The sequence below is a fragment of the Photobacterium toruni genome, assembly GCF_024529955.1.
GTDB classification, from domain to species: domain Bacteria; phylum Pseudomonadota; class Gammaproteobacteria; order Enterobacterales; family Vibrionaceae; genus Photobacterium; species Photobacterium toruni.
This window is the reverse complement of sequence record NZ_AP024854.1, coordinates 1,211,103-1,268,773: the sequence shown is the minus strand read 5'-3', so window position 1 is coordinate 1,268,773 and position 57,671 is coordinate 1,211,103. Positions and strand designations below refer to the sequence as shown.

Below are 57,671 nucleotides of genomic sequence, written 5' to 3'. Positions count from 1 at the left end.
GCCGCCAGTCATGCGTACGCCACCTTGATTACCAATAACACTTTTCACCATATCAACCAACGTATCAATTTCAGATACCGTAATTTCAAAATCATCACGCATTGATGCATGTGACTCTGCCATCAGCTCTGCCAACAACGCCATATTGCCATTACTTAACGCGATAGCAGCTTGTTCCGTTCGCATATTTTCAGTGATCACATGACGTGCGCGTTTAGCAACCATCGGCTCAAGTTCTGCTTCACGTGCGATAAATGTCGCTAGTGTCACATCACGTAAGGCTGGTACACCAAAGAAAGCCGCAGCTTGTTCACATTGTGCACGGCGAGTATTGTATTCACTATCCACTAAGCCACGTTTCTTATTAGAATTAATGATCACTACCGCCATATCTTCAGGCATAGCAACAGCCGTTGTTTCTAACGATCGGCAATCAATTAATAGTGCGTGGTTTTGCTCTCCTTCTGCTGAAATTAATTGATCCATAATGCCGCAATTACAACCAACAAACTGGTTTTCTGCTTGTTGACCATTCAGTGCTATTTCTTGCTGACTAATAGTAAGATCAAATAACGCTTTAAATGTTTGACCAATGACCACTTCAAGTGCAGCAGAAGAGCTTAAACCAGCACCTTGTGGAACATTACCACTAATAACAATATCTGCACCACCAAGTACATAACCGCGCTCAAGTAGACATTTAATCACTCCACGCACGTAATTTACCCACATGCATTGCTGATCAAATTCAAGTGGTTGAGTAATATCAAATTCACTTATTTCATTATTGTAATCAACCGCTACTACTCGCACGATATTATCGTCACGACGTGAAGCTGCCACTATTGCTTGATAATCAATGGCACAAGGAAGCACAAAACCATCATTATAATCTGTATGCTCACCAATAATATTTACACGCCCAGGTGCTTGAATAATATGACTAGCTACATAACCTAATACTGAAGAGAAAACGGCTGATACATTATCAATAAGGTGTTGAGTACGATTTGTTGTCATTATTTTTACCTACTATTACCAAAGATTATCAAGAAAAAATGTTATTTATTAACACCATTTAGCACTTAATCTAAATAGTGTACGTCACTGACTGCGCGTAATTTTTCTGCTGCTTGTTCTGCGGTTAAATCGCGTTGACTTTCAGCCAACATTTCATAACCCACCATAAACTTTTTCACTGTCGCTGAACGCAATAATGGCGGATAAAACAGCGCATGAAGCTGCCAGTGATCGGTTGAGGTATCACTAAAATTAGCATCAGATTCAAAGAAAGGTGCGTAATGCCATCCCATTGAATAAGGGAAAGAACATTTAAAGAGATTATCGTAACGACTGGTTAATTTTTTAATCGCCAAAGCCAAATCATCACGCTGGGCTTGAGTGAGATCATCCATACGGCGAATATGCGTTTTAGGTAATAACATGGTTTCAAATGGCCATGCCGCCCAATAAGGTACCACCGCTAACCAATGCTCAGTTTCAACTACAGTACGGGAGCCATCTTCTAGCTCACTATTAACATAATCAACTAATAAGTTAGTCCCATGCTGCGCAAAATATTCACGTAATAAAGCATCTTTACGGCTAATTTCATTGGGTAAAAAACTATTAGCCCAAATTTGACCATGGGGATGTGGTTGTGAACACCCCATTACCGAGCCCTTATTTTCAAATGCTTGCACCCAAACGTAATCTTTACCTAACTCTTCAATCTGCTCATTCCACGTATCAACCACTTTACGAATAGCGCCAACTGATAATTGCGGCAGCGTTTTACTGTGGTGAGGTGAAAAACAAATAACTCGGCTTAAACCACGTGCACTTTGGCAACGAAATAATGGATTACTATTTTCAGGCGCACTTGGCGTATCAGCAGTTAATGCTGCGTGATCATTACTAAAAACATAAGTGCCAGTGTAATCTGGGTTTTTATCACCAGATACACGGGTATTGGTTGGGCATAAAAAACAAGAACCGTCATAAGCAACATTCGATTCCGGTTGTGGCTGCTCATCAGCACCTTGCCACGGACGCTTAGCGCGGTGAGGTGAAACTAACACCCACTGCCCTGTTAACGGATTATAACGACGATGAGGATGGTCAATCGGATCAAAACATTCAGACATAGTAATTCAGCTCTTGTGATTCTGTAATGCTAAAAAGTCTAAAGTGATTTCAGATTCACTTCCGTGATCAAATGCACATGGTGTAAACGTTTTCATAAAAAATATAATTAGTGCTAATCGTCACAGGATAAGACCATTGGTATTGCTTATCCACGTAATATAAATCAATACTTTTAGCTACATGACGAGTAACAACCTAACTTCTGTTCATAAAATATTTACTGACAGACACTAAATTATTCGAATTTTTTAGTAAAAATAGATACTATAATTCTATAAAATATAACTACATGTCCCTTAAACACACAACAAACATGATTCAGGTTGCAGGGATTGCCGGAGGACAAATGGCAACATTAAAACAAATAGCAACCAAAGCAGGCGTCTCGTTAGCGACGGTTTCCCGTGTTTTAAACGATGATCCAACCCTTAGTGTAAAAGATGAAACTAAGCGTAAAATATTTGAAATTGCAGAACAGCTTGAATACACCCCTAACCAATCTCGAAAAACAGCTAAAAAACACACCCTACATTTTTTAGCTTTATATAACTACAAGCAAGATATTGAAGTGGATGATCCATACTATCTTGCAATTAGACATGGGATTGATACTCAATGTGATAAGTTAGGTATTAAACTGACTAATATCTATGAATGTAATATTGCCGCAGCCCCTAAAGCCATCGATGGTATATTGCTAATAGGACAAGTCAGTGAAAACAATCTTGCCGCAGCTCGCGCCCTATCAAGTAATACGGTTTACATTGATTACACCGATCACCAACTTGATATTGATTGTATTGATATTGATTTAGAACGAATAAGCAAAGAAGTTATTAATCACTTTACCCAACAAGGCTACCAGCGAATTGGATTTATTGGTGGTCAAGATAACCCTGATAAATATGACATTCGTGAATTAACATTTACTGAATATGGCAAATTCAAAGGTGTTGTTTCAGATAAAGATATCTACCGTGGTGATTTTAGTAGTCAATCTGGCTATTCATTAGCGAAAAAAATGCTCGCAACCGATCATCCTAATGCTTTATTTATTGCATCAGACTCAATAGCTATTGGTGTATTACGTGCCATACATGAAAGTGGATTGAATATCCCGAATGACATTAGTTTAATCAGTGTTAATGATATTCCAACTGCAAAGTTTACTTATCCACCATTATCTACCTTTAGAATCCACTCAGAACTAATGGGATCTCAAGGTGTTAATTTATTATTAGAACGTAGTCGCGATGGTCGAACAATTCCATTACGGGTATTCGTCCCTAGCCAATTAATTTTACGTGATACCACTAAAAAATAGTATAAGTTGCTAATAATAAATAAAAAACGACAATTGATTTGTCGTTTTTTTTTACCTTTAAATTACTCAGTGGTTTAAAACAAGCGTAAGATCACTCAAATAAACCACAATGATTGTTTTTTTGTTGTCGACTTCACAAAGCTCAAAACAGAATGTGATCGAGTTAATACATCAAAGTTTTACTTATATTTTTTAGTAAAACTTTACTTAATAATAATCCCAGATAATTAAGACATGTCTTGGAGGCATCGTGAATAACTGGGAAAATATTAACTTACTTAGCGAAAATAGACTGGCACCTCGTGCGTACTTTTTCTCTTATAACGCGTTAAATAAAGCACAACGCTTTCAGCGTGATTTAAGTCAGCATTTCATGTTGCTAAGTGGTCAGTGGACCTTTAATTTCTTCACTCATCCACTGCTTGTTCCTGAAGAATTTTATCGTCAAGAAATGAACGACTGGACCAATATTCAAGTGCCAAACATGTGGCAAATGGAAGGTCACGGTAACTTACAATACACAGATGAAGGCTTTCCCTTCCCTATTGATGTTCCTTTTGTTCCTTCAAATAACCCAACTGGCGCATACCAACGTACTTTCTTCTTGAGCGATAGTTGGAATGAAAAACAGACTATTATTAAATTTGATGGTGTTGAAACCTACTTTGAAGTTTATGTTAACGGCCAATATGTTGGATTCAGTAAAGGCAGCCGTTTAACGGCTGAATTTGATATTTCAGCTTTCGTTAATACAGGTAAGAACTTACTCTCTGTACGCGTTATGCAATGGGCTGATTCAACCTATATCGAAGACCAAGATATGTGGTGGATGGCTGGTATTTTCCGTGATGTTTACTTAGTCGGTAAAGAACTTGTTCACGTACGTGATTTTACTGTTCGTACTGATTTTGACGAAGATTATCAAGGCGCAACATTAAGCTGCAAAGTGAATTTAGAAAATCTTAGTGGTCATATTGTTACAGGTTACAGCCTTGATTACGCTCTTTATGATGGTCAACATCAGCTTGAAAATGGAAACGTTTCCAACATAACAATTGCAGGTACAACCCATACCGATTTTGCCATCAAAATGGCAGATCCTATCCACTGGACAGCTGAAAACCCACATTTATACCATTTATTTCTAACCCTAAGAGATGCAGATGGCATTGTCGTTGAAGTTATTCCACAACGTGTCGGCTTCCGTGATATTAAAGTACGTAACGGTCTATTTGAGATTAATGGTCAATACGTGATGCTCCACGGAGTTAACCGTCACGATAACGATCATTTAAACAGCCGTGCTGTCGGTATGGATCGTGTTGAAAAAGACATTGTGCTAATGAAGCAGCACAACATTAACGCAGTACGTACGGCACACTACCCTAACGATCCACGTTTTTACGAACTGTGTGATCAATACGGTTTATTCGTGATGGCTGAAACTGACGTTGAAACACACGGTTTTGCTAACGTTGGTAACCTCAGTATGATCACTGATGATCCTGCATGGGAGCAAGTGTTTGTTGAACGTATTGAACGTCATATTCACGCCCAAAAAAATCACCCTTCTATTATTATGTGGTCACTGGGTAACGAATCTGGCTACGGCTGTAATATTCGTTCAATGTACGCAGCAACCAAAGCGATTGATGATACCCGCCTCGTGCATTACGAAGAAGATCGTGATGCTGAAGTAGTTGATATTATTAGCACAATGTACTCTCGCGCTCAAATGATGAATGAGTTTGGTGAGTTCCCACATGCTAAACCACGTATCATTTGTGAGTATGCTCATGCTATGGGTAATGGACCTGGTGGACTCACAGAATATCAAAACGTGTTCTACAAGCATGATCATATTCAAGGTCACTTTGTGTGGGAATGGTGTGATCACGGTATTTACGAACAAGATGAAAATGGACGTGATGTTTACAAATACGGTGGTGACTACAGCGACTACCCAAATAACTATAACTTCTGCATGGATGGCTTGATCTACCCTGATCAAACACCAGGACCTGGTTTACGTGAATATAAGCAAGTAATTTGTCCTGTTAAAATTGCCGTTAAAGACCACGCTAAAGGCATAATCACTGTTACTAACAAATATTGGTTCTCTACTTTAGATGATGTTGTATTTGATATTTCAGTACGTGCTGAAGGTGACACATTAGCGTTTAACCAAATCACCGTTACTGATCTGGCTGCAGGTGAATCACGCGATATTGAATTAGCACTACCGGTTATGGATCAACGTGAAACGTTCGTTAATGTTTCTATACGCAAAAAATCTCGCACTACTTACAGTGATGCCAACCATGAACTTGGTATTTTTCAATATCAAGCTAAAACAAATACTGCATATAAAGAACAATTTGAGAATAACAACGCGACACCACTGTCAGTGATTGAAAACCGTCTCGATTGGGAAATTAGTGGTTATGACTTTGCACTACGCTTCTCTAAAGTCAATGGCAAACTGACATCATGGCTTTGTCAAAATAATGAGCTAATTGCATCGTCTCCTGCGATGAGCTTCTTCAAACCAATGATTGATAACCATAAGCAAGAATATGAAGGCTTATGGCACCCAGCTCACCTACAAATTATGCAAGAGCATTTCCGCAGCATTAATGTAGAACAAGTGGCAGGTAAGGTGATTGTCACCACGAACAGTATTATCGCACCACCAGTATTAGATTTTGGTATGCGTTGCCAATACCGTTTTGAAATTTGTCCTCAAGGTCAAGTTAACATGACGTTAAGTGGCAATAAATATGGTGACTATCCTCATGTTATTCCAGCTATCGGCCTAGATTTAGGCATCAATAATCAATTTGATCAAGTTGAATATTACGGTCGTGGTCCTGAAGAAAGTTACCAAGATAGCCGTCAAAGCAACATTATTGATATCTACAATACAACCGTTAGCGATATGTTTGAGAACTACCCGTTCCCACAAAATAATGGCAATCGTCAACATGTACGTTGGGCAAGTTTAACTAACCGCCATGGTGTGGGCTTATTGGTTAAACCTGAGCAAGAAATTAATTTCAGCGCATGGCATTACACCAACCAGCATATTCATCAAGCACAACACATTAATGAACTGGAGCCGAGTGGTTACATTACAGTTAATCTTGATCATCAAGTTATGGGATTAGGCTCTAACTCGTGGGGATCCGAAGTTCTTGATTCATACCGCGTTTACTTTAATGACTTTAATTACCAAATTAGCTTAGTGCCATTTAATAAAGCAGATTGCGATAGCCGTTACTTAGCGAGTCAAACATTTACCACAATACGTATCGGTGGAGATAAATAATGATTACTTTAGCATCACTGGATCAATTCAAAAGCCTATACCGCGATGGTCGTAAATGGAATCGTTGTGTAGAAGCGATTGAGAATATCAATAATATTCAACCCAATGTTTTTCACTCTGTGGGAGATTCTCTAGCTTACCGACTTCAACATGGTCCATCAAAAGCAGAAGAGCAATTTGTTGGTCACCGCCGCTATTTTGATGTCCATTACTACCTTACAGGCAGCGAAACCATCGAATGTGCAAATAAAGACACATTAACGCAAGTTCATTCATACAGTGATGAAACCGATCGTGAATTTTTTATAGGAACGGGTCAAGCACACCGTATAGAAGCAGGTCAAATGGTGATATTTGAAAACCACCAAGCTCACCGTTTCAGTGCCGCTGACAACCTTGAGAAAGTCGTTTTACGTGTCACCATTGAGGATGGTTACTTCCTTAATAAATAGTCATACCCAACCGCCAGTGGATCATTGCTGGCGGTTACCCAATAAATAACAGAAGAATAAAAACAATAACCTATGATTTGGCTAATGGCTAAACACATAGACATCCTACAATACTCAACGTGATCCATCGGAGATTCTCATGTCTGAATCAAAACGTAATACCATAGGGAAATTTGGTCTACTATCTATGACCTTTGCTGCGGTATACAGTTTCAATAACGTTATCAACAACAATATTGAGATTGGTCTATCGTCAACCCCTATGTTCTTCATCGCTACCCTACTTTATTTCATTCCATTTTGTTTAATCATTGCAGAATTTGTATCCCTCAATAAAAATTCTGAAGCGGGTGTTTATGCATGGGTAAAAAGTTCTCTTGGTGGACGTTGGGCCTTCCTCGCCGCTTATACCTATTGGTTTGTTAACCTGTTCTTCTTTACCTCATTGTTACCACGAGTTATTGCGTATGCATCTTATGCGTTTCTTGGCTATGAATATATTTTCACGCCAACTACAACGACATTATTAAGTATTGCACTATTTGCCCTTGCGACTTACGTATCAACCAATGGTGCAAAAATGTTAGGGCCAATTACCTCCGTAACTTCATCATTTATGCTAATACTTACATTGTCATACATTATATTGGCAGGTGCGGCAGTGATGGGCGGTATCCAGCCAGCCGATCCAATTACAGTTGAAGCATTAACGCCTCAAGTTAACTGGGCTTTCTTTGGTGTAACGGCATGGATATTTATGGCGGCAGGTGGTGCTGAATCAGTCTCGGTTTACGTTAACGATATCAAAGGCGGTCACAAAGCTTTCGTTAAAGTTATCATCTTTGCGGGTATCTTTATCGGTGGTTTATACTGTGTTTCGTCTGTACTAATTAACGTCTTTGTTGAGCGTGAAGCATTGAAATTTACAGGTGGTTCAGTACAAGTATTTGAAGGTCTAGCGCGTCATTATGGTTTACCTGAAATTATGATGAACCGTTTTGTTGGCGTGGTATCATTTACAGCAATGCTTGGCTCACTACTTATGTGGACAGCAACGCCTGTAAAAATCTTCTTCTCTGAGATCCCGGCTGGCATCTTTGGTGAGAAAACCGTTAAGCTAAACAAAAATGGGGTTCCTGCTCGTGCAGCATGGGCGCAATTCTTCATCGTTATTCCACTACTTATCGTACCAATGTTAGGTTCAGATTCAGTACAAGAACTCATGAGTACAGTAATTAACATGACTGCTGCAGCTTCTATGCTACCACCGTTGTTTATTATGATTGCTTACTTAAACTTACGTCTAAAACTGGATCACCTTCCACGTGATTTTAAAATGGGCTCGCGTACAACAGGTATCGTGATGGTCTCAATTCTAATTGGTATCTTTAGTATCGGTTTCTTAGCTTCTACTTTCCCAACAGGTGCCGATATCATGACGATTATCTTCTACAATGTCGGTGGTATTGTCATCTTCCTTGGCTATGCATGGTGGAAATACAATCGCTATGAGAATCAACTAATTGTGACCGAAAAGGCAGAGTTAAAGACAATAACCGAAACTAATTAATGGTTATTCTAAACGACTCAGCAACAGCAGTAAATTGACGATTTTAAGCCTTGAGTTTCCCCTCAAGGCTTTTTTTTAACCTCGCACCTTAACTTTTTAAGCACATAACCATCACATTTAAACATCAACATCATTACTTTATGTATTCAATAGCATATAATACTAATAGAATTTATATGGATAAATAAGGGAATTATGCGAAAAGTGATAGTCGCAGGTTTAGTCTTCATTTGTGCTTTACTGATATTAACAGTAATAACTATCATCTCTCACCATCAACAAAATAATGACCAATTAATCAATACGATAAAAAACAACCAACGCCAACAGCAACATCAGTTACAACAGCGTATTTCACAGCACATTAAGCATACCATTGTTCTTTTCGATCAATTTAATGCCTCTTTGCAACAACAATCATGGCAACAGCAGCTAACACCATCACAAAATGATACTTTCATTAAAGTAGCCTCAGCCATGCTAATAAACAATACTTCATTAAATAGTATTAGCTTAATTGATTATAAAAATAGTTATCGCTTAAAAGTTGATATAGCTGCAAATAAAAAAGTAACTATTACAAAAAATAAACCGATTATTTCAAATGGTGAGTTGAATAATATTGATTATGCGTTTTCACTTCCAAAAAATAAAACTTATATTAATACACCCTTCGAATCTGTTGATAAAATAGCTTATTATCAGCATATTAAGGGAAATAATCAGCAATGGATAATAAAAATAGAACAATATGGTCTAGCTGATATCATCATAGCATCACAATCTGATGGTTCAGCACCCATACAATCATGGCTAATTAATAATAAAGGGCAATTATTGATAAATAAAAATAATCCCTCTGATACTAATTTTAAAAATCATTATTTTTCATTATGGAAAAAAATACAACATCATAATAACCAACAAATAATAGAATCAAATACGCTTTATACTTTTTCCCCTATATTTATTCCTACGCCATTAAAAATGACATTAGACTTTAAATATGGAAATTTATCGCCTTGGATATTAATTTCAAAAAGTGATATTACAAACAATAAAAATACTGTGTATTTATTTAATCAACACTTAAATAAATACACTCCAATTCTAACATTAATAATAAGCAGTGTCTTTTTGATACTTACTATTAGATATATTAAACGACAAAAAGAAGAAATAGATAAAATTAATTATACTAAAAATAAATATAATATTCGTTATTATTCTCTTCTTGAAAATACAGACTCAGGAATAATAATAATTAATAATCATATGAAGATAATAAGTATAAATTTAGTCGCTTTAACTATTTTAGAACTAAACAAAGACATTACTAATAAAAATTTAATCTCATTATTATCTTCAATTGATACTAAAACAAATATTATTTCATTAATAAAAAGTCTAAATGTTCTTCCTTGCAATACTAAGAAAAAAATAAATATAAAAATAAAAAAGTCTCAGGTTAAACACTTAGAAATAACAGCGACAAAAATGAACATTAACAATAATGATATAATGCTACATATTATAGATGTAACAGCATGGATAAAAAGAGAGCAACAACTCAAAGGGCTATCAAGAGTTGTAGAACAAAGTGAAGAAGCTGTCATTATTACAGATAAATATGGATTTATTGAATATGTGAACAGCTCATATAAAAAAAGTGCCCCCTGTAATTATAAAGATATTATAGGGTTAAATAGTAAAACTATCTTTAAACAGTATACAAATGATAAAGATAAAATAAATGATATTCAGTCTAAACTAAATCAAGGAAAGACAATACAGCGTATTATTTCACAAAAAAATAGTGATGATAGTATTTATTATCTTGATAATACTATCTCTCCTATCCTTGATGATAATGGTAAAATTAGTAATTATATATCAACCAGTAAAGATATTACTGATCGTGTAAATTATGAGCGTAAATTGCATCATCTTGCTCACTACGATCAATTAACAGCACTTCCTAATAGATATATGTTTATAACTGAAATTGAAAAAACATTATTAGCATTAAAGAAAAATAATGCTCAAATGGCACTGTTAGTCATTGAAGTTGACTTATTCAAACAATTACATGATTCTCTAGGTAATGAGAAAGTTGAAAAAATATTAATCATTATAGCTAAGAGAATAAGGTCAAATTTAAGAGAAAAAAACATACTTTCTCGTCTGAATAGTAATCAATTTGGCATTCTTATTCAATCTATACAGCAACCTAAAAATATTGATTATCTTGCAACAAGATTACTCAATAATATCCATGCACCTATTAGATATGATGGTAAGTTAATTTCAATTTCAGCCAGTATTGGTATTTCACTTCATAAAAAGTCTAAAATAACAGCAGAGAAAATAATAAAAAATACTAATATTGCATTAAGCTATTCTAAAAATAAGGCTAAGAATCAATACTATTATTTTAATCCAGAAATGGAAACAGAAGCGGAACATAAATTAGAATTAGAATCAGAATTACGACGATCGATCAACACAGATCGCTATGAGTTTTATTATCAGCCAAAAGTATTAGCCAACTCACATACTTTAACTGGCGTTGAAGCACTATTACGCTGGCGTGATAAACAGGGTCACTATCAAGCTCCTGTGAATATTATTCCATTACTTGAGTCATCAGGATTAATCATTGAAGCCGGCATATTCTTAATTGAAAAAGCTTGCTCTCAGCTACAACAATGGCAGCAGCAAGGACTTAATATAAGTATGGCAATCAATATTTCGACACAGCAATTACTTGAATCCGATCTAACTGCTATTTTGAAACACGCTATCAAAAAAACCAATTGTGATCCTAATTATCTAGAACTTGAAATAACAGAAAGTGTATTAATGACCAATATTGAATTGGCTTATCAAAAATTACTCGAACTTAAAACTCTTGGTGTTAAGATTGCTATTGATGATTTTGGAACCGGCTATTCTTCACTTGCTTATCTCAGTCGCTTTCCTATCAACATTCTAAAAATAGACCGCGAATTTGTTAAAGCACTCCCTCACAATAAAGATAGTATTACTATTATTGAAGCTATCATCGATCTTGCTCACAACCTTCATTTAATCGTTGTTGCTGAGGGTGTTGAGAATATTGAACAGGTTATCGCTCTTGAAGCCCTTGGAGTTGAAGAATTTCAGGGATTTTATTTTAATAAGCCCCTTACCCTTGAACACTTTAATCGCCAATATTTACCTCAAAAACAACAAATATCAGAGAACGTTGTATAAGAGGTTCTCTTCTTCAACGTTGTAGCTTATCATTAAACATATACGCCATTTTATTGTTAATCATAAGTGGATTCTTTTTTGATTACTTAGCAGGACGTCACAATGAGTTTTAGTGATCACTTAGATAACTTTATTAAGCAACGGGAACAATTTGGTCAACAGCCAAATAGAATGCAAAAACGCAATTCTTATGTTGTGGTTGATGCGACAGATCAAAGCAAAGCACGTGAAGCAATGGCAAAAGAGCAAGAGCATGCCACATTACGAGCAGAACAAGAAACGAAACAATATCATCAACGTATTCGTGGACGATGTGTACTTCCAAGTGAAGCACAAGCACAACAAGAGCGTCAAAATGATGCTCGCCCAGCAGACCCCGCTCGTATTGCGTACATTCAACAATTGAAAAAAGATTTAAAGTTAAAAAAATACCAAAATGAGTAACTTTTTGTAGAAGTAAATTTAGGTATTTTTTTCTTGAAAAGGATCTTTCTTCATCTCAACGCAATGGTAACGATAGTTTATTATCGTTACCATTAACTTTGCGCATTTTCTGTCCAACAAGATATATTTTCCCCTTCTTACTTAAAGATAAAAATACAGAATAGTTATATCATTCTCACACTATGAGATAAGGTTTCATAAGCAACAAGTTATCTTTATTTAATTATTTATCGAACTCTCTCTTAAAAATTAAAAAATAATCATCAACAAGACAGAAATCACTTTAAATTGATCGTCTACAATGACGAAAAAAGCCTTATTTTACTATTTTGAACAATGTTTCATAACTTTTTTATACTTTTTATCCTTTTTTTTTCAAGACCAAATAATGGCGCTTAAACTAACTACCCTTATTTCTCAAGTTATGAGAATTAAGGCTTTTTTTTAAATTACATTATCAATAACTAAATTTTCAATTTAACCTTTATATTACAGCCTTTAAATAAAAAGAATGCCGTACCCTATACTGAAAATATAATACTTATAAAATCTAACACTTTGATTCTGAAAAACTAACTACAGACCAAGAAACTAAAATCATCCACTTTAAAGAATTTATAACACCAATAAATAACAATACAAATTCAAAACCAATCCCTAACATTTAAAAACAAAAACATAACAATAAATCATATAAAAAAACGACTGCTTAATAATATATAAATAGCGAAGTACTCAAAACAGCCAACGCCTAACATAATACGCCTAGCCTGGCAATATGGTAAGAATGTCTTTTTGGCGTTAAAATTAGCACCAAAGAAGTAAAAAAGAAGATTTTAAATGACAACAACTATTCATGTTAATGAGCTCGAATCATTGCTCATCGCGATAATCGTGCTTTTTCTTGGCTACTTTATTAATACGAAAGTCAAGATTTTAAGAAAATACAATATTCCAGAGCCGATTGTCGGCGGACTTGTCATTGCCTTTATTATTACCTTTTTCCATTTTCAGGGTTTTGACATTAGTTTCAAATTAAGTATGCAAGATACGTTAATGCAAATGTTCTTTGCGACCGTGGGTCTTGCTGCTAGCTATAAATTATTAATGAAAGGCGGTTCGCGTGTATTCCTATTCTTAGGCGTCGCAACGATCTTTATCATTATTCAAGATGCTGTCGGCGTGGGAATGAGTAAAGCGTTAGGCTTAGATCCATTACTTGGTCTTATTGTTGGTTCAATCACTCTTTCAGGTGGTCACGGTACAGGTGCTGCTTGGTCACAAACTTTTGCTACCGACTATGGTTTAAACACATTAGAACTATCAATGGCAGCAGCAACGTTTGGTTTGATTATGGGTGGTATTATCGGTGGTCCCATTGCCCAGCGATTAATTAACAAACATAAGCTAAAATCAGATTTTGGTGAAAGCGGTAATCACCACATTGAACACCCTGATCTGATCACTTATAGCGACCATGAAGAAGATCGTATAACCTCTAAAAACACGATTGAAGTATTATTTATTTTATTAGTTTGTGTTGCTGGAGCTTCACACTTTAAAAACTTCATTGATGGGTTTGGTATTAGTGCGTTACGTATTCCTGAATTCGTGTATGCATTGTTTATTGGTGTGTTTATTACCAATATCTGTGAAGGAACTAAATGCTATAAAATTAACAAAGAAACTGTTGATGCCCTAGGTACAATAGCATTATCACTGTTCTTGGCAATGGCACTTATGAGCTTGCATCTATGGGAGTTGATGGATCTGGCAATGCCAATGTTAATAATTCTTGCCGTTCAGACTCTTGTATTAGGGTTATTTACCTATTTTGTTACTTTCCGTGTAATGGGCAGTAACTATGACGCCGCTATTATTGCCGGTGGTCATTGTGGTTTTGGCATGGGTGCAACACCAACAGCGGTAATGAATATGGGTTCATTAGTGTCACGAAATGGTCCATCACCACAAGCCTTTATGGTTGTGCCAATTGTTGGTGCTTTCTTTATTGATATTACTAACTTACTGGTTCTTCAAGGCTACATTAGTTTTCTAGGCCACTAAATAAAAGCATTGCCTTTTATTATCCGTTATTCAAAAGAGAAGATAGAATATATCTTCTCTTTTTTTATTTTTGATTTACCCCCTCTGCTTACCCAATCATTTTTTTAAGGTCTAGATTGCTGTTTTGTAACAAGGAATGTCTGACCAATATCTTATTTTTTTTATGTTGTTACACTCCGCTCTCTTTCTAAAGTTTGACTTTGGTTACTACACTAAATCATTCACTTATCGTTATGTATCTCTTTATTTAATAACGCTAAGAATCAATTAATTGAGTTTTCTATGAAAAAATTTGATCGAGCTATGCAGATCCTAGTAGCAGGTTTCTGTATCAACTTATGTATGGGTATCCTTTATGCTTGGAGTGTGTTTAAAAAAGCACTTGTTGTTGATTTAGGCTGGTCGAATGCTGATGCATCACTGCCTTACACCATTGCTATTATTACTTTTGCTTTATCGCTATTAGTTGCAGGTATTCTTCAAGACCGTATGGGACCACGTCGTGTACTGATTCTTGGTACAGTAATGGTTGGTTTAGGCATGATTGTCTCAAGCTTTGCAACCACACCAATGATGCTAGTACTTACATTTGGCGTTATGACTGGCAGCGGTATCGGTTTTGGTTACGCATGTTTAAGCCCATCAGCCATGAAATGGTTCCACCCATCGAAAAAAGGCTTAGTGAATGGTCTAATTGCTGCGGGTTTTGGACTTGCTGCGGTTTACTTAGCACCGCTAACATCAACACTTATTGCAGAATATGGTATTAATACTAGCTTCCTTATTTTAGGTATTGCGGTATTGGTAATCGCAGTACCACTTGCGTTTACGATTAACAATCCACCAGCAAATTATACGCCTGAAACACCTGCTGGTTACAAAGCAACATCCGCTAAACCCGTTGATATTAATTGGCGCGGAATGCTAAAAACACCACAATTTTACTCACTGTGGGTAATGTACGCATTTGCTTCAGCTGCTGGTTTGATGATCATTGGTAACATTACTTCTATAGCAGCGACACAAGCAAATATCACAGACGCTGCTTATCTTGTTGTTATCCTTGCTATCTTTAACTCTGGTGGCCGTGTCGCAGCAGGTATTCTGTCAGACAAAATTGGTGGCGTTAAAACATTAATGATCGCTTTTGTTATGCAAGGCATCAATATGGTAATGTTCGCTACATTTGACTCTGAGTTCACACTTATTATTGGAGCAGCAGTAGCTGGTGTTGGCTACGGCACCTTACTGGCAGTGTTCCCATCAATTATTGCTGATTTCTATGGTCTTAAAAACTACGGCGCTAACTATGGCGTACTTTACACTGCATGGGGTGTGAGTGGCTTTATCGGCCCTGTTGTTGCTGCATTTGCTGTCGATACCACGGGAACTTATACATTGGCTTACACTGTATGTTCAGTGATGATTGCCATTGCGGTTGTGTTGTCTGTTATTACTAAAAAAGTCGATACAGAGGCACTAGAGAAAAAACTCACAACAGCATAATCAGTCGTATGAATTACAGATAAAGCCCAGCACTATGTTGGGCTTTGTTATTTTTATTTCCAACCAATTATCTTCAAAACTAGCCCTTTGCCTATATTTTCCTATACTTGTAATTGTTATCAAATTGTTAACTCTGATTAATTCATTAAATTACTCACACTCTATTGCTTTGACTCTTGACCAGACAAGGAAGGTATTAATGGCTAAAAAAATAACAGGCGTATTAGCAGTACTTGCTGCATCTGCCACTTTATTTGCAGTGAATGTCAACGCTGCTGACAGTACTCTTAATAAGGTAAAAAAACAGGGTTATGTTCAATGTGGCGTCAGTGCTGGCTTACCTGGATTTTCAAACCCTAATGCTAAAGGTCAATGGGAAGGTCTTGATGTTGAATTCTGTCAAGCGATTGCCGCTGCAACCTTAGGCGATAAAACCAAGGTTAAATATATCCCTCTCACTGCAAAAGAACGCTTTACTGCCTTACAATCAGGTGAAATTGATGTTTTATCACGTAATACAACTTGGACACTACACCGTGATACCGCCCTTGGCCTTAACTTTACAGGTGTGAACTACTACGATGGCCAAGGTTTTATGGTTAAAGAAAATATGGGTATCAAAAGTGCTAAAGAGCTTGATGGAGCGGCCGTTTGTGTACAATCGGGTACAACAACCGAACTTAATTTAGCGGATTATTTTCGAGTTAATGGCATGAAATATAAACCTGTCGTCTTTGATACAGCACCTCAAACATCAAAAGGTTTTGACTCTGGTCGTTGTGATGTTCTCACCACCGATCAATCAGGTTTATATGCCCTACGTTTAAATCTTAAAGATCCAACCTCGGCCATTGTTCTACCTGAAATTATTTCAAAAGAACCATTGGGTCCCGTTGTTCGTCAAGGTGATGACCAATGGTTCAATATTGTACGTTGGACATTATTTACCATGATCAACGCCGAAGAATTTAATATAACATCAGCCAATATCGATCAACTTAAAAAAGAATCAAAAGATCCTAATATTCGTCGATTAATTGGTCTTGATGGACCAAAAGGCAAAGGGCTAGGATTAAATGATGATTGGGGCTTTCAAATCATCAAACAAGTCGGTAATTATGGTGAAAGCTTTCATCGTACTGTCGGTTTAGGCTCACCACTTAAAATTGAGCGTGGATTAAACGCACTATGGAATAACGGGGGTATTCAGTACGCTCCCCCGATTCGTTAATAACCCTATTAGTTTAGTTCGTATAAGAATAAAAAGGAAAGGGAGTCACTATGGCTCCCTCTATCCATATCAATGGATGTGAGGATGTTGCATGGTATTTCCCTCGAATACAGATAAACCACAAAGCCGATCTCGTACTAAAAATCTATTTTATAATCCCACCTTTCGCGCCATTATCTTTCAAATTATTGCGATAATTGCACTGGTTTTTTTCTTTTACAGTATCATCAATAATGCATTAACCAATCTTGAAACACGTGGAATTGCCACTGGTTTTGATTTTCTTGAGCAAGAAGCTGGATTTGGCATCGGACTAACGCTTATTGATTATGATGAAACCTTTAGTTATGGCCGCACATTTTTTGTTGGTTTACTCAACACGGCATTAATTGCAGTGCTGGGCATTATGCTAGCAACAGTGTTGGGATTTATCATCGGTATCGCACGTTTATCGCCTAATTGGCTGGTTAGCCGTTTTGCCGCTTTTTATATTGAGATTTTTCGCAATATTCCATTATTGCTGCAAATTTTCTTTTGGTACTTTGCTGTATTGCAAGTTTTACCCTCTCCCAGACAAAGTATTCAATTTGGCGAAAGCATTTTTCTTAACGTACGTGGTTTATCAATACCAAGTCCAATTTTTGAACAAGGCTCAGGTCTCATCTTTATTGCTTTGATCATCGCTTGCTTTATTGCAATAAGTTACCGATATTACGCCAACAAAAAACAGCAACAAACAGGACAGCAATCCCCTGTTTTTATTATTAATCTCGCGGTTATCGTCTTCTTACCGTTATTAGCCTTCTTTATTAGTGGTAAACCCATCAGTATTGATTATCCATCACTAACAGGATTCAATTTTAGTGGTGGAATTACGGTACTGCCTGAACTGGCTGCATTACTATTAGCTCTGAGTATTTATACCGCTGCTTTTATTGCTGAAATTGTACGTTCAGGAATTAACGCCGTTAGTCATGGTCAAACAGAAGCTGCTGAAGCATTAGGATTAACTCGAAATAAAACCCTTCGTTTAATTGTCATTCCACAAGCGATGCGGATCATTATTCCTCCCCTTACCAGCCAATATTTAAACCTAACCAAGAACTCCTCGTTGGCAATGGCTATTGGTTATCCTGATTTAGTGTCTGTCTTTGCTGGCACCACTTTAAATCAAACCGGACAAGCTATTGAAATTATTGCTATGACAATGGCGGTTTATTTAAGCCTAAGTTTAATTACATCGCTGCTAATGAATATCTATAACAAAAAAATGGCACTGGTTGAGAGGTAATTATGAATAAACATCAATTTCTACCCGATTTACCCCCACCAGCAAATACGGTTGGTGTAATTGGATGGCTACGGCAACATCTATTCTCTTCGGTTTTCAATACAATTATTACGCTGCTTTTAGGCTATTTTGCTCTCATCGGTCTCTGGCGGATCATTGACTGGGCATTTATTAATGCTAATTGGCAAGGAGACACTCGGGATGCATGTACGCTAACAGGTGCGTGTTGGACTTTTATTAAAGTACGTTTTGATCAATTTATGTTCGGCTTCTATCCCAGTGCCGAATTATGGCGACCAACATTGTTTTATGCCACATTGGCTATTTTCATTACCTTATTAGCCTATGAAAAAACGCCTCATCGTGGTTGGATTTGGCTATTTTTCGTGAATATCTATCCCTTTTTTGCCGGCTTTCTTTTATACGGCGGTGTTGCTGGCCTCCCCATTGTTGAAACCCATTTATGGGGTGGATTACTCATTACTCTGATCATTGCCATTGTCGGCATTGTCGTTTCATTACCCATCGGTATTGTATTAGCGCTTGGACGACGTTCAGAGATGCCAATCATTCGTAGTATTTGTACTGTTTATATTGAAATTTGGCGCGGCGTACCATTAATTACCGTTTTATTTATGGCATCAGTAATGTTACCGCTATTTTTAAGTTCTGAGTTAGAAACGAATAAACTGATCAGAGCTTTAATTGGCGTCGTGTTATTTAGTGCTGCTTATATGGCAGAAGTTATTCGAGGTGGCTTACAAGCAATACCTAAAGGTCAATATGAAGCTGCAGATGCTTTAGGGCTAAGTTACTGGCGAAAGACATCTCTTATTGTGTTACCTCAAGCTCTAAAAATCACTATTCCTTCGATTGTAAATACCTTTATTGGGTTATTTAAAGACACTAGTTTAGTACTTATTATTGGTATGTTTGATGTTTTAGGCATTGGACAAGCAGCCAATAGTGATCCTGAATGGTTAGGTTTTGCTACTGAAAGCTACGTTTTTGTCGCTTTCGTCTTCTGGATTTTTTGTTTTAGTATGTCTAGATACAGTATCTACCTAGAAAAAAAATTACATACTGGTCATCAACATTAGCAAGGATTGCATCATGAAAAAGACGAACAACACCCTCGATAATCCAGCTAATACTCAATGGGTCATCGAATTAGCAGACGTGAATAAATGGTATGGTCAATTTCATGTACTTAAAAATATTAATTTAAAAGTACGTAAAGGTGAGAAAATTGTTATTTGTGGGCCTTCGGGATCAGGAAAATCAACCATGATCCGCTGTATTAATTATTTAGAAGAGCATCAGCAAGGAAAAATTTCTGTTGCAGGGCAAGATATTACCGGTGATTTAAAAAACATTGAGCTCGTACGTAAAGAAGTCGGGATGTGTTTTCAACATTTCAACCTATTCCCTCACCTCACAGTGCTAGAAAACTGCACCTTAGCGCCAATTTGGGTTAAGAAAATGCCAAAAAAAGAAGCGAATGCGCTCGCTATGCAATATTTAGAGCGAGTTAAAATTCCAGATCAAGCTCATAAATATCCAGGTCAGCTCTCAGGTGGACAACAACAACGTGTTGCCATCGCCCGTTCACTATGCATGAATCCACAGGTAATGTTATTTGATGAACCAACATCAGCCCTCGATCCTGAAATGGTACGAGAAGTATTAGATGTAATGGTTGAACTTGCCAATGAAGGAATGACCATGTTATGTGTAACGCATGAGATGGGGTTTGCCCGCCAAGTAGCAGATCGAGTAATATTCATGGATCAAGGAGAAATCATTGAAGAAAATAACCCACAAGACTTTTTTGATCATCCTAAATCAGATCGAACCCAACTCTTTTTACAGCAAATATTGCACTAATGGCTGAAACTGCCACCATTAAAGTAACCTTATCGATGTAACACTTAGTTACAACTTAACGATAAATGAAAATTAATGAACAAAGTATTTTAATGTTCAAGCACTTATAATATGCTTGATAGCAGACAAATCAATATAAAGCTTGAGGTTACGCTTGCAATTCATATTGTTTAGCCTCATATATAGCTTTAATAGAATTAACATAACTACCCTAAGGGGAACACTTATGAACGAACGTATGGTCAATCGTGACAATGGTTACGAAGGCGTGCTGTCAACCAATAAGGTTTTACGTAACACTTATTTCTTACTATCGCTGACATTGTTGTTCTCTGCTGTTGTAGCTGGCATAGCAATGGTTATGAATGTTCCACCTGTTCATTGGATCATTCTCCTTGTTGGTTTCTACGGCTTAATTTTCTTAACAGAACGTAACCGGGATAGCAGCCTTGGTCTAGTCTTTGTATTCGCATTAACAGGCTTTATGGGCTATACCCTTGGCCCAATATTAAATATGTATGTTGGCGCAGGTATGGGTCATGTTGTTATGACGGCACTTGGCGGCACGGCACTAACATTCTTTGCTTGTTCTGCTTACGCATTAACAACAAAGCGCGACTTATCATTCCTTAACGGTATGCTAATGGCTGGCTTTATCGCTATTATTGTCGCTGTTGTTGCAAACATCTTCTTGAAGATGCCAATGCTATCATTAGCAATTAGCGGTATGTTTGTCTTGTTCTCATCTGCAGCTATTCTATTGACTACACAGTCAATTGTGCGTGGTGGCGAAACAAACTATATCTCAGCAACGGTTACATTATACGTCTCTATCTATAACCTGTTCTTAAGCTTGCTTCAGATTCTGGGTGTAGTAAATAGCAGCGATAATTAATTAAAGTTGTTACCTCATGTAATATGTTTATATGAGGAATAGCAAACTAAAAAAGCCTGCCTTGATGCAGGCTTTTTGTTTTTTACTTGCAGGTAGACAAGCGAATCACTATTCTTGCTGCGTTAGCAATAAAGAGGTCTATTATGCTTGAATTTAACGGCGTACAAATCGATACAGATGCCCAAGGTTATCTTAAAAATGTGGAGGATTGGTCGGAAGATTTAGTTCCATTACTTGCCACTGAAGAAGCAATTGAATTATCTGAAGCACATTGGGAAGTGATTCGTTTTGTGCGTGATTTTTATCTTGAATTTAATACTTCCCCAGCCGTTCGTATGCTTGTAAAAGCCATGGCAAAGCAATATGGTGAAGAAAAAGGTAACTCTCGTTATCTGTATCGTTTATTTCCTAAAGGCCCAGCAAAGCAAGCAACTAAACTGGCGGGATTACCTAAACCGGTGAAGTGTATTTAGGATATAACGTTGAAAACCAAACATAATTACAACGACTTACTTTTATGTTTGGTTTTCTTTTGTTATATAAACTTAATTCATTTTAAACCCATCATGATGTTGCCAAGCTAATGTCTGAGTTGTAAGCCCCTCAACAGTTGCCATTTTAGGACCATGTTGTAACCATTCAATAAGTTTATCAATGTTCTCTGGCTCACCACAGGCAACAACTTCAACACTACCATCAGCGAGATTTTTTGCATACCCTGTTAAATCAAGCACTAAACCTTGATGGGCAGTATGAAATCGAAAACCAACCCCTTGCACATGACCCGTTACTCGTGTTTTTACACAACATCGCGCCATAGTGACCTCTCTTATTTTATATGACTCACTTCATTATTTTAGCCAAATAATGGTAATAGACTGATCGTTACACCACAAAATCTATTTATATTTTTACGAAGTACTGTCGTTTATTTAATACGCAATAGTGGTTTTATATGGCGACTTAGACGTTTTCATTTGATTTTACGTAGCCAGCACAACATAATATGCCCCCACTCGAATTCCATACTGGGCATGTCATGACTGCTTCTATTTATTTGGTAAAAGGCCGTGAAAAATCACTACGCCGTCGCCACCCTTGGGTTTTTTCTCGCGGTATTGATCGCATTGAAGGAAAACCAGAATTAGGCGAAACCGTTGATGTTTACGATAACAAAGGCGAATGGCTAGCACGTGGTGCGTATTCTCCGCAGTCACAAATTCGCGTTCGCGTATGGACATTCAACAAAAATGAAGCCATTGATGTTAATTTCTTTGTTAACCGTTTAAATACCGCACAAAGTCTACGTGATATTCTAGCTGCTCGCGATGGCCTTACAGGCTACCGCTTAATTGCAGCTGAATCTGATGGCCTTCCAGGTATCACTATCGATCGTTACCAAGATTACTTAGTCTGCCAACTATTAAGTGCAGGTGCTGAAGCACAGCGTGACGTACTTATTGAAGCATTACGACAGTGCTACCCTAGCTGCAATATTTACGAACGTTCAGACGTATCTGTTCGTAAAAAAGAAGGCTTAAAACAGCGTACTGGTGTTCTACACGGTGAAGAGCCGCCTAAGTTTGTTACTATCGAAGAAAATGGCGTTAAAATTAACGTTGATATCGTTGGTGGTCACAAAACAGGTTTTTACCTTGACCAACGTGATAGCCGCGAAGCATCAGTTAAATATGTTAATGGTAAACGTGTCCTAAACTGCTTCTGCTACACAGGTGGTTTTGGTTTATATGCGCTAAAAGGCGGCGCAAGTGAAGTTGTTAACGTTGATGTCTCTCAACCAGCACTCGATACTGCGCAACTTAACGCAGAAATAAATGGCTACCCAGTTGAAAATGCACAGTTTGTAAATGCTGATGTATTTAAATTACTACGCGAATACCGTGAGCGTGGTGAGTTATTTGATGTTGTAATTATGGACCCACCTAAATTTGCTGAATCTAAATCTCAGCTAGTGGGTGCTTGTCGTGGTTACAAAGATATCAATATGCTCGCAATGCAGATCCTAAAACCAGGTGGCATGTTATTAACATACTCTTGCTCAGGTTTAATGGACAATGGTCTATTCCAAAAAATCATTGCCGATGCAGCACTTGATGCACATCGTGACGTGCAATTTATTGAGCGTTTCAGCCAAGCGGCTGATCACCCTCTAGACAGTGCTTACCCTGAAGGTTTCTACCTAAAAGGTTTTGCTTGTTACGTAAAGTAACGGGGCATTAAACTAAACTATACATAAAGCCCAGTCTGCGCTGGGTTTTTTTATACCAAAAAATAGTTATTGCTATTAATTTCGATAGTTATTTGTCAATGCAGTAATTATCAGAATACAATAGCAGCACTATACCTAATACACATTATTAATCCTACGCACTCAAAAGGAATCGACATGAAACTACGTACAGCCCTGCTCTCTTTAGCGGCGTGTAGCATTAGCTTCTCATCATTTGCTGATGTCACACTTAACCTCCCACAATCTGCTGAACTGGTTCTCGTTAATGGTGCTAATGCGGAAGGTAATGCACCTCAAATATTAAAGAACGGTAACAACCAAATCGCTTTCCGTTATAATAAAAACTATCGTGAGAATGGGGATAGTCACTTATTTCGCTCTGAAGTTGTTATCATGACATTCTCAGGTAATGATGCGACATATACACTACAACTACCAAGTATTTCAAGTGGTTACCAAGCTCAAAAATTCAATAATCACCCTGAAATGTCTTTATTGTCTGCAAATGGCAGTGAAGTACCGTTTAAAGAGGATTTATTAATTAAAGAAGGTATTCAAATTGGCCGTAATTTCCAACAAGAAATGGCGCAGTACAATTTAAGTCAAGCACCAGCAGCATTACCATCAATTGTTATGGTCAATGAAATTCAACCAGTACAGCTACCTGCAAGCTCAACCCCAAAAGGTAAGAAAATAGATCAAGCTTACGTTGCTAAGATGTTGAATTATTGGTATAGCAAGGCAAATACAACGACGCAGCAAGATTTCAAAGCTAATATTAATAAATAATACAATTCTATTTAATAATCAATTTTGTATCACTAAATATTGATTCTTCTTCTCTTCCCTTATTCTTCATATTTACCATCAAAAATAAGGGAAGTGAACATTATTACTTATTATCAAAAAAAACAGATGCTCTTTTTTCTTTTATTCACTACCACACAGATAATCATGATATTGTCAGTATTAACGGACGACTCAATACAGTGCGCTTAATTCAATAAATAAATAAATATTTACATAACCACAACATTTCTCTGCGACTTCACATCAACATCCAAACATTCCTTCGTACAAATCACTAAACTGTACATATAGTTTTTTTATGGCACACAAAAAGTAAATAAGCACAGATTTATTACTGGTGTTATTTCAATAATCAAACTAAAGGATCACATATGAATCACGGGAAACATGGAATAGCGAAAAAAGGAATTTTTACGCTTAGTACCCTTAGCCTCTCATGCTTATTAGCATTTAATGCGCAAGCTGCTATTGATTGTACTAATATTAGTGAGTGGGAAAGTAATAAAGTTTATACTGGTGGTGATAAAGTACAGCAAAATAATACCGCTTATAAAGCCAATTATTGGACACAAAATAATAGCCCGGCAACACATAGTAGCCAATACAGTAATTGGTTAGAGCTTGATATTTGTCTTGGTACAACCCCTCCTGAACCACCTCCTTCTGATAATATTATTCCAACGGCGACTATCACCTCCCCAACATCAATATCCAATATTACTGCTGGCGATAACATTACTATCAGTGCTAATGCCGTAGATAGTGATGGCACGATAACTAACGTTGAATTCAGTGTTGACGGTAAAATTATTGGCACTGATACTCAAGCACCATACAGCTTAGCTTGGCAAGCAATCGCTGGCGAGCATACATTAGCCGTTATTGCTTATGACGATGACAATGCAGTTAGTAATAAGGCAACTGTTACGATTACGGTTACAGATAGCGGTTCAGTAAACCAAGCTCCAATCATTAATATTACTACCTCTACAACAACAGTTGAGTTGGGTGATGTAGTTACTATCATAGCTGATGCCAAAGACAGTGATGGTCAGATTGATAAAGTCGATTTCTTTGCTAATGGTACATTAGTCGGTACTACAGCCACAGCCCCTTACAGTTTTGCATATACCACAACTCAAGCGGGTACTACCCGCCTTTACGCTCGCGCAACTGATGATCTAGGAAAAACAACCGACTCTGCTGTCACAGCAATTACAGTCAATGGTGGTGATATAGCAAAAGACTGCCGCCCTGATGGTCTCTACCAAACAGAAGGCATTAATGTTCCCTACTGCACAATTTACGATCAAGATGGTCGTGAAAAAATGGGCGCTGATCATCCTCGTCGTGTTATCGGATACTTTACTAGTTGGCGAGCAGGAGATGATCCTCAAAGTAACTATCTTGTAAACGATATTCCATGGGAACAATTAACTCATATCAACTACGCTTTTGTTAGTATTGGTACTGACGGTAATGTCAATATTGGGGATATTAACGATCCTAATAACCCAGCGGTAGGTCAACAATGGCCAGGTGTTGAGGTTGATCCTGCTTTAGGCTTTAAAGGTCATTTTGGTGCCTTAGCAACAGCCAAAGAAAAATACGATGTTAAAACATTAATTTCAATTGGTGGTTGGGCTGAAACCGGCGGCCACTTCGATACTGAAGGCAACCGTGTCGCGGATGGTGGCTTCTATACCATGACCACAAATGCCGATGGCAGTATTAATCATGCCGCAATTGAGAAATTCGCAAAATCTGCTGTCGACATGATGAAGAAATACAAGTTTGACGGATTGGATATTGACTATGAATACCCGACATCAATGGCAGGTGCAGGTAATCCAGATGATAAAGCCTTTTCTGAATCACGTCGTCCATACCTTATGCGTTCTTATCATGAGCTAATGCGTGTATTGCGTGCGAAAATCGATGCAGCAAGCGCCGCTGACGGCGTACATTATATGCTAACCATCGCAGCGCCATCATCTGCGTATCTATTACGTGGTATGGAAACGATGGAAATAACCAAATATCTCGATTATGTCAATATTATGTCTTATGACCTCCATGGTGCATGGAATGATCACGTTGGTCATAACGCTGCACTGTATGACACAGGTAAAGATTCTGAGCTCGCAGCATGGGATGTCTATGGTACAGAAGCCTATGGTGGCATTGGATATCTAAATACTGACTGGGCTTACCACTATTTCCGTGGTTCTATGCCTGCGGGTCGAATCAATATTGGTGTACCTTATTATACGCGTGGCTGGCAAGGAGTAACTGGGGGTAATAATGGTTTATGGGGTAAAGCTGCCCTACCTAACCAATCAGAATGTGCTCCGGGTACAGGTGAAGGTGAGAAAAATAACTGTGGTAATGGTGCTGTCGGTATCGATAACATGTGGCATGACAAAAACGCGGCAGGCCAAGAAATGGGCGCAGGCTCAAACCCAATGTGGCATGCAATGAATTTAGCAAATGGTATCTATGGTTCGTATACTGCAGCCTATGGTCTTGATCCAGTTAATGATCCACAAGACAAATTAGTGGGAAGCTACCAACGTCACTTTGATAATATCGCGGTTTCACCTTGGTTATGGAATGCTGATAAAAAGGTATTCTTATCAACGGAAGATAAAGAATCTATCAATGTTAAAGCTGACTACATCATAGATAAAGAAATTGGCGGTATCATGTTCTGGGAGTTAGCAGGTGATTACAACTGTTATCAGTTTGATGCTAACGGTGATCGTGCGGGTATTGATGTATCAGAACAATCCTGTCAAACAGGCCAAGGTGAATACCATATGGGTAACACCATGACCAAAGCCATTTACGATAAATTTAAATCAGCAGCACCTTACGGTAATACAATTGCTGTCACGGCAATTCCAACAGAAGCTGTGGATATCAGTGTAGCAATATCTGGCTTTAAGGTTGGTGACCAAAATTACCCAATTAATCCAAAAATCACATTCACTAACAATACTGGCGTCGATATTCCAGGAGGCACTGAATTCCAGTTTGATATACCAGTATCAGCGCCTGACAATGCGAAAGATCAATCAGGTGGTGGTTTGAAGGTCATTTCATCAGGACATAGCCGTAGTGATAATATTGGTGGTTTAGATGGTGTAATGCACCGTGTCGCTTTCTCACTCCCTGCATGGAAAGCCCTTCCTGCTGGTGGCGCATACGAACTGGACATGGTGTACTATTTACCAATTACAGGCCCAGCAAACTATGCCATTACTGTGAATGGTAAAGAGTATGCATTTAAATTTGAACAACCAAACTTACCACTAGGTGATTTAAATAGTGGTGGCGGTGATGGCGGCGGCAACAATGGTGATTGTATAGCTGATGGTATTAATACTTACCCCAATTGGCCACAAGCTGATTGGCAAGGCAATCCTAGTCATGCAGGATCTGGCGATCAACTCATTTATAACAATGTAATCTACAAAGCGAACTGGTATACCACTTCAATTCCAGGTAGTGATGGTAGTTGGAGTAAAATTTGTAATATTTAATAAATAAAATAGCACCGATATGATAAATCATATCGGTGCTGTCATTTATATTGAACAATATGAATACTCATTATTTATTTTTCTTCATCTTATATTCATGTTTATTTATTCCTGTTTTTTGATCTTCTTAAAACTTTCTTTAAATACATCATTAATATTATTATTTTAAATATCTTCTAAATATTTAAAATTCACAACGCGAATCACAAATAAAACTTTAAAATACTTTTAAAACAATGAATTAACCAAAACCACACCCATACTAAATAAGCTTTTTTTAGCTTCGCATTAATCAAACCTGCTTTAGTTAATTAAATGATGTTCATATTAATAAGCTATTGTTATCCATGATTAAATTAATTTTCAATTCAACAACTATCTTATTTTAAAACTATTTAACCCTTACAACTATATTATTTAAATATTCTTTTTTTTTCCTTATTTATGATAAAGTACCCCCTCGCTTAATTGCTAACCAACTTTGCAACCTGTTTAAGAATAGAACGGATTAAATGAAAAAAGTTATTTACCTATTTCTATTAATGGTATGTCTTTTACCGTTAAATGCGTCTGCACATGTTCTCAATACTGAACGTAAAAATGCAGATATTGTCGCAGATTATGTCTATCAAAAAGCTGATTTAAAAGGGAAAATTGATTACAGCGTATTTAAAAAAGCCTTTATTGCTTATAATAAAACTCGTGGAAAAAAGAAATCTCTATTAACGATTATTGATTACAGCAAACCATCTACAGAAAAAAGATTTTATGTTATTGATCTAAAATCAAATAAATTACTTTACCGTACTTATGTATCACATGGTGAAAATAGTGGTCGCCTAATGGCTGATGCTTTTTCTAACCGTGTTAATTCACATAAGACATCATTAGGTACGTTTTTAACCGAAGGTACATACAATGGTGGTAATGGCTATTCATTAAAATTAAATGGATTAACACGCGGTGAAAATGATAACGCTTTAAAACGCTTTATTGTTATTCATGGCGCGAAGTATGTTTCTGAATCATTTATAAAACGTAATGGTTATCTTGGTCGCAGTTGGGGCTGCCCTGCTATACCAACTTATTTAACTAAAAAAATTATTGATACCATTAAAGGCGGCAGCGTTATTTTTGCTTACGCTAAGTAACTACTCTCTTTTAATAAAAAGCTTTTAGTTTTTCACTAAAAGCTTTTTTTATATCTAAGATTTCATCGCATTAATATTCTATATTTAATTGTATGCTCATTTATATGAGTGAACAGAAGATCTAACAAAAAGGCAAGTTATGAAAAAAGCGTTAGTTATTATAGATTTAATCAATGATATTATTGATATAAAAGGGAAAATACCAAGCTGTGCTGAACAAGTCAGTACCCACCATATAATCCATAATGCCAATATCGCGATTCAATGGGCAAAAGAAAATAATATACCGTGTATTTTTGTTAAAGTTGGCTTTCAATCTAGCTATCTTGAGTTGCCTCATCAATCACCAATGTTTGGAAAGGCACAACAATACCGAGCTTTAGAGTTAGGTCAATGGGGTACTGAATTTCATCCCGATCTAATGGTAAATAAAGACGATATGGTAATCACAAAACCACGCGTAAACCCTTTCTATAATACGGCACTCGATAGTGTATTACGCGCTAATGCGATCACTGATGTTTACTTTTGTGGGGTCAGTACTTGTTGGGCAATTCAATCTGCTGTTAGAGATGCTCATGATCGTGATTACTGCGTCCATATCATCAGTGATGCATGTACATCAGCAACAGAACAAGAACATCAACGTTCTTTGGCAATGTTATCTAGAATCGCAACCTTACATCAAGCAAAAACACTTGATACATAAGGATAACCTAACGCTTGAGCCACACTATAGTTAGTGACTTGACCTTGATAAATATTTAAACCATTTAACAAATGTTTATTCGTCGTTAGTGCCGTTTTATAGCCCAAATCAGCAAGCTGAAGAATATAAGGTAAAGTTGCATTATTAAGCGCAAATGTTGATGTTCTCGCAACGGCTCCTGGCATATTAGCGACGCAATAATGCACAACATCATCAACAATATAAGTTGGATTATCATGGGTGGTTGGATGTGATGTTTCAATACAACCACCTTGATCTATTGCAACATCAACAATCGCAGCACCAGCTTTCATGCGTCGAATCATATCCTTTGTAACTAGTTTTGGCGCTTGTGCACCAGCAACTAACACACACCCAATCACAAGATCAGCAGCAAGAACATATTTTTCAATCGCTTCATTGGTTGAATAAATGCAAGTTACAGCGCCTGAAAATAAACGATCAAGACTGCGTAATACCTCTAAATCTCTATCAATAATAACTACATTCGCGCGTAAACCGACTGCCATCTGAGCAGCATTCCGACCGACAACACCGCCACCAATAATGACGACATTTGCGGGAGCAACACCAGGGACTCCAGCTACTAAAACGCCGCTCCCCCCTCGTGATTTTTCAAGTGCAAAAGCACCAGCTTGTAATGACATTCTTCCCGCGACTTCAGACATTGGAGCCAATAATGGTAATTGTCCCTCGTTATTCGTTACGGTTTCATAAGCGATACATATTGCTTCACTATTAATTAAATCTTCTGTCTGTTCTCTATCTGGTGCTAAATGAAGATAAGTAAATAATAGTTGTCCTTTGCGTAACAACATACGCTCTGACGGTTGTGGTTCTTTTACTTTGACGATCATATCTGCCAATTCAAACACTGCTTGTGCTGAGTTTACAATTTGTGCTCCAACTGCAATATAATCATCATCACTACAACCTATACCTGCGCCAGCAAGTGTTTCAACATAAACAATATGGCCATGCAATACAGCTTCTTTTACTGAAGCTGGCACCATGCCAACACGATACTCATGAATTTTGATCTCTTTAGGAATACCAATTTTCATCATTGTATCCTTATCTATTAGCACTAGTCATATATATACAGTAGTTAACAATAATAGATATTTCTTACTATTTTTTAATTATATATCAATAGTACCCACTGATTATCAGTAGATATATAAAATAATAATTCACAAAAAATAGACATAAAAAAACCGCGATAAAGATCACGGCTTTAATCATTACAGATATAAATTAGATATCATCTTCCCAAGGCATATCAGGTAAAGCAACAAGATTTTCACGGTAACGTTTTAAATCAAACTTACCATCATTTTTCATTACATCAAAAACTTCAATCGATAATGCACAAGCAATCATCTGCACAGCTTCATCACGTGCTGTACCTGTCATCATTAAGCGCATTAATGTTTCTTTTACCACTAATGGATTACCATCAGCTAGCTGATTTTCAACCGTTTCAACTAGCATATCACCTGTCATGATTTCTTCGTTTTCCATCATAAACCCATCTAAGTTATTTCAATTGTGCATAATTTAACATAGCGTATTCTTAGTACAAAATAATTGCTTACTTCACGCCGCAGCTAACGACAATTTATCTTTAAATAGTGCATCTAATAATGGTTTTGCCTCAACCATTGACGTAAATGAATGATCAGCATTAGTTGTTGTTAATGAAGGATGGGCATTAATCAATAAGCAACAGATATCAGCATTTTTTGCAGATTGTAAACCTGTACGACTGTCTTCTATGGCAACGACTTGCTCCGGCTTCACGTTCATCACTTGGCAAGCCTGTAAATATACATCAGGAGACGGTTTATTATTTTCAACTTCATAGCCACTAAATACCTGATCAAATAAATCTAACCAACCATGTAATTTTAAAACACCTTCAACATAATCACGTGGTGCTCCTGTCACAACAGCCATTGGTACTTTTCCTGAAAAAGCTTGAAGCACAGCATCAACACCGGGCAATGCAGGGATCCCCAGCTGACGAATTTTAGTATCGGTCAATGCTTCCATTTCAGTTGTAATAGTTACTATATCTACATTAAGTTGATAACTATCAATAAAATGTTTCGCTATTTTAGGCCATGTGACTCCAGCGTAATATTCAATAAAATCTTCAGCTGTTAACGTGACACCATATGTTGCTAAATAGGTACTCCAATTGTTAGCATGAAACGTTTCAGAATCCACTAGCGTACCATCGAAATCAAAAAAGAGAGTTTGCATTACTTACCAAATAATAATTTTTCTAAATAAAGAGTTGTACTTATAGCACTCTCATTTTATGAATAACAGTATACTGTTAAGTATGATTGTACTTTTACCTTAATATCAATCACTAACATCATGATTACGCGTTTTAAGTATTGCAATAGCCTCATCAATAGGTACTGCAGGACTATAATAAAAACCTTGAATATAATGACAATACATCGTTGAAAGAATATCTAATTGTGCTTGTGTTTCCACTCCTTCAGCGACAACTTTTATGTCCAATTTTCGGCTCAAATCAATAACTAATGAAACCAACATCTGACTTTCTTTGCTGTGCTCAATATCGACAATAAAGCTACGATCAATTTTAATAATATCAGGTTTAATATCCATAATGGCAGCTAATGACGAATAACCTGTACCAAAATCATCTAATGAAATTGCGATACCTCGCGACCTAAATGCCGATAGAATATCAATAATATTTTTACCATCATCAAGGGCAGTTGACTCCGTAATTTCAATCATTATGGCACTATAAGGCAAATTATAGTTATTGATCGTATCAAAGATATATTCTTGATTATGCTGTGAAAATTCTTTTACTGAATGATTAATCGAAAATACAACATCCGTAAAACCGCAATGATGAATACGATCTAAATCGGCACATGCCTTTTCAAATATTTGTTGACCCAAAGCACCAATTAAACCATAGCGTTCAGCAATGGGAATAAAAATACCAGGAGAGATGAACCCCTCTTCATCATCATACCAGCGTGCTAATGCTTCAAATTTACAGACACTCCCCGTTTTATTATCAACAATCGGCTGATAATGCACTATTATTTTTTGAGCGTTGATTGCCTGTTTTAATTTATCCCGTAATTTTAATTTACGAATATATTCATGCTGTAATTGTTTATCATAAACACAAACGCCATTACGCCCTAACCACTTCTGTTCATACATGGCATAGTCAGCATTTTTTAGTAAAGCTTGATGCGTAGTACCACTTTCGGGATATGATGATATACCAATACTGATAGTTAAATTTATATCAATTTCATTACATTTAATCGGTTGTGAAATAATTTTTATTAATTTATTTGCAATATTTTGAGCATAATTAACATCTTGATCTTTAATTAAAACTGCATATTCATCACCGCCATAACGGCAAATAATACTATGTTCACAAACTGTTGCTCTAAGAATGTCAGCCACTTTTTGTAAAATTTTATCACCAAAATCATGCCCATAAAGATCATTAAAAATCTTAAAATCATCAAGATCTATAAATAGCAATGAACACACTGATGCGAATGATTCATCTTCTGATACATCATTAATTTGAGTAATGTATTTTTCTACTTTTCCAATAAAGTGAAAACGATTCATTAGTCCAGTCAAAGTATCATTATTTGCTAATAATTTTAATTTTTGTTCTGTTTGCTTTCGAGAGCTAATGTCATGAAAAACACCCACATAATTAATAACATTATGATCATCTTGAATTTTATTAATGGTCATTTCTTCCGGATAGACAAGACCATCACTTCGGCGATTTCTTAATTGACCTTGCCATGATCCCGTTGTTTCAAGGCTATGCCACATTTGTTTATAAAACTCGGTACTATGATAACCTGATGCTAATATGCGTGGATTTTTACCTATAATATCAGCGTGACAATAACCTGTTACTTTTTCAAAGGATTTATTAACTGAAATAATATTATTATCTTTATCCGTTATTACAATACATTCAGATGTATTATCAAAAACTGTTTTTGCCAGCGAGAGTTGCTGCCCAGCTAATACTGTGTCTGTAATATCTATTAATATACCAACAATGCGGTTGTAATCATTATTGCTACAAGATTCAATAATATTACCTTTACAATTAAACCAACGACATACTTTATCATTACTTTCTGATTGTAATCTAAATTCGATATCAATTAATGTTGTATCGCCATTTTGCAGTTTTGAAAAACATTTAATAACAGCCAGTCGGTCATTTTTATGGATCATCATAATCAAATCATAAATATTGTTAATATTCATTTCCTGGATACCTAAAATATTCCAAAACTTAGGAGAGGCTAACAATATTTTTGTTTCTAAATTATATTCCCATATTCCTTCAGTAACTGCATTATATGTAACTGTTAATTGATCTGAGGCTTGCTCTAATTTACTTGAAAGGTAATAAAATTCAGTAATGTCTTGTACTATTCCTTTGATTAAAGTCGCAATGCCATTAATATCACGCAGTATATGACAATGCTCACGTAAATACTTATTTTTACCTTCGGCTAAAACAATACGATAGATAACATTGTAACTCACACTATTGCTATCTAACATATCCTGTCTTAATTCGATAACACGTTGACGATCATCTGGGTGAATGTATCGATTTGTGGTGGTTTTATTCGGTTTAAAGCTCGTTGCATCACATTGGAATATTCGATAAATTTCTTTACTCCAATAAGCACTACCTGTTGCCATATCTACTTGAAAACTACCAAGTAGCGCCTCTTGCTGACATTCTTCCATTTCACAAAGTAGTTTTTTCTGCTCTGATAACAATGCTAAATATTGCACATCAGAACCTAAAATATCGCCAAGAACTTGACACCATTCGCCATACTGTTCGTCAGAAAAAAAATAACTATCCTCAAATAAACACCCAATAACGCCAACAACCTTTCCATGTCGAGAAAATATAGGTAACCCTAAATAGTGTTGAAAGGAATAAGGCGATATTATCTGATTAAATGGGTATATTTCCGATATATTATGCGATGAAATATAAGGTTTTCGAGATAATATCATATTTTCACAAAATGTATTATCTATAAAATAAGTAAATACTGTATTAGAAAAACTCCCATCAATACAATAGGCTAAAGATGTTGCTTTATGATTTTTTTGATCAAAATAAGCAATATAACAATGTGTAGGCTTAAAAGTTTCATAAACTGCATGAAGCACTTCTTGTATAAACTCGCCACCATAACTATTTCGTTTTAAAGCCTTTAATGTTGTAACCATAAGTAATTAGTAGCCTAAACAGTATTTTAAAAATAATTATCTTTTATACTATAGATAATAGTATTTCTAATATACCGCATGTTTTAATCTAATTAAAGAATGTCAGTATTAATAATATTATTTATTTAATGTCTTTCAGATGAATATCACTTTAACACTAAAAAGTTGAAATCATCTTAAATAAGCATTAGATTTTTGTTGTTGCGAGGCAGCCATAATGATAGGAGTGTAGTTAGCATAATAAAAATAAATGCAATCCATAAGCACATAGGTAAACCATACAATTGGTATACTATACCAGAAAGTAATGTACCGATTAAACGTCCCATCGCATTAGCCATATAATAAAAACCAACGTCTAAACTGACACCATCATCTTTAGCATAACTGACAATTAAATAAGAATGTAATGAAGAGTTAACAGCAAAAACTGCTCCAAAAATCATGAGTCCAACAACAATAGTTAATTGTGGATACCAATTAAATTGTAATGTAACTGCAATTATTCCGGTAACAACAGCAAGTATCATTGCCCACATGAATGCTATACGCCCATCAGGAACGATTCCAGTAACTTTACCCGTAAGTCGAGGTGCCAGACTTTGTACGATCCCATACCCTATCACCCAAATAGCAAGAAAACTCCCAACGCGTAGATGATCCCAACCAAAAACTTGTCCTAAATATAACGGTAATGCAATAACAAACCAGATATCCCGAGCACCAAATAAAAACATTCTGGCAGCTGACAATATATTGATACTACGACTTTTTGAAAAAATTTGACTAAATTTAATTTTATTTTTAGCTTTACCTAAATCTTTATCCAGCCATAACAAACTACATATAAACACAGTTGCTAATACACACGCCATAGCGATAACAGCACCTTGAAAACCAATCAATGCCAACAATGCACCACCTAAGAAAAAGCCAACACCTTTAAGGGCATTTTTTGAACCCGTCAATAATGCAATCCATTTATACAACGCACCTTGTTGATTATTAGGAACTAATGTTTTTATCGCACTTTTGGCACTCATTTTATTAAGATCTTTCGCAATACCTGATAATGCTTGTGCAAACATTACCCATATAACAGTTAAGTTTGCTGATGGGACTGCCAACATTAGCAACGCAATAACTTGCATAAAAAGTCCAATATTCATGGTACGATTTAGACCTAATTGCGCACCAAGCCAACCACCAATGAGATTAGTTACCACACCAAAAAATTCATAAAACAAAAATAATGAAGCGATCTCTAATGGGCTATAACCTAACTGATGAAAATGTAATACCACCAACATCCGCAATGCGCCGTCAGTTAAAGTAAAATTCCAATAATTAAATGTCACCAATGCATATTGGCGTACATCATTAGGTAATTGGCTCAGCTTTGCTAACATAAATACTCACTTATCATTTCAATACTATTTGTACTTAATAACTAACAACCTACTTTACGCATTAATTCTGCAGTCCTTGTTGCATAGCCCATTTCATTGTCATACCACGCATAAATTTTAACCATTCGTTGATTAACAACCATAGTCGATAACGCATCGATAATCGTTGATCGTTGATCGCCTCGATAATCAATTGATACTAAAGGACGAGTTTCAAAACCTAAAATACCATTCAGTTCTGTTTCTGATGCTGTTTGCAATAGTTGGTTAACTTCATCAATCGAAGTATCACGTTCAACATCAAAAATAATATCAGTCAGTGATGCATTTGCGAGAGGTACACGCACTGCATGACCATCAATTTTTCCAGCTAACTCAGGGAAAATTTCTACAATTGCAGTTGCTGAACCAGTTGTTGTTGGAATTAAACTCATGCCACATGCACGCGCACGGCGCAGATCTTTATGTGGCGCATCTAAAATAGTTTGAGTATTGGTTAAATTATGGATAGTGGTAAACGATGCTTGCTTAATACCAAGTTGTTCGTGGATCACTTTAACAATAGGAGCAATGCAGTTAGTGGTACAAGATGCTGCTGTAACTATATGGTGTTTTTCTGCATCAAATAAATGGTCGTTAACCCCAACCACAATATTTAAGACCCCTTCTTCTTTAACTGGCGCAGAAACCACAACGCGTTTTACGCCTTGCTGCAAATATTGATTAAGATATTGAGTATCACGATGGACACCTGTTGCCTCTAATACAACATCACACCCCGACCAATCAACATCAGCAATCTGCTGTTGCTGACAATAACGAATCGCTTGGCCATTAATGATCATTTGACCATCATCTGTAGTCACGGCATGTTCCCAGCGCCCTTGAATCGAATCAAATTCAAGTAAATGAGATAACGTTTTAACATCACCTGCAACATCGTTAATTAATACGAACTCAATCTCAGGCCAATCAAATGCGGCACGTAATGCTAAACGACCAATACGTCCAAATCCATTGATCCCTACTTTAATTGTCATGATACTTCCTCTGCTTGCTAATAATATATGAATAATCGTATATATGGAAAATCGAATATATCAGTCACTACAAACAAAATAAACCTTTTTATAATAAATTCGTTTAACTGCCTGCAAAAGCAAAAAACCCCGCATCAGCGAGGTTTAGTAATAGCCTAATATTAATAGAATTTAGTGTTTAGCGTCACTATTCCATCGTTTAATATAATCAATATGTGCTTGACGAGTAAAAGCGGATGGTCGTTGAGCTTGAATAGCGGCGATTGTGGTATCAAAAGGCATACCACGGGCAAGTAAAAGACGAGCAGCAACCACTCCCGTACGCCCTGAGCCGCCCTTACAGTGAACCACTACAAATCCACCATTATTAAGTGCTATTTGTGCTGCATCATTCGCAGCTTGCCATTTAGATTCAAATTCAGCCGTTGGTGCACAATCATCTTCAATTGGTACATGAAACCACTGTAAACCCAATAAGTTACATGCTTCTGCTAATAATTCAATATCTTGTTCAGGTAAATCATTATGTTCTAACGCTGTTAATACTACCGTTGCTCCTGCCGCTTTTAATTGACGTAAACTCGTTACTATATCAACCTCTTTTGTTCCGGGACACGGTGTTAATAATAACCCTCCCTTAGTTGAGGCAGTTTCATCTAATGGTAATATCCAAACTGGGTGCAGATTGTCCATAAAAGTAATGACTCCTACTTTGTTATAATATTAATTAATTGCGGTTTCTTCCTATTTTTTATTGTACTTAAACGTATTTTTTCTTGATTGATCAATGCTGGTTGACCATTACGTACCGTCTCAAGCGTATGGCAGATCCATTGTGGTAAATCACTTGGAAAATGATAAAAAATCCAGACCCCTTCACGGTGATCCTGTAATACACCACTGTCTCTTAATAATGCTAAATGACGCGACACTTTAGGCTGGCTAACTTGTAATGCTTTGGTTAAATCACCAACGGACAAAGCAATTTCATCATGAATTAACATTAGAATACGTAACCGTAATGAATCGCTCATAATTTTAAATAATTCAACCGCACCAATAGTATCGGATTGATGATCACCATTAAGCATCAAAAATAATGCTATCTTCGCTTTTAAACCATCAAAAACATCATAAAATCCTTGAGAGCCAGACAGCGGCTTAGGATCTTTAAAATCCCAATGTATTAATGCATCAGAATCAGGGAAAAGCGCACATTCTTTACTGGCTTTATCACACAACGTTATAACAACATCGAAATGCTGATTTTGTAAACTCGCAGCTAATAAACTGGTTAGATTATCTGAATTAACATTATGATAATTAAGCACCTCATACACGCGGGGATCAACAATTTCAGGAGCCATCCCCGCGCTCATAATTTCAAACTTACCGATAGTGGCTTCACTGTCTCGGCACATATGACGCATTAATGCTTCTGCAAGTTGCGATCGTGCGGAGTTACCTGTGCAAAGAAACAAAATACGTTTCACAGTAAAAACCTTATTAATTACTATTGAAAACATTAGCATATACGATAAAACATATATAACAAGTTCAAACAATTAAAAATAAAGCTTACCTTTCTATTAACGCGCTATATCTAATTGATTACCGCTAACGCCATTGGTTCTAAACCAACCCGCTATACTAAATCGTTGCTGTGTTACAGGAAGCACTTCATGAGGGAATAGTTCAGATAAAAATACTACTAGTCGCCCAGCTTTAGGATCTAATGTCGCTAATTCATTATCAGCAAGATCATACATTTTAAGACGTCCACCGTGTTCTGGTAGCCAATCATCATTTAAGTAAAATACTGTCGTTAATTTACGGTTCTCTTGGCCTCGAAAACAATCTAAATGCTTTTGATAAAAATCACCCTGCTCATATTTAGCGAAATGCGCTTCATATTCAAATAAGCCTAAGAAAAAATGGCGATTAACTTCAACTCGAATATCATTCATCTGTTGTAAAAAATCAGCTACAGGGGGACCCATATCTGAAGATAACCACTGAATTTTATCGCTTCGAATTGCTTTTTTAGTCATGTATTCATCATTACGACCAATACCAGCTTGGCTCCAATCAGCCGGAATACACGCTTTTAATTCACTGACTTGATCTTGTGTTAAAAAATCATCCCAAACAAACCACCCTTGGGTAAATAAAGCATCAATAAGTTTGCCGTTGTTCATAATCGTTCCAATGCAAAAGAAAAAAACGTTATAAAGGCAGACACACTTTACGACAAATCATAAAAATCATCATAACTACAAAATTTTTTACTCAAATAGCTAATGCCGTATACAATATTAGATTTAGTAGTTGATTAATCAAAACAGATAGTGACTAATACCACATAAGTATAATATTTATTAAATACTCATCACGTATTCAACAGAATTTATTGATAAAAACATCAATTTACTAATTTATATTTATAGGAAATCATTATTATGAACGATAAAAATCGCGGATTATTATTGGCTTTTATTGGCATAATGATACTAAGTTTTGATAGTTTATTAGTGAAATTATCTGATTCCACTGCATGGAATGTACTTTTTTGGCGAGGTGCTTTTCAATGTATTGTTCTTTTAATTGTGCAACTAATTTATAACCGTAAGCAATTTACGGCTGAAATATCGCGTCCATCATTATCGCTATTAGGGCTCGGTTTGATTTTTGCCACTTCAACTATTTGCTTTATTGAGTCGTTACATTACACTCAAGTTGCAAGCACATTGGTTATTATTAATACAGCGCCATTTTTTACTGCTATTTTGGGGTTTTTAATCTTAAAAGAGAAATTAAAATGGCCAACATTATTAGCTATTGGTGTTGCCACTAGTGGCATTTGGATTATCTTTGCCTTCGCACCCGCTGGCGGTCAGTGGATAGGTAATGTATTAGCATTAGTGACAGCATTAGCAACGGCTATCTATTTAGTCGCTATGCGTAAAACAAAAGGTGAACAAGCAGCAAATATTCTTATTATTGCGGGCTTTATGATTGCGGTATTTGCTTATATTAAAGGTGCTCAACCCTTTTCGCTATCTCATATCCAAATGTTATATTTATTGATATTAGGGGGTATTGTCGTACCCGGATCTTATATCTGTATTTCAAAATCAGCAGCTTATATTCCAGCAGCTCAGACAAGTTTAATTTTACTGATGGAAATTCTATTAGGTCCACTATACGTATTTTTAGTGATTGGCGAACAGCCATCTTTAAATGATATTTTAGGTGGAGCCATAATATTAATCACATTAGGGCTTTATACTATATGGGATATTAAGCAGACAGCATAATATATAATACACCAATAAAATTACCGCCGTTCATGTTTGCAACGGCGATAATCTATCAATATTCTTATTAAGCTTTTATTAAACGTTCACGCGTAAATTATTTTTATTATCGCGATTTTGACGAATATGTTCATCACTCTGGATAATATTTTCTTGTTTTGCAAGGCGATCATATAAAACAACATTAACGGATGCTGCTAAATTCATACAACCAACCGTGGGTACATAAACAACATGGTCAGCTCTGTCTGCTACATCTTGTGAAATAGAACCATCTTCTGGGCCAAAGATATAAATCGCTTTGTCTGGGTGCTGAAAATGAGGTAATAATGTTGCTCCCTCAGCAAAATCAACACAAACAATTTTCATATCTTTCGGCAAATTATCAAGCATAGATTCAACACCAGATAATGGAATTGTCTGTGCCATCTTCTTGGTATCAGTCTGAAACTTAGCGGCTTTATCGTAACGGGTTCCTGTATAAATAACAGCATCTGCCTTATAACAGCCAGCAGCCCTAAGCACTGCACCGATATTGGTAGGACTTTTAGGATTACTTAATCCAATGATTACTGATGCATCTTTCATGTCAGAAATACCTTATTCTCTAGCTTAACCGCAAATATAAATAAAGTACGCATTATACTGACATTGCCACTTTACAGAAAGTAGTAACAAAACTAACCACTAATTTCATTATTGTCCATCAACCGTTTAAATAACCATCCCTCAGCTAACGTGGCTATTGCTTGCTGCATTAAGGCATCAATCTGTTGAGCTTCATTACCGTCATACATATCAAGGATAGTGGTAAAGAATGGCATATAAGGCATAATTGAAATATACAATGTATTACTTTCAGGCACCGCTTTTACTTCAATATCATACGCCTTTAGATTACGCGATTCCTTATCGATAAGGTGTACTAAATTAAAACGGATTCTATTAACATCTTTATCATCGAAAGTTGCACGATAACCCACTCGATTGTCATCCTCATCAAACGTGTTATATTTTCCGTCAGCAAGAGCTACCTCTTCTTGTATAACTCTTGCTAACATTTCTGCGCGATCAAAAGAGACAACCGTAACAGAAGACGGTTCATCAGAAAAATCTTCAATAGAATCCTCTTCAATATCATCATCAAATATAGATCGGGTATAGGTTGTTACAATATGGTTTGTCATGCTTGTGACCTTAATGTTTATTTTATATAAAAATATTTTAATAACAGATAAGTGTTATACGGAATTACATTTCATCTGCAATAAAAATTTTTTAGTTAATTCAATACAATCATGTGATTGCTTATAATCCACCCTCCCCTAATTTTTATTGATATTATTTTTACAGCTTTAAATTGATTAAATTCATATAATTAACAACAACTTTAATCATATAAATTCAATTATCAATAAAAATAACTGTACAAAAAACGCACAACTGTTATTATCCGCCTCGTTCTGTTGTTCAGAACGTTATTAAATGCAACACCAAGTCACAGTTAAACCTTTAGCTACATCAACGTTATCGTTTTGTATCTCAGTGTTTCCCTTGTTTTGGCAGTAACATTAATAATTTAACCACTTAATACATCGCATTTTAGCGGTTAATTAATCATCTATATAAGGGGCATCACATGTCTAATACATCTACTGGTTTAGTAAAATGGTTTAACGAAGAGAAAGGTTTTGGTTTCATTACTCAAGACAACGGTGGTGCTGACGTATTCGTTCACTTCCGTGCTATCGCTTCTGAAGGCTTCAAGACATTGGCTGAAGGCCAGAAAGTGTCTTTCGAAGTAGAACAAGGTCAAAAAGGCCTACAAGCTGCAAACGTTGTAGCTTTATAATTTATCCTCGCTGATAAATAACAAAATGCTGGCTATGGCCGGCATTTTGCGTATCTGCCGTTTACCTTGATGCTTGTTCATTATCAATTGCTATTATCTAACATAAACTCAGAATGTCTTTTTAATAGTAAAACTGTTTTACTGATCGATCGTATATAAAGCATATTTTAATCCATATATTTAGCTAAAATATTAACAATACTGTATTAAGATAAGGCTTATTTTATATATCTTATTTAAATCCGGTATTGAAGATCATAGCGCATTTAATGCTATTTAAAATCACTGTATAGGATTAATTCATTGAATTTTGTTTTAGATAATATCGGCACAATAACGTTATTTTTATTAGTATTTAATTTTGTTGTCAGTTGGCTATTTCGCTCTAAAGAGTTTGCCATCATTAGAGGCATTATTTTAACGGTTTATAGTTTAGTTTTTGTTACTATCTTTGGCACCTTAGTTAGTTTCGTCCCTCCTTTAATTATATTAATTTTATATAGCTTGGTATTTATAGATACTTTGCTTCTTATTCGACCAAAGATGCAACCTCTTTGGGTTAGAATTTTAATTAATTGGCCGGGACAATGGTTCTTAGGCGCAACGATAATCGCTTTTCCTTGGGCACTATGGTTAGTATTTTTTAACAGTGCTGATTTTTTGTATGTCCCTTATATACTGGGTTTAATCGGTATATTACAAAATTTCCGTATTTCTGAAGAATGTGTTGTTATCGATCTAAATGATAATACACAACCATCACAGTTGAGTCGCTTAGAGTTAGCACCACCACATTCAAATAATAACGATACACTGCAGATTATCCAGTTAACCGATCCGCATTTAGGCCCATATATGTCGGTTGCCCGTCTTCAATATATTTGTAAAAACGCCATCGATAAACAACCAGATCTTATTTTATTAACGGGTGATTTTTTGACTATGGAATCAAAAGGCTCACTACAAATACTGTCGCAATCACTCCAGCCATTAAAAGACTATAGCGGCAAGGTATTTGCTTGCATGGGCAACCATGATTACGAAGCACCTGAAATAGTAAAGGCAGCCTTAGCTAACAATAATATTACTTTGTTGATAGATAAAGCACAGGTAGTACAAACTCGACTTGGTCCTGTTGAAGTTATTGGCTTTGATTCTCATTCTAAAGATAGAAAACTTAAACTCAGTAAAGCAATCAAAAGCTTATCTAATGAAAAGAATGTCATCGCAAGTATTGCTATGCTGCATGATCCAACTCACCTTTTAGATCTCCCTCTAACGGGCCACTCTACAGATTTATTCTTAAGTGGCCATACACATGGCGGTCTTATGGGGTTAGTCAGTTTAGGATTAAAAACAACGGTGATAAGTTTATTTTCAAAATCGCCAGATCATGGTTTGTGGGGAATAGATAATACTAAGCTATATGTCCATCGAGGTACTGGTCATTATGGCTTTCCTTTTCGATTAGGCGTACCAACAGAGCATAGTGTTATTAAGGTGACATTAAAGAAATCAAAATAATATTAACAGTAATAGTACAGTGATAATTTAGGCTTCGATTTACTGTGCTATTACTGCCATCAACTCATCACTATCTGATAAATTATTAGCGTAATTATGAGTAAGAACGGTGGTTTTACGAAGTAGTTTTAACGGAATGGACAGGAAGTTGACCAGAAAAAGACAGGGCTAAATTTTTGATTAAGCTAGAAACAACAAAGCCCCAGCGTGAGCTGAGGCTTTATTATTTTAATTGGTGCCCGAGGACGGACTTGAACCGTCACTCCCGAAGGAAACGGATTTTGAATCCCTTAACGCTCCGCTCGAAAAACGTGTATACCAATTTCACCACAGTAGCATTATCTAATTTTTCTAGCCCAATATGGTCTGGAACTCAACGATTTTTGAAATCGCTCAATCTACTGATACTTATATAGATAAAAGGCTACATAGTGAGATTTATTTTATCATAAGACTAGATTTATTAAGATCTAACAATTGCTATTTACTCATATATACAACACATAAACTACGTTTTTTCAAATTAACCCAAATCTCTTATATCTAAGTTTAATCACAAATCAAATGGAACCTGAATTACCTTAAAGTTAAATATGTCAGTTTTGTTATATTCAGTTTTAACATAAATAGGGGGAGTAACCCCCTTCACCACTGGGTAGGCCAATAAATGTTCTACTTTATCTTTATCATTTCTACGTACACGAGAATCACGTTCCAACTTCAATAAATCCAAAGCATCAAATGGACTTTTCTTATCTTTACTAAGATCGAGAATCTTCCATTTGGCATCCACTAAAACGGAACATTCGTCAGTTGAAAACATATGGTCGGGTATTGATTTATTACTAAATCCTCTATCATACCCAGTTACATAAGTTGGGTAAGATTGCTGAATTTGAGGCTTTATCTGATCTTGTTTTACACCATATTCTGTCGACAGATATTCGTGAACCAACAACTCAAAAACTTTCTCAGGTCTGAAGAAAAAATATTCGCCATACATATCAAGTCGAATGTCGGCTCTATCTTCATCCCAAAACCGCTCCAAACCAAACAGCGTCAAAATGCTTAGATAGACATTTCTATTTGCAGGGTTCTTGGTAAAAAGCTTAAAAATAGAAGTTCCAGCTAAAGCCTGAAGGTGCAAACTATATCCCCTCGGAACATTAAACTTTTTAGCTAAAAAGACACTCAGAGATGATGCTTGCTGCCTCAATTTTAGATGTTTAGGTTTTGAAAGCAACTCTTCTTTATATTGTAAGAATAATCGTACAGCTGCATAAGCGACTTTTGCTAATTCAGAGTAGGGAATAGTCTTCTTTTTATTTTGATGAATACGAGATTTATCAAGTGCAGTTATATTTTTTCGTAGATCCAATTTATGCTGAATAGACTGAGAAGCATAATTTATCGTATGAGTCGCTGTTGCCTTACAATTTCTAAAAAAAAGTTCAATGTCATTCAACAACTGCGAATATTTAACAACTCTGAAATCATCAATATCAACGTCTTCTTTTTGAGCCGAGTACTCCGCGTCTGTTTTTAGGTAAGCGAGTTCTAGTGGTAGTTGCTTAGCCTTTTTAAGATCAGATTGGTCAAGTTCGTGTACCTTAGCCAAATAACTTACGAAAAAACGTATCTTTTGCTCTTCAGATAAACCATTATCTATTATCTTCGGAAGCACAAAAACTTTAAAAAACTTATCGCCATGCTCAAAAAGCGCATAACCAACATAATTGTTGTTTTTCTTATTAAATAAAAATGCGAGTTCTCTTGGAAAGCCACCATCAAAAGCAGGATTTGCCTGATAAACATCTTCAAGGCTGTCGGACTCACTTATAAAAATAACTTGAGTGCTCACTCACTTACCTCGGCTACCTCAACCTCTTTATCAGCATCTTTATTATCAATTAAAGACATCAGATCACCATATGCTACCGACTGCAAATATTTAACCATTTGAATAAGGTTTGAGGGTTCAAATGAGTTAAGAACATTTGCAATTAATGGATCAATGGCAGTGTCAGAACTTTTGAAACCTTTTAAGCCTGAAAAAATTTTCTCCAAGTCATTAGGTTGAATCTCTCGGATTTCTTTCAGTTCAACCAGAGTCTTATAAAGAGCTTTGGCAAAGGAAGGTTCGTCCTTTATATTCAACCAAATTGCATGACCTATTTGAAAGCGATCTGGATGTATTTCATGATTTAAAACATCAATTATTCGATCATTCAGATGTTCTAAAAACGTTGACACCCCCGATGCTGAATATTTTTTTACAACTTCAGCTTGTGGGTAAAGATCGATAACTTCGAAGCGCCTGAGTAAATTATCTTCTATGATTTTTTTATCATCTCGATAGTTTGAAGTACAAAAAACAAACAAGTTCGCTGGTAAAATCATCTTCCTATATTCACCCAAAGAGACCAAATTCGGAATCTTGACATACTGGATATCTGGATTGAGTGCGACATACTGTTCTATAAGATCCAAGAAACTATTACCAGTCAAGGAGTCACTAATTGTCGATAAATTTGCACGCTTGTCAGGCTCAATTAGATAAATCAAATCACCAATTAGCTCATTAAGGCTATTTTCTTGAATCTCTTCTAGTACTAGAACAAAAGGTTGGTTTGGGTATTGGCATGCTCGACAGATTAAATCGAATATTAAGCCTCTTTTTTCATCGTAGGTAATTGCTCCATCACAAGTTGAAACAGCAATCCCTTGCATTAAGTCAGCATTAGAAGATGCCGAATGAATATTGACACGTAAAACATGATGATCTCTATCTGATTTAGAAATGTTTAGTTTATTCTCGATAATTTTTTCAAGCAGACGAGACTTTCCTGTACCGGGAACGCCTTTTAATAAGATATTTTTGTAGAAATTTTTGTCGTATTCATGAGCCTTATCTGGCTGACTTACTACCGACTCTTCTTGCTTATTCTTATCAATGTTTAGACTTGTCACCTGACGAGAAGAAAGCTTAGAATTCATTTCACCTAGCTTACCAAAAGGGTTTTGTTGAGCGTAGTCTTGAAATCCAAGAAGAGACTGATTAAGGCCCAACATAAGTTCCTCTAAACTACCCAGTTCTGAGTTACCTAAACCTGACTTTTTACCACTTTGATTTTCTACAAATTGTCCATCTAACAGCTCAAAGCAGGTCGTTTTGTCTTCACCTGACTTTTTAGCAACAAACAACTCTTTACCATCTGCCATATAACGATAGACATTAGGATAATCAGCAAAGAGGATTCTAAAGTGTTTTTCATCTCCTAAAAAAATAACAGTGTGCTGATCATTGACAATTAAATCTAGATTTTTACGGAACCTCACGATATTTGTCTTATTACCTTCTAGTTTACTTGTTCCAGAGCGATATAAAACATCATAATAATTCCAAATCTTAAGCTTGCTTAATTTTGATGACATCGCCTGCTTCGTAGCATCATCAGAAGTTATTGTAATACATCTTTCCGACTCATCAGTGTTGACCGAAAAATTAAAATCAACACTGAGCTTATTCTTTAGGAAGTCCTCTATTGGTAGTTCTGAAAGTTGGATCTCTGATCCACTTTCTAAGCCAGATTCACCATCAGTATACCCTCCACCTATTTGAGGATTAAAAACAACCCAATCATATCGTTCACTTGTGCTAAGTCCCTCCAAAAAATCTTCATTAGTAACTTTGCTTATAGTTTCTAATACAATTAATTGATTTGTTTTGTCTGTGTTTTTATCATTAAAAACAACCTCATCAACATTAAGAGCATTATCTAGAAGGATATGGGCGGTCAATGAGCCACTTCCAAAAGCCAAATCTATAACTTTTTTGGGTGGTTCAATATTTCCTTGTTCAATTAAATATGCAACAAACTTTGCCCTATCTTTCGCTATAGCTTCGTCTACATATAAATAAGCTTTTGCAAAAGGATCACTATTTGCGCGCGTTGGGTCTGAAGGTTGTTTATTGAATTCATTTATTTGATTGTAGATTTCTTTTTTTTGTTCTTCCGTAAATGTCATTCTTCAGATCCTTTAAAGGTTTTTGCAATCAGTAATTCTTCAGCTTGATCAAGCGACTCGCTTAATTTATCAACACGTTGAAATATTTCATCTCGCCAGTTTCGCCATTCTTCAATAAATTCGACTATATTCTTTTGAACTTCTAAAGAATCATCCCCCTTTGGCAGCCAGAGAGATACATCTAAGCTTTTTAATTTCGACTGTGAAGGAGTGTAACCTCTTTTAAAATCATACTCTTCTTTCATATTCAAGAGTCGATAGTAAACATATTTGCTGTAAAACTTATTTGTTAGAAACTTAACAACCGTCCTATGATTATTTACAAAATACTTACCACTATGGATATGAAAATTCGTGCCCGCAGATGAATTCCCCTCTGATGCAAAAGAAATATCTGGATTTTCTTCATCCTTAACCTCAAATACTTTATCTGGATAATTTTGATTCTGATATGTGACATAATATTGAAGATGAGGCATCGAAAACAGGCAGGCCATCTGCATCCTCAATGTGTTTAATATCGTCGTGATTACCTAGACTTTTTGAACCTGTCAAGTTGATATTATCAGTATTTTCAAATAGCGGTACATACTCGAAGTCAATAGATGTAAGTGAAAGTTCTTTTTTATTCTTTTGGGCCCATAGGTCAAAATACTCCACAATGAACGGATCTTTTTTGGCAGAATATATCGCTGGTAAGAATGCCTTATCAAAAGATTCAACTTGTGATTTGAGTTGGGAGATTAATTGTCGGTATTGATTAAATTGTATTTTATAATATTCAATGAATCGAACTAATGATTTTTCAACAATGTTAGCATTACTAGTAATGGAAACGAGTAAATGCTGTTTCTTAACTTCACTTGGATTTGCAACATTTTCTCCCCATCCATACTTTTGAGCTATTAAAATTCGATCTAAAGCTAAGCACAAATACTCTGGGTCTACTTTTTTTGAGAAAATGCAGACGTGATGACGATCCATTACAAAAGGACAATCCCTGAAAAAAGCTCGACTTCCCTTCGCATTATCCTTGTTAAAGGAAACACAAGGTTGATTTATTATATCTGTGTTCTTTTCTTCTTTTACAAAGTATGCTATGCAATCATTCTTCAATGAGCTGCCAAGCATAGGTATTAAACCAGAGTTATTTATTGCATATTTCTTAGTATATCTTGCTATTCCATTTTTAAATTTAAAGTATTCTTCATCAGCTAAGCTTTTATACTCAAATTCTTCTTTATCTATATCAATTTCTTTATAAACGTTTTGTTCTGCTTGCCAGCGTTTAAAGTAATGTCTTATCTCATTATCTAATTTCATATAAATTTCCTTTTAAATCACACAATGCATTTAGCTCTTGTTCGATATTATTAAAGAGTTCAGCAAGTGAAAGGTCCGCCACAACTGCTTTATGACCAATAAGCTGACTTACATTTAATTCATGCATTTTTTTTGTATCTACAGATTTAGATATGTAGTCAGCATCATTTTTGAAATAACTTAATAATTGTTCAATGTTTAATTTACTATAAGCGTTTTTCATTTTATCTTTTGGTTGAGGATGTGGCACAAACATTGAATATTCATCAGTTTGAGCTTTGAGCAACTGAGCTTGACTAGATTTATGCTGATTATCAAAAAACCAAATATGTGAACTAATACTGGTATTCGTAAACATTGCGTTTGGCTGCTCTAGTAGAGCAACTAGATTATTAAGCTTAAATATGGCTTGTCGAATATTCGCTTCAGCCCCGCCTTGTTTACCCGTTGATGCAAGTGTGCTATTCGTAACAATTGCTGCTTTAGCGCGCTTATGACTTTTTTTACTCACTTGTAATAATTTGAGAATATGCATCATAAAAAGAAATTGACCATCACTCTTTTTAGGCGTCACTATTTTATCTTTAGCATTTTTTACGACCAGGTAATTAGAGTTTTCTTCTAGTGCCATATTAGAAATAACTTCATCATAGTCATGCTTCCAGTCCACTCCGAAAGGTGGATTGGCAATAATAAAATCAAAACTATCTTTTCCATTAATCTTGTCAAAGGCTGGGTTGGTGAGCGTATTTCCATAAGCAATGGTATTTTCAATATCGCTAATTTCCAAAAACACCTTTGCCAGAAACCATGTTTGACCGTGATATTCCTGCCCATAAACTTGGATTGGTTTATTTGTATGATGTGCAAAGTAGTCAGCCGCTTCCATTAACATTGAACCAGTTCCGCAAGCCGGATCATAAATTGCCAGAACTTTACTACGTGACTTTTTCATATCTTCGAGAACACTGGCACACATCAAATGAATGATTGATTGTTGCGTAAAGTGTTGTCCTGTTAAATCGCCTGACAACTTCTTCATTCGCGCAATCGTCACCTCGTAAAGGTCTTTGTATTTATCTTTGGGATAATCGGTGAAATCAGCTTTTTCTTGGTAAATATCAAGAATCATTTCTAAGTAATGTGGTTCAACTTCTTCAATGTAATTAACTAATGAGAAGGTGCGCTTATAGTTTATGAACTCCAAGACATTTCTAGTCATTGCGTCAGGATTATATTTTGGCTGCTGGTCAAAAAATTTTAGATTCTTACCCTGTTCTCCAATATTATCGATCAAATTTATAAGTGTTTGTTTAGAATTTTCACCTGCGTATTTGTGATACATATCTGGTTCTAAACCAAACTGATTTTTATAATCAAAATTAAACTTCAACTTGTGATTGTCAATCAATAACTTAAGCGCCATGAAAGCTAAAATTCGCTGATCATACACGGACTCATTAATCCCTATCCCACGCAGAATATCTGCATGCGCCCAATAGAAATCACCAATTTTTTTATTTTTACTAATTTTTTCCATTTTTAAACAACAACTTAAATTTAATAAAGGTGAATAATGATAGAATAAGTACCTATTCTATTACTTTAAGCGAAAACTTTAAAATAATAAAAGAGAGCAACTCAAAGGTCAGATGTGAACTATGCTTTTTATTCCCTCTATAAGCCAGCAGCTAACTGCATATGCCAATTAAGCTCTATATTGTTAATTAACTTTGGCACAACGATACTCAAACAAAATTGAAACCATATCCAAAACACTCATCTTACACCTTAGCTAATCGTTCCATTACTTCATACATACTCCCAAACGGGAATAACTTGAAAAAAACCATTGTAGGATAATACCCTAGTAATACCTTACGAACTTACTAATTATTTCCGTCACAGGGACGGCATGTTTCCCCCAAGTACGCTTAGCGCTCTTGCACTCATCAACAGTGGTTGCATAACCAAGCCCGGTCAATTGAATCAGGAAAAAGTTTGTAGGTTCAACCATTGTCGCCCCCTACTGCTTATGAACATGATGATTTTTTGACCTCCTGTTCAATAAATTAGTAAATGGCACACCTCAGCCCAAAGTGGACGTTTCACCTTTTAATCGTTTTTCTTTTAAATACAAGATGTCCACTTGTACAAAATCATCCCAAAACCCACCAATTTCTAGCTAAAAATCTTCAATCACCCACTTGAGATCATCATGACGTGACGTATTTAAAGTCTCTCCTAGAATGGGCTGCATCTGCTAAACCAATCAGCAGCAACCATACATTCATCGATTTTAAGGACACATCATGTCATCTTTTACTTCCCTGCAAGCGAGCAAAACCACAGCAACGCAAGTAACTACAACAGCACCAACGAAAATGAATTTCGCCGATCTGGCTAAATCGAAACTAGCTTATGCACCAGAGCAACCAGTAGCTCACCAGCTAAGAGGTTTTAAGGTCAGCCAAAGCCCTAGCCCTATCGTTTTCATCTCTGACACGGTGGAAACAGCAGTCGTTCACTACACCGACTATGATGAATTTCGTGGTTACGCAAAATGCAATGGCGAAAATTGCTCCCTTTGCCGTATAGGTAACAAGGCAACTAAACGACACCTTATGCCAGTTTACAACCCGCTATCAAGAGCAGTAGAGGTACTATCTATGGGCGACAACCAATCACCCACTGCACTGCTGCCTCAGTTGCTAAACCTTGTAGATTTCGAGCAAGAACAACTATTTATGGTGTCACGTGAAAACTATCAATTCACAGTGAACGTGCAGCCCTTACCTGCAACGCTGCCATTAGATCAACAAGCGATTCAAACTTGTACTAAACAATTAGATGAGAATGAAATTGCCTTGTCTGATATTTACCGCTCATACAGTAATGAGGAGCTTGCAGACTTCCCTTGTATCCGAACAATGCTTTCTCTCCTTAGCCCAGAGCAAGCCTAAATGACTGGCTGCTACAACTTAATCGAGGGTGCTTCGGCACTCTCTGACTTCAGAGCAAGGAACTCAGCGGAAGTGATACTTGATCATATCGAGCAGCATCAGCACGTACTGATAAATTGGTCTGTAGGCGTTGGTAAATCACACAACATGGATTCAGTGATCAAGATGGCTTTACAAGATTACGATCTAATCATTGTGCTACTTCCAACAAGAGCGCTTATCGATGAACGAGCATTAATTCGTCAACCAGAGACAGGCATCAAGGTTATGAATATTGAACCTAGACCACAAAAAATATGTGGTGAGCATAATGAAAAGTGGGTGGCTTTTGAGAAGAACGGTCTTAGCCAAGTGGCAAAGAAACAACTATGCGGTAATTGTCCTCATAAGCAATCTTGTGATTGGTTAAAGCAGTACAGCTCTAAGGCGCTGACAGGTACTCAGGTAGTATTTGCAACACAAGCACACTTAAAAAACAACTCTGACTTTATCCGTTTTCTTATGGGGAAAACAGAAGCAGTTAAGCCATTAGTTATTTTTGACGAAGCAGCAGTATCGCTAACATCTTACACTAAATCGATCAGCCAGCATGACATTCAATGCTTTATAAATGCTATTGATACCGTACCCCAAGAGAGTGAGTCTCTAGACTTGAAGAACTGGTTACAGACTCTCTCTCGGGCTTCAAATTCTGACATACAACAGCGTTCTGCATGGTCAGCCCCCCAACTAAAGCAAAGCTCACTGCTTCAAATTTTAGAAGCAGGTATAACGCTATATGGCAGCGGGTTCCGTAACATCTACCCTCTGTTAAAAGAACTATGTTTATCGCCAATTGAGTCAAGACAGGTGGAACACGGGCGTAACGTGTGTTTTGCATCTTCACCCGTGCTACGAGATTTGCCTGTGCTGCTGTACAGCGGAACTGTTGCCCTTGAAGTGCTCAACCATAGATTACAAGTCACATTCGTATCGCCATATCAAGATTACAGCTTTTTAGGCGAAGCCACTACATGGCTAAATATTGCATCTTCTACAGGCACAAATACCAACTTCAGTGGTAACAGAAAGCAAATTTTATACTTCTTCACCCAGCTGACATTAAAGCGATTACAGGAAGGAAAGCGGGTAATGCTGATCTCAAAAAAAAGTCGTGTAGAGCAATGCATCAATGAGATTAATGCCTTACTTGTCAGCCTTGATGCACCACATTTAAAAGTTGTTAACGGTGCTGACTATGAAGGTGGTAGCAATCAGATCCCTATCATTCATTATGGGGTTATTGGCATCAATAAATTTGAGCAGTTTGACTGTGCTTACTGCTTGAACAGCTTCTACATTACACCTGACATTCTAAGCAAAAGTCTTCAGGATAACCGTGCAGAAATAGATCACATCGACTTAACCATATCTGTCACAGGGCAACCTCGCAGACGCATAGCCTCCGTAGATGATCAGTATCGATTTACTGACATAGCGATGTTAGCTAACCCTATGCTTCAAACTTTAGAAATGGGAACTGTCATTCAAACTGTGGGTCGTGTACGCCCGTTCACTAATACACGAGAAATCATTACCTACCAGAATGATTGTATTGAAGGCTTACCTTACACCGCTGAGTTCGACAACCTGACAGGTATACGAGAGTACTTCGGTTTAAACACGCACCTGAAAAACCGCCTTAAAACCACTACCTTCAATGTCCAGCGCCTGAAAAAGCAAGGTTTAAAGCAATCGGATATTGCCACAGCTTTAAATATCAGTGTCAGAACAGTTAGACGTCATTACAAATAATAAAAAGTCATTTGTGCCTCTATCAATGAGGCGCAATCAACTGAGTATCGAGAATATAAATCATGTCATTATCACCAGCACTACAACAAAGATTTCAGCGAGCTAAACCTGCAACAACTACACGAACCATTCTTCCTGTTGAAAGATATTGTTACACCAAAGATATAACAATTATCAATGACGATAAAAAGCTACAAGAGTGGATCGATGCTATCAGTCAGTGCCCTATCAGTGCGGTTTGCATTGATTTTGAGTTCAATTTCACAAAGCCGCCTATCATATTGCCTCAAGGGGATAAAGCTGATATTCGCAGTGTTAAACCTTTGCTTATGTCAATAACAGTACTGTCAGATACTAAATTAATTACAGCAGTGATTGATTTAACAGCGCCTTTAGAACTGACGTTGTTACAAGCCTTACTCAGCTTCCCTACGACTTATATCGCTCATAACGCTAAAGCTGAATTACAATGCATCTGGCAATTAGGACTAGTAGAACCAGCCATTTGGTGGGATACCCTCATTGCAGAACGAGCAATTTATCTAGGTAAACATCATTCAAAATCTACAGGTGAAAATGGTGATGAAACCCTACTGCAATACAGCCTAGACAAGGTAGCAGCACGTTATGGTTTAGAACATAAATTTGCACAGACTAAACAAGCAATGCAGCAGTCATTTTTACAAGATGACCTAACGGTGTTTACGGCTGAACAGCATGATTATGCGGCTGAAGATACAATTATCGGTGCTCAGCTATATTGCGCACAAAAACAAAAAACCATGATACAAGGCATCGGACACCACTTAATGACTGTCGAAATGCCTTGGGTAACCGTTAATGCAGAAATGGAATGGACAGGTGTCGCTGTCAACAGGGCTTTATGTAATAGAGTATTAGAGCAAGGTACTAAGAAGCTTGATCTACTGCGCCATAAATTACAGGCATCGGGGCTAGATAATCCTAACAGTCACACACAACTTCAGGCATTCTTCGACAAACAAGGTATCTTAGACTGGTTTAAAAAACAGGACGGTTATAGTTTTGATAAACAACAACTAAAAGACCTTGCTCATAGGAGTCCTTGCATTCGATTACTAAGTGACTTCAAGAAAGTACAAGCCATTCTAAAAGATGTACTTTTACAATCAAGTATCGTAGGTTGTGATGGTCGTGTACATCCTGACCATAAGCAGATGGAAGTAGTCACTGGCCGCCAATCCTGTGCTAAACCTAATCTACTTGGTTTACCAGGAGTGCTACGCCCTTTAATCATTGCTCCTGAAGGCTATGGTATTTGTGAAGCTGACTACTCTCAAATTGAAATTGCCATTACAGCAGCTGTGTACGGTGACGAAAACCTGATAGCTAAATTCAATCAAGGTGATATTTACTCGGCAATGGCGCAGGATTTCTTCAAGGATTCGCTATCACCAGAAGATCAAGTTGCCAATTCAGATGATTTTAAGCACAAACATAAAGATAAACGTGATGTGATGAAACAATGCACTCTAGGTATTATCTATGGTTTATCTGCTCATGGACTGGCTATTCGCCTAAAAATCACTGAAGAACAAGCACAGCTACAAATGGATAAATTCTTAGCGATGTTCCCAATATTGAAACAAGCAATGCATACCCAGCCACAATACGGCTTTCTTCGTGGATACGTTAGTACAGCCACAGGCTTACAACGCCACGTATCAGCTAGTGCAACCCCATATAATACTCGTAAATGGATGGTGAATATGCCAGTACAGGGAACTGCAGCAGCTTTATTTAAGGTGGCAGGTTGCCGATTGCGTAACCTTTACAAAGCCTACGATACAAAAATTATCTTAGCTGTTCACGATGCTTTTGTTTTTGAAGCGCCATTAGAGAACCTTAAGGAAATGGCGGAACTGACAGAACAGGTAATGATCCAAGTGATCATGGAGTACTACCCACAGCTAAAACCACGGGTAGACCTTAATTACTCTTGCCCATCATGCTGGACTAAAGATGGTGATGACAACAGTGTAGAGAATTGGTTAACAGTAACTAGATAACTGATAATTACCCCAGAAAATTGCGCATTCTTTCTTGCATAATGGCTTTCTCTAAATCAGAGGGAGCCCCAAACTGTCTCCTTATCATCGTATCCATGGGTGATTCTAGCCCTAGCGTTTTGTATTTATTTATTATGCAGGCGGGTGAACGAATCTCTTTAAGAATACGGTTATAAGTTGCGTCGCTATCCCCCTTATCCTTATTAGTAAGCAGTTGCTTATAAACATTAGGCGGTAATAAATCGATTAATTTTTGATATTCATATTGCAGATCAATAACTAATGATTTTTGCGTTAAAAATCTCCCATCTTCACATGTCATTAATTTATGGTAAACCCATGCTTTGATATAAGTATCACGGAATAAGTTAGCTAATTTTATCGTGTTAGAGCCGCCTGCAATTTTCTGTAGTACAAATTGATCCACAGAATCGGGCAGGTGCTTTCTGACGTTAATATCCTGCACGTCTTTAGATTTACTTTCCCGTTCTAGCTGGTGCTTATTTTTACGATTCATAGCACCAGCTACCAAGGCATAGCAAAAAGGAGTCAAGATAAAATAACCTGTATTAAATCCCTCCCTCGGTGTACTAAAGTAACGAAATAGCCATCTTATTAAGACAGCTGCTTTCGTGGCTGCAATATGGTATCCGTACACTTCATAACCAGATGTGACATTACAACCAGTTGTATATATACGTTTATTTTCTCCTTCATCAATAAACGCAAAAAATACAGATTCTAATTCACGGATTATTTGACTAACCTCTCGGGTAGTTAATGTACAGTCACCAGAGACGCGTTGGCTAAAACTCTTCATCAAACTTTCAAATTGAGAATATGATTCAAGTACTTCTGCATCTACCGTAGCGATGGTGTGCTCTTTGTTGTGCAAGAATGTGTATATTTTATGCTGCTCTTCAGTACTCCACCTACTCAGCAACCCTTGGCTCTTTTCTAATAAGTCGCACCAATACCCTTCTAACCACTCAGGATGTTCACATAAGACGGGTAACAGTTCAAAACTGCTAAAACCATAAATTGATCCTGGTCTGTGCTCACGCTCATACTCAGAGTTAAAGATACTAAGATCCCCACCGAAACGAGCCTTCAAAAAATTAATATCGGGGTCATTATCTTCAAATTTATACCCTACAATTTTTGCCATAAC

The 57,671-nt window shown here is 36.5% G+C and carries 45 protein-coding genes (1 of these 45 only partly in view); 25 read left to right on the top strand and 20 right to left on the bottom strand.

The window, feature by feature from the left end; genetic code table 11:
• On the bottom strand, positions 1–1,020 hold the 5' portion of the coding sequence (gene galK / locus OC457_RS06030) for a galactokinase (RefSeq protein ID WP_080174848.1). The gene continues 171 nt to the left of window position 1, outside the view; the window shows 1,020 of its 1,191 coding nt (coding positions 1–1,020); the start codon lies at positions 1,018–1,020; its stop codon lies off the left edge, out of view.
• 65 nt (positions 1,021–1,085) lie between these two features.
• On the bottom strand, positions 1,086–2,147 hold the full coding sequence (locus OC457_RS06025; RefSeq protein ID WP_080174847.1) for a UDP-glucose--hexose-1-phosphate uridylyltransferase: 1,062 nt from the start codon (positions 2,145–2,147) through the stop codon (positions 1,086–1,088).
• A 347-nt stretch (positions 2,148–2,494) separates the two neighbouring features.
• Between OC457_RS06025 and ebgR the strand changes: the two genes are divergently transcribed.
• From ebgR to tusE, 14 genes are all read left to right on the top strand, one after another.
• Positions 2,495–3,472: a transcriptional regulator EbgR gene (gene ebgR, locus OC457_RS06020; RefSeq protein WP_080174846.1), complete on the top strand. Its 978-nt coding sequence runs from the start codon at positions 2,495–2,497 to the stop codon at positions 3,470–3,472.
• Positions 3,473–3,722: 250 nt separating this feature from the next.
• Complete coding sequence (gene ebgA, locus OC457_RS06015; RefSeq protein ID WP_080174845.1) at positions 3,723–6,800, top strand: beta-galactosidase subunit alpha; 3,078 nt, start codon at positions 3,723–3,725, stop codon at positions 6,798–6,800.
• On the top strand, positions 6,800–7,252 hold the full coding sequence (locus tag OC457_RS06010) for a beta-galactosidase subunit beta (protein WP_080174844.1): 453 nt from the start codon (positions 6,800–6,802) through the stop codon (positions 7,250–7,252). The genes ebgA and OC457_RS06010 overlap by 1 nt, the downstream gene beginning before the upstream one ends.
• Before the next feature lie 139 nt (positions 7,253–7,391).
• Complete coding sequence (locus OC457_RS06005) at positions 7,392–8,822, top strand: amino acid permease (RefSeq protein ID WP_080174843.1); 1,431 nt, start codon at positions 7,392–7,394, stop codon at positions 8,820–8,822.
• A 195-nt stretch (positions 8,823–9,017) separates the two neighbouring features.
• On the top strand, positions 9,018–12,077 hold the full coding sequence (locus OC457_RS06000; protein WP_080174842.1) for a GGDEF domain-containing phosphodiesterase: 3,060 nt from the start codon (positions 9,018–9,020) through the stop codon (positions 12,075–12,077).
• 102 nt (positions 12,078–12,179) lie between these two features.
• Positions 12,180–12,521: a hypothetical protein gene (locus OC457_RS05995; protein WP_080174841.1), complete on the top strand. Its 342-nt coding sequence runs from the start codon at positions 12,180–12,182 to the stop codon at positions 12,519–12,521.
• Between the two features lie 840 nt (positions 12,522–13,361).
• On the top strand, positions 13,362–14,588 hold the full coding sequence (gene gltS / locus OC457_RS05990) for a sodium/glutamate symporter (RefSeq protein ID WP_080174840.1): 1,227 nt from the start codon (positions 13,362–13,364) through the stop codon (positions 14,586–14,588).
• 282 nt (positions 14,589–14,870) lie between these two features.
• Complete coding sequence (locus OC457_RS05985) at positions 14,871–16,094, top strand: L-lactate MFS transporter (protein ID WP_080174839.1); 1,224 nt, start codon at positions 14,871–14,873, stop codon at positions 16,092–16,094.
• Positions 16,095–16,293: 199 nt separating this feature from the next.
• Complete coding sequence (locus OC457_RS05980) at positions 16,294–17,325, top strand: amino acid ABC transporter substrate-binding protein (protein ID WP_080174838.1); 1,032 nt, start codon at positions 16,294–16,296, stop codon at positions 17,323–17,325.
• A 91-nt stretch (positions 17,326–17,416) separates the two neighbouring features.
• A complete protein-coding gene (locus OC457_RS05975; RefSeq protein ID WP_080174837.1) occupies positions 17,417–18,616 on the top strand; it encodes an amino acid ABC transporter permease in 1,200 nt (399 codons plus the stop codon).
• Between the two features lie 2 nt (positions 18,617–18,618).
• Positions 18,619–19,716, top strand: coding sequence for an amino acid ABC transporter permease (locus OC457_RS05970; RefSeq protein WP_080174836.1), 1,098 nt, complete (start codon positions 18,619–18,621; stop codon positions 19,714–19,716).
• Between the two features lie 13 nt (positions 19,717–19,729).
• The gene (locus tag OC457_RS05965; protein WP_080174835.1) at positions 19,730–20,503 is read left to right on the top strand and encodes an amino acid ABC transporter ATP-binding protein; all 774 of its coding nucleotides are present in this window, start codon (positions 19,730–19,732) and stop codon (positions 20,501–20,503) included.
• A 226-nt stretch (positions 20,504–20,729) separates the two neighbouring features.
• Positions 20,730–21,398: a Bax inhibitor-1/YccA family protein gene (locus tag OC457_RS05960; protein ID WP_080157707.1), complete on the top strand. Its 669-nt coding sequence runs from the start codon at positions 20,730–20,732 to the stop codon at positions 21,396–21,398.
• A gap of 143 nt (positions 21,399–21,541) precedes the next feature.
• Complete coding sequence (tusE, locus tag OC457_RS05955; protein WP_080174834.1) at positions 21,542–21,871, top strand: sulfurtransferase TusE; 330 nt, start codon at positions 21,542–21,544, stop codon at positions 21,869–21,871.
• A 72-nt stretch (positions 21,872–21,943) separates the two neighbouring features.
• Here the strand turns inward: tusE and yccX are convergent, their stop codons facing one another.
• Positions 21,944–22,216, bottom strand: coding sequence for an acylphosphatase (gene yccX, locus OC457_RS05950; protein WP_080174833.1), 273 nt, complete (start codon positions 22,214–22,216; stop codon positions 21,944–21,946).
• A 221-nt stretch (positions 22,217–22,437) separates the two neighbouring features.
• On the opposite strand from yccX, the gene OC457_RS05945 reads away from it, so the two are divergent.
• From OC457_RS05945 to OC457_RS05925, 5 genes are all read left to right on the top strand, one after another.
• Positions 22,438–23,628: a class I SAM-dependent methyltransferase gene (locus OC457_RS05945; protein ID WP_080174832.1), complete on the top strand. Its 1,191-nt coding sequence runs from the start codon at positions 22,438–22,440 to the stop codon at positions 23,626–23,628.
• Positions 23,629–23,805: 177 nt separating this feature from the next.
• Positions 23,806–24,438, top strand: a complete 633-nt coding sequence (locus OC457_RS05940; RefSeq protein WP_080174831.1) for a YccT family protein — start codon at positions 23,806–23,808, stop codon at positions 24,436–24,438.
• A 392-nt stretch (positions 24,439–24,830) separates the two neighbouring features.
• Positions 24,831–28,004 carry a chitinase C-terminal domain-containing protein gene (locus tag OC457_RS05935; RefSeq protein ID WP_080174830.1) on the top strand — a complete coding sequence of 1,058 codons (3,174 nt, stop codon included), beginning with the start codon at positions 24,831–24,833 and terminating at the stop codon, positions 28,002–28,004.
• 512 nt (positions 28,005–28,516) lie between these two features.
• Positions 28,517–29,155 (top strand): murein L,D-transpeptidase catalytic domain family protein, encoded by a 639-nt coding sequence (locus tag OC457_RS05930; RefSeq protein WP_080174829.1) that lies wholly within the window; start codon positions 28,517–28,519, stop codon positions 29,153–29,155.
• 139 nt (positions 29,156–29,294) lie between these two features.
• Complete coding sequence (locus OC457_RS05925; RefSeq protein ID WP_080174828.1) at positions 29,295–29,864, top strand: cysteine hydrolase family protein; 570 nt, start codon at positions 29,295–29,297, stop codon at positions 29,862–29,864.
• Here the strand turns inward: OC457_RS05925 and ald are convergent.
• The 9 genes from ald to OC457_RS05880 all read right to left on the bottom strand — a co-directional run bounded on the left by ald (position 29,840) and on the right by OC457_RS05880 (position 39,848).
• Positions 29,840–30,949, bottom strand: a complete 1,110-nt coding sequence (gene ald, locus OC457_RS05920; RefSeq protein WP_080174827.1) for an alanine dehydrogenase — start codon at positions 30,947–30,949, stop codon at positions 29,840–29,842. The two genes, OC457_RS05925 and ald, sit on opposite strands and share 25 nt — an antisense overlap.
• Before the next feature lie 193 nt (positions 30,950–31,142).
• Positions 31,143–31,409 carry a hypothetical protein gene (locus OC457_RS05915; RefSeq protein ID WP_036794193.1) on the bottom strand — a complete coding sequence of 89 codons (267 nt, stop codon included), beginning with the start codon at positions 31,407–31,409 and terminating at the stop codon, positions 31,143–31,145.
• 75 nt (positions 31,410–31,484) lie between these two features.
• Positions 31,485–32,153 (bottom strand): HAD family hydrolase, encoded by a 669-nt coding sequence (locus OC457_RS05910; RefSeq protein WP_080174826.1) that lies wholly within the window; start codon positions 32,151–32,153, stop codon positions 31,485–31,487.
• A gap of 105 nt (positions 32,154–32,258) precedes the next feature.
• Positions 32,259–35,201, bottom strand: coding sequence for a bifunctional diguanylate cyclase/phosphodiesterase (locus tag OC457_RS05905; RefSeq protein ID WP_080174825.1), 2,943 nt, complete (start codon positions 35,199–35,201; stop codon positions 32,259–32,261).
• Positions 35,202–35,377: 176 nt separating this feature from the next.
• Complete coding sequence (gene arsJ / locus OC457_RS05900) at positions 35,378–36,610, bottom strand: organoarsenical effux MFS transporter ArsJ (RefSeq protein WP_080174824.1); 1,233 nt, start codon at positions 36,608–36,610, stop codon at positions 35,378–35,380.
• A gap of 41 nt (positions 36,611–36,651) precedes the next feature.
• On the bottom strand, positions 36,652–37,650 hold the full coding sequence (locus OC457_RS05895) for an ArsJ-associated glyceraldehyde-3-phosphate dehydrogenase (protein ID WP_080174823.1): 999 nt from the start codon (positions 37,648–37,650) through the stop codon (positions 36,652–36,654).
• A 171-nt stretch (positions 37,651–37,821) separates the two neighbouring features.
• Positions 37,822–38,343, bottom strand: coding sequence for a phosphatase domain-containing putative toxin (locus OC457_RS05890; protein ID WP_080174822.1), 522 nt, complete (start codon positions 38,341–38,343; stop codon positions 37,822–37,824).
• Positions 38,344–38,357: 14 nt separating this feature from the next.
• A complete protein-coding gene (locus OC457_RS05885; protein ID WP_235866941.1) occupies positions 38,358–39,143 on the bottom strand; it encodes a metalloregulator ArsR/SmtB family transcription factor in 786 nt (261 codons plus the stop codon).
• Between the two features lie 96 nt (positions 39,144–39,239).
• Entirely contained in the window at positions 39,240–39,848 is a 609-nt protein-coding gene (locus OC457_RS05880) for a 2OG-Fe(II) oxygenase (protein WP_080174821.1), read from the bottom strand.
• Between the two features lie 261 nt (positions 39,849–40,109).
• Here OC457_RS05880 and OC457_RS05875 point away from each other — a divergent pair, with 261 nt between their 5' ends.
• A complete protein-coding gene (locus OC457_RS05875; protein ID WP_080174820.1) occupies positions 40,110–40,967 on the top strand; it encodes a DMT family transporter in 858 nt (285 codons plus the stop codon).
• Between the two features lie 78 nt (positions 40,968–41,045).
• Here the strand turns inward: OC457_RS05875 and OC457_RS05870 are convergent, their stop codons facing one another.
• Positions 41,046–41,555 carry an RNA methyltransferase gene (locus tag OC457_RS05870; protein ID WP_080174819.1) on the bottom strand — a complete coding sequence of 170 codons (510 nt, stop codon included), beginning with the start codon at positions 41,553–41,555 and terminating at the stop codon, positions 41,046–41,048.
• A gap of 92 nt (positions 41,556–41,647) precedes the next feature.
• Positions 41,648–42,154: a hypothetical protein gene (locus tag OC457_RS05865; protein WP_080174818.1), complete on the bottom strand. Its 507-nt coding sequence runs from the start codon at positions 42,152–42,154 to the stop codon at positions 41,648–41,650.
• A gap of 452 nt (positions 42,155–42,606) precedes the next feature.
• On the opposite strand from OC457_RS05865, the gene cspE reads away from it, so the two are divergent.
• Both cspE and OC457_RS05855 read left to right on the top strand, forming a co-directional pair.
• Positions 42,607–42,819, top strand: coding sequence for a transcription antiterminator/RNA stability regulator CspE (gene cspE, locus OC457_RS05860; RefSeq protein WP_060997435.1), 213 nt, complete (start codon positions 42,607–42,609; stop codon positions 42,817–42,819).
• Between the two features lie 303 nt (positions 42,820–43,122).
• Positions 43,123–44,343, top strand: coding sequence for a metallophosphoesterase (locus OC457_RS05855; protein WP_080174817.1), 1,221 nt, complete (start codon positions 43,123–43,125; stop codon positions 44,341–44,343).
• Between the two features lie 553 nt (positions 44,344–44,896).
• Here the strand turns inward: OC457_RS05855 and OC457_RS05850 are convergent.
• The 5 genes from OC457_RS05850 to OC457_RS05830 are packed head-to-tail and all read right to left on the bottom strand — an operon-like array spanning position 44,897 to position 51,235.
• The gene (locus OC457_RS05850; RefSeq protein WP_080174816.1) at positions 44,897–46,204 is read right to left on the bottom strand and encodes a 5-methylcytosine restriction system specificity protein McrC; all 1,308 of its coding nucleotides are present in this window, start codon (positions 46,202–46,204) and stop codon (positions 44,897–44,899) included.
• Complete coding sequence (locus OC457_RS05845; protein WP_080174815.1) at positions 46,201–48,372, bottom strand: AAA family ATPase; 2,172 nt, start codon at positions 48,370–48,372, stop codon at positions 46,201–46,203. The genes OC457_RS05850 and OC457_RS05845 overlap by 4 nt, the downstream gene beginning before the upstream one ends.
• A complete protein-coding gene (locus OC457_RS05840; RefSeq protein ID WP_080174814.1) occupies positions 48,369–48,851 on the bottom strand; it encodes a hypothetical protein in 483 nt (160 codons plus the stop codon). Before OC457_RS05840 ends, OC457_RS05845 begins: the two co-directional genes overlap by 4 nt.
• Positions 48,799–49,695 carry a hypothetical protein gene (locus tag OC457_RS05835; protein WP_080174813.1) on the bottom strand — a complete coding sequence of 299 codons (897 nt, stop codon included), beginning with the start codon at positions 49,693–49,695 and terminating at the stop codon, positions 48,799–48,801. Before OC457_RS05835 ends, OC457_RS05840 begins: the two co-directional genes overlap by 53 nt.
• Entirely contained in the window at positions 49,682–51,235 is a 1,554-nt protein-coding gene (locus OC457_RS05830; RefSeq protein WP_080174812.1) for an HsdM family class I SAM-dependent methyltransferase, read from the bottom strand. The genes OC457_RS05835 and OC457_RS05830 overlap by 14 nt, the downstream gene beginning before the upstream one ends.
• Positions 51,236–52,007: 772 nt before the next feature.
• Between OC457_RS05830 and OC457_RS05825 the strand changes: the two genes are divergently transcribed.
• From OC457_RS05825 to OC457_RS05815, 3 genes are all read left to right on the top strand, one after another.
• Entirely contained in the window at positions 52,008–52,658 is a 651-nt protein-coding gene (locus tag OC457_RS05825; protein ID WP_080174811.1) for a hypothetical protein, read from the top strand.
• 72 nt (positions 52,659–52,730) lie between these two features.
• Positions 52,731–54,452, top strand: a complete 1,722-nt coding sequence (locus tag OC457_RS05820) for a helix-turn-helix domain-containing protein (protein WP_159447856.1) — start codon at positions 52,731–52,733, stop codon at positions 54,450–54,452.
• Between the two features lie 62 nt (positions 54,453–54,514).
• Complete coding sequence (locus OC457_RS05815) at positions 54,515–56,500, top strand: DNA polymerase (RefSeq protein WP_080174809.1); 1,986 nt, start codon at positions 54,515–54,517, stop codon at positions 56,498–56,500.
• A 7-nt stretch (positions 56,501–56,507) separates the two neighbouring features.
• Here the strand turns inward: OC457_RS05815 and OC457_RS05810 are convergent, their stop codons facing one another.
• Entirely contained in the window at positions 56,508–57,668 is a 1,161-nt protein-coding gene (locus tag OC457_RS05810) for a hypothetical protein (RefSeq protein ID WP_080174808.1), read from the bottom strand.
• Positions 57,669–57,671: the final 3 nt, after the last annotated feature.

What these genes read in the sequence shown, in the direction of transcription:
- OC457_RS06025 (WP_080174847.1), bottom strand. Translation starts at nt 2,147, where the DNA reads ATGTCTGAATGTTTTGATCCGATTGACCATCCTCATCGTCGTTATAAT.
- ebgR (WP_080174846.1), top strand. Translation starts at nt 2,495, where the DNA reads ATGGCAACATTAAAACAAATAGCAACCAAAGCAGGCGTCTCGTTAGCG.
- OC457_RS06010 (WP_080174844.1), top strand. Translation starts at nt 6,800, where the DNA reads ATGATTACTTTAGCATCACTGGATCAATTCAAAAGCCTATACCGCGAT.
- OC457_RS06005 (WP_080174843.1), top strand. Translation starts at nt 7,392, where the DNA reads ATGTCTGAATCAAAACGTAATACCATAGGGAAATTTGGTCTACTATCT.
- OC457_RS06000 (WP_080174842.1), top strand. Translation starts at nt 9,018, where the DNA reads ATGCGAAAAGTGATAGTCGCAGGTTTAGTCTTCATTTGTGCTTTACTG.
- OC457_RS05995 (WP_080174841.1), top strand. Translation starts at nt 12,180, where the DNA reads ATGAGTTTTAGTGATCACTTAGATAACTTTATTAAGCAACGGGAACAA.
- gltS (WP_080174840.1), top strand. Translation starts at nt 13,362, where the DNA reads ATGACAACAACTATTCATGTTAATGAGCTCGAATCATTGCTCATCGCG.
- OC457_RS05985 (WP_080174839.1), top strand. Translation starts at nt 14,871, where the DNA reads ATGAAAAAATTTGATCGAGCTATGCAGATCCTAGTAGCAGGTTTCTGT.
- OC457_RS05980 (WP_080174838.1), top strand. Translation starts at nt 16,294, where the DNA reads ATGGCTAAAAAAATAACAGGCGTATTAGCAGTACTTGCTGCATCTGCC.
- OC457_RS05975 (WP_080174837.1), top strand. Translation starts at nt 17,417, where the DNA reads ATGGTATTTCCCTCGAATACAGATAAACCACAAAGCCGATCTCGTACT.
- OC457_RS05970 (WP_080174836.1), top strand. Translation starts at nt 18,619, where the DNA reads ATGAATAAACATCAATTTCTACCCGATTTACCCCCACCAGCAAATACG.
- OC457_RS05965 (WP_080174835.1), top strand. Translation starts at nt 19,730, where the DNA reads ATGAAAAAGACGAACAACACCCTCGATAATCCAGCTAATACTCAATGG.
- OC457_RS05960 (WP_080157707.1), top strand. Translation starts at nt 20,730, where the DNA reads ATGAACGAACGTATGGTCAATCGTGACAATGGTTACGAAGGCGTGCTG.
- tusE (WP_080174834.1), top strand. Translation starts at nt 21,542, where the DNA reads ATGCTTGAATTTAACGGCGTACAAATCGATACAGATGCCCAAGGTTAT.
- yccX (WP_080174833.1), bottom strand. Translation starts at nt 22,216, where the DNA reads ATGGCGCGATGTTGTGTAAAAACACGAGTAACGGGTCATGTGCAAGGG.
- OC457_RS05945 (WP_080174832.1), top strand. Translation starts at nt 22,438, where the DNA reads ATGACTGCTTCTATTTATTTGGTAAAAGGCCGTGAAAAATCACTACGC.
- OC457_RS05940 (WP_080174831.1), top strand. Translation starts at nt 23,806, where the DNA reads ATGAAACTACGTACAGCCCTGCTCTCTTTAGCGGCGTGTAGCATTAGC.
- OC457_RS05935 (WP_080174830.1), top strand. Translation starts at nt 24,831, where the DNA reads ATGAATCACGGGAAACATGGAATAGCGAAAAAAGGAATTTTTACGCTT.
- OC457_RS05930 (WP_080174829.1), top strand. Translation starts at nt 28,517, where the DNA reads ATGAAAAAAGTTATTTACCTATTTCTATTAATGGTATGTCTTTTACCG.
- OC457_RS05925 (WP_080174828.1), top strand. Translation starts at nt 29,295, where the DNA reads ATGAAAAAAGCGTTAGTTATTATAGATTTAATCAATGATATTATTGAT.
- ald (WP_080174827.1), bottom strand. Translation starts at nt 30,949, where the DNA reads ATGAAAATTGGTATTCCTAAAGAGATCAAAATTCATGAGTATCGTGTT.
- OC457_RS05915 (WP_036794193.1), bottom strand. Translation starts at nt 31,409, where the DNA reads ATGGAAAACGAAGAAATCATGACAGGTGATATGCTAGTTGAAACGGTT.
- OC457_RS05910 (WP_080174826.1), bottom strand. Translation starts at nt 32,153, where the DNA reads ATGCAAACTCTCTTTTTTGATTTCGATGGTACGCTAGTGGATTCTGAA.
- OC457_RS05905 (WP_080174825.1), bottom strand. Translation starts at nt 35,201, where the DNA reads ATGGTTACAACATTAAAGGCTTTAAAACGAAATAGTTATGGTGGCGAG.
- arsJ (WP_080174824.1), bottom strand. Translation starts at nt 36,610, where the DNA reads ATGTTAGCAAAGCTGAGCCAATTACCTAATGATGTACGCCAATATGCA.
- OC457_RS05895 (WP_080174823.1), bottom strand. Translation starts at nt 37,650, where the DNA reads ATGACAATTAAAGTAGGGATCAATGGATTTGGACGTATTGGTCGTTTA.
- OC457_RS05890 (WP_080174822.1), bottom strand. Translation starts at nt 38,343, where the DNA reads ATGGACAATCTGCACCCAGTTTGGATATTACCATTAGATGAAACTGCC.
- OC457_RS05880 (WP_080174821.1), bottom strand. Translation starts at nt 39,848, where the DNA reads ATGAACAACGGCAAACTTATTGATGCTTTATTTACCCAAGGGTGGTTT.
- OC457_RS05875 (WP_080174820.1), top strand. Translation starts at nt 40,110, where the DNA reads ATGAACGATAAAAATCGCGGATTATTATTGGCTTTTATTGGCATAATG.
- OC457_RS05870 (WP_080174819.1), bottom strand. Translation starts at nt 41,555, where the DNA reads ATGAAAGATGCATCAGTAATCATTGGATTAAGTAATCCTAAAAGTCCT.
- OC457_RS05865 (WP_080174818.1), bottom strand. Translation starts at nt 42,154, where the DNA reads ATGACAAACCATATTGTAACAACCTATACCCGATCTATATTTGATGAT.
- cspE (WP_060997435.1), top strand. Translation starts at nt 42,607, where the DNA reads ATGTCTAATACATCTACTGGTTTAGTAAAATGGTTTAACGAAGAGAAA.
- OC457_RS05845 (WP_080174815.1), bottom strand. Translation starts at nt 48,372, where the DNA reads ATGACATTTACGGAAGAACAAAAAAAAGAAATCTACAATCAAATAAAT.
- OC457_RS05840 (WP_080174814.1), bottom strand. Translation starts at nt 48,851, where the DNA reads ATGCCTCATCTTCAATATTATGTCACATATCAGAATCAAAATTATCCA.
- OC457_RS05835 (WP_080174813.1), bottom strand. Translation starts at nt 49,695, where the DNA reads ATGAAATTAGATAATGAGATAAGACATTACTTTAAACGCTGGCAAGCA.
- OC457_RS05830 (WP_080174812.1), bottom strand. Translation starts at nt 51,235, where the DNA reads ATGGAAAAAATTAGTAAAAATAAAAAAATTGGTGATTTCTATTGGGCG.
- OC457_RS05825 (WP_080174811.1), top strand. Translation starts at nt 52,008, where the DNA reads ATGTCATCTTTTACTTCCCTGCAAGCGAGCAAAACCACAGCAACGCAA.
- OC457_RS05815 (WP_080174809.1), top strand. Translation starts at nt 54,515, where the DNA reads ATGTCATTATCACCAGCACTACAACAAAGATTTCAGCGAGCTAAACCT.
- OC457_RS05810 (WP_080174808.1), bottom strand. Translation starts at nt 57,668, where the DNA reads ATGGCAAAAATTGTAGGGTATAAATTTGAAGATAATGACCCCGATATT.